At 68.9% G+C, this 53,483-nt stretch carries 58 protein-coding genes and 1 pseudogene (1 of these 59 running past the window's edge); 27 read left to right on the top strand and 32 right to left on the bottom strand.

Annotation, left to right across the window (positions count from 1 at the left end):
• Positions 1 to 417: the 3' portion of a M81 family metallopeptidase gene (locus EBE87_RS12535; protein ID WP_120638140.1), read on the top strand. The gene continues 1,098 nt to the left of window position 1, outside the view; the window shows 417 of its 1,515 coding nt (coding positions 1,099–1,515); the start codon falls outside the window, past its left edge; the stop codon is at positions 415 to 417.
• Entirely contained in the window at positions 414 to 1,526 is a 1,113-nt protein-coding gene (locus EBE87_RS12530) for an alanine racemase (protein WP_120638141.1), read from the top strand. Before EBE87_RS12535 ends, EBE87_RS12530 begins: the two co-directional genes overlap by 4 nt.
• Before the next feature lie 32 nt (positions 1,527 to 1,558).
• Here the strand turns inward: EBE87_RS12530 and EBE87_RS12525 are convergent, their stop codons facing one another.
• From EBE87_RS12525 to EBE87_RS12510, 4 genes are read right to left on the bottom strand one after another with little or no spacing between them, the layout of a single operon-like run.
• Positions 1,559 to 2,008, bottom strand: a complete 450-nt coding sequence (locus tag EBE87_RS12525) for a DUF5991 domain-containing protein (RefSeq protein ID WP_120638142.1) — start codon at positions 2,006 to 2,008, stop codon at positions 1,559 to 1,561.
• 15 nt (positions 2,009 to 2,023) lie between these two features.
• Positions 2,024 to 2,875 carry a LysR substrate-binding domain-containing protein gene (locus EBE87_RS12520; RefSeq protein ID WP_120638143.1) on the bottom strand — a complete coding sequence of 284 codons (852 nt, stop codon included), beginning with the start codon at positions 2,873 to 2,875 and terminating at the stop codon, positions 2,024 to 2,026.
• Between the two features lie 6 nt (positions 2,876 to 2,881).
• Complete coding sequence (gene cuyB / locus EBE87_RS12515) at positions 2,882 to 3,586, bottom strand: cysteate racemase (protein ID WP_199707327.1); 705 nt, start codon at positions 3,584 to 3,586, stop codon at positions 2,882 to 2,884.
• Entirely contained in the window at positions 3,583 to 4,341 is a 759-nt protein-coding gene (locus EBE87_RS12510) for a sulfite exporter TauE/SafE family protein (protein ID WP_120638144.1), read from the bottom strand. Before EBE87_RS12510 ends, cuyB begins: the two co-directional genes overlap by 4 nt.
• Before the next feature lie 78 nt (positions 4,342 to 4,419).
• Between EBE87_RS12510 and EBE87_RS12505 the strand changes: the two genes are divergently transcribed.
• Complete coding sequence (locus EBE87_RS12505; protein WP_120638145.1) at positions 4,420 to 5,250, top strand: sulfite exporter TauE/SafE family protein; 831 nt, start codon at positions 4,420 to 4,422, stop codon at positions 5,248 to 5,250.
• Positions 5,251 to 5,325: 75 nt separating this feature from the next.
• On the opposite strand, the gene EBE87_RS12500 is transcribed toward EBE87_RS12505, so the two are convergent.
• Both EBE87_RS12500 and EBE87_RS12495 read right to left on the bottom strand, forming a co-directional pair.
• Positions 5,326 to 7,854 carry a glycosyltransferase family 4 protein gene (locus tag EBE87_RS12500; protein ID WP_120638146.1) on the bottom strand — a complete coding sequence of 843 codons (2,529 nt, stop codon included), beginning with the start codon at positions 7,852 to 7,854 and terminating at the stop codon, positions 5,326 to 5,328.
• A 57-nt stretch (positions 7,855 to 7,911) separates the two neighbouring features.
• Positions 7,912 to 9,306, bottom strand: coding sequence for an FkbM family methyltransferase (locus EBE87_RS12495; protein WP_120638147.1), 1,395 nt, complete (start codon positions 9,304 to 9,306; stop codon positions 7,912 to 7,914).
• Between the two features lie 625 nt (positions 9,307 to 9,931).
• Between EBE87_RS12495 and EBE87_RS12490 the strand changes: the two genes are divergently transcribed.
• From EBE87_RS12490 to EBE87_RS12470, 5 genes are all read left to right on the top strand, one after another.
• Positions 9,932 to 10,870, top strand: coding sequence for a 2-hydroxyacid dehydrogenase (locus EBE87_RS12490; protein ID WP_233553181.1), 939 nt, complete (start codon positions 9,932 to 9,934; stop codon positions 10,868 to 10,870).
• Between the two features lie 2 nt (positions 10,871 to 10,872).
• Positions 10,873 to 11,649: a class II aldolase/adducin family protein gene (locus tag EBE87_RS12485; RefSeq protein ID WP_120638148.1), complete on the top strand. Its 777-nt coding sequence runs from the start codon at positions 10,873 to 10,875 to the stop codon at positions 11,647 to 11,649.
• The gene (locus tag EBE87_RS12480; RefSeq protein ID WP_120638149.1) at positions 11,646 to 12,785 is read left to right on the top strand and encodes an ABC transporter ATP-binding protein; all 1,140 of its coding nucleotides are present in this window, start codon (positions 11,646 to 11,648) and stop codon (positions 12,783 to 12,785) included. Before EBE87_RS12485 ends, EBE87_RS12480 begins: the two co-directional genes overlap by 4 nt.
• A 101-nt stretch (positions 12,786 to 12,886) precedes the next feature.
• Positions 12,887 to 13,804, top strand: coding sequence for a methyltransferase domain-containing protein (locus tag EBE87_RS12475; RefSeq protein WP_147426039.1), 918 nt, complete (start codon positions 12,887 to 12,889; stop codon positions 13,802 to 13,804).
• Positions 13,805 to 13,890: 86 nt separating this feature from the next.
• Positions 13,891 to 14,679, top strand: coding sequence for a class II aldolase/adducin family protein (locus EBE87_RS12470; RefSeq protein WP_120638151.1), 789 nt, complete (start codon positions 13,891 to 13,893; stop codon positions 14,677 to 14,679).
• A gap of 84 nt (positions 14,680 to 14,763) precedes the next feature.
• Here EBE87_RS12470 and EBE87_RS12465 read toward each other — a convergent pair whose 3' ends face one another.
• Positions 14,764 to 15,210 (bottom strand): PRC-barrel domain-containing protein, encoded by a 447-nt coding sequence (locus EBE87_RS12465; RefSeq protein WP_120638152.1) that lies wholly within the window; start codon positions 15,208 to 15,210, stop codon positions 14,764 to 14,766.
• Positions 15,211 to 15,339: 129 nt separating this feature from the next.
• Positions 15,340 to 16,347, bottom strand: coding sequence for a Bug family tripartite tricarboxylate transporter substrate binding protein (locus EBE87_RS12460; RefSeq protein ID WP_120638153.1), 1,008 nt, complete (start codon positions 16,345 to 16,347; stop codon positions 15,340 to 15,342).
• Positions 16,348 to 16,510: 163 nt separating this feature from the next.
• Between EBE87_RS12460 and EBE87_RS12455 the strand changes: the two genes are divergently transcribed.
• From EBE87_RS12455 to EBE87_RS12440, 4 genes are all read left to right on the top strand, one after another.
• Entirely contained in the window at positions 16,511 to 18,253 is a 1,743-nt protein-coding gene (locus EBE87_RS12455) for a glucan ABC transporter ATP-binding protein/ permease (RefSeq protein ID WP_120638154.1), read from the top strand.
• Positions 18,254 to 18,386: 133 nt separating this feature from the next.
• Positions 18,387 to 20,339 carry a threonine--tRNA ligase gene (gene thrS, locus EBE87_RS12450; RefSeq protein ID WP_120638155.1) on the top strand — a complete coding sequence of 651 codons (1,953 nt, stop codon included), beginning with the start codon at positions 18,387 to 18,389 and terminating at the stop codon, positions 20,337 to 20,339.
• A 55-nt stretch (positions 20,340 to 20,394) separates the two neighbouring features.
• The gene (gene infC / locus EBE87_RS12445) at positions 20,395 to 20,934 is read left to right on the top strand and encodes a translation initiation factor IF-3 (protein ID WP_120638156.1); all 540 of its coding nucleotides are present in this window, start codon (positions 20,395 to 20,397) and stop codon (positions 20,932 to 20,934) included.
• 139 nt (positions 20,935 to 21,073) lie between these two features.
• Positions 21,074 to 21,802, top strand: a complete 729-nt coding sequence (locus EBE87_RS12440; RefSeq protein ID WP_122140015.1) for an SH3 domain-containing protein — start codon at positions 21,074 to 21,076, stop codon at positions 21,800 to 21,802.
• 17 nt (positions 21,803 to 21,819) lie between these two features.
• Here the strand turns inward: EBE87_RS12440 and EBE87_RS12435 are convergent, their stop codons facing one another.
• Positions 21,820 to 22,959: a class I SAM-dependent methyltransferase gene (locus EBE87_RS12435; protein ID WP_120639613.1), complete on the bottom strand. Its 1,140-nt coding sequence runs from the start codon at positions 22,957 to 22,959 to the stop codon at positions 21,820 to 21,822.
• Positions 22,960 to 23,074: 115 nt separating this feature from the next.
• On the opposite strand from EBE87_RS12435, the gene guaA reads away from it, so the two are divergent.
• Together guaA and EBE87_RS12425 are read left to right on the top strand one after the other, a co-directional pair.
• The gene (guaA, locus tag EBE87_RS12430; RefSeq protein WP_120639612.1) at positions 23,075 to 24,649 is read left to right on the top strand and encodes a glutamine-hydrolyzing GMP synthase; all 1,575 of its coding nucleotides are present in this window, start codon (positions 23,075 to 23,077) and stop codon (positions 24,647 to 24,649) included.
• 4 nt (positions 24,650 to 24,653) lie between these two features.
• Positions 24,654 to 25,160: a DUF1993 domain-containing protein gene (locus tag EBE87_RS12425; protein ID WP_120639611.1), complete on the top strand. Its 507-nt coding sequence runs from the start codon at positions 24,654 to 24,656 to the stop codon at positions 25,158 to 25,160.
• Between the two features lie 41 nt (positions 25,161 to 25,201).
• Here the strand turns inward: EBE87_RS12425 and EBE87_RS29685 are convergent, their stop codons facing one another.
• Positions 25,202 to 25,438 (bottom strand): LysR substrate-binding domain-containing protein, encoded by a 237-nt coding sequence (locus EBE87_RS29685; RefSeq protein ID WP_233553327.1) that lies wholly within the window; start codon positions 25,436 to 25,438, stop codon positions 25,202 to 25,204.
• A gap of 340 nt (positions 25,439 to 25,778) precedes the next feature.
• Here EBE87_RS29685 and EBE87_RS12415 point away from each other — a divergent pair, with 340 nt between their 5' ends.
• The 3 genes from EBE87_RS12415 (at position 25,779) to EBE87_RS12405 (ending at position 28,690) form a co-directional block, all read left to right on the top strand.
• Positions 25,779 to 26,990 (top strand): putative DNA modification/repair radical SAM protein, encoded by a 1,212-nt coding sequence (locus EBE87_RS12415; protein ID WP_120639610.1) that lies wholly within the window; start codon positions 25,779 to 25,781, stop codon positions 26,988 to 26,990.
• The gene (locus tag EBE87_RS12410) at positions 26,990 to 28,417 is read left to right on the top strand and encodes a UdgX family uracil-DNA binding protein (RefSeq protein ID WP_120639609.1); all 1,428 of its coding nucleotides are present in this window, start codon (positions 26,990 to 26,992) and stop codon (positions 28,415 to 28,417) included. Before EBE87_RS12415 ends, EBE87_RS12410 begins: the two co-directional genes overlap by 1 nt.
• A gap of 63 nt (positions 28,418 to 28,480) precedes the next feature.
• A complete protein-coding gene (locus EBE87_RS12405; RefSeq protein ID WP_120639608.1) occupies positions 28,481 to 28,690 on the top strand; it encodes a hypervirulence associated TUDOR domain-containing protein in 210 nt (69 codons plus the stop codon).
• 10 nt (positions 28,691 to 28,700) lie between these two features.
• Here the strand turns inward: EBE87_RS12405 and EBE87_RS12400 are convergent, their stop codons facing one another.
• From EBE87_RS12400 to EBE87_RS12390, 3 genes are all read right to left on the bottom strand, one after another.
• Complete coding sequence (locus EBE87_RS12400) at positions 28,701 to 29,486, bottom strand: SDR family NAD(P)-dependent oxidoreductase (protein ID WP_120639607.1); 786 nt, start codon at positions 29,484 to 29,486, stop codon at positions 28,701 to 28,703.
• A gap of 17 nt (positions 29,487 to 29,503) precedes the next feature.
• Positions 29,504 to 30,511 (bottom strand): Bug family tripartite tricarboxylate transporter substrate binding protein, encoded by a 1,008-nt coding sequence (locus EBE87_RS12395; protein ID WP_120639606.1) that lies wholly within the window; start codon positions 30,509 to 30,511, stop codon positions 29,504 to 29,506.
• Between the two features lie 112 nt (positions 30,512 to 30,623).
• Positions 30,624 to 31,835, bottom strand: coding sequence for a multidrug effflux MFS transporter (locus EBE87_RS12390; protein ID WP_120639605.1), 1,212 nt, complete (start codon positions 31,833 to 31,835; stop codon positions 30,624 to 30,626).
• A 324-nt stretch (positions 31,836 to 32,159) separates the two neighbouring features.
• Between EBE87_RS12390 and EBE87_RS12385 the strand changes: the two genes are divergently transcribed.
• Positions 32,160 to 33,242: an amino acid ABC transporter substrate-binding protein gene (locus tag EBE87_RS12385; protein ID WP_120639604.1), complete on the top strand. Its 1,083-nt coding sequence runs from the start codon at positions 32,160 to 32,162 to the stop codon at positions 33,240 to 33,242.
• A 78-nt stretch (positions 33,243 to 33,320) separates the two neighbouring features.
• A complete protein-coding gene (locus EBE87_RS12380; protein ID WP_120639603.1) occupies positions 33,321 to 34,340 on the top strand; it encodes an amino acid ABC transporter substrate-binding protein in 1,020 nt (339 codons plus the stop codon).
• A gap of 4 nt (positions 34,341 to 34,344) precedes the next feature.
• Here the strand turns inward: EBE87_RS12380 and EBE87_RS12375 are convergent, their stop codons facing one another.
• Genes EBE87_RS12375 through EBE87_RS12365 form a run of 3 tightly spaced genes read right to left on the bottom strand, consistent with a single transcriptional unit; the run spans position 34,345 to position 36,297 of the window.
• Positions 34,345 to 35,283, bottom strand: a complete 939-nt coding sequence (locus EBE87_RS12375; protein ID WP_120639602.1) for a hypothetical protein — start codon at positions 35,281 to 35,283, stop codon at positions 34,345 to 34,347.
• On the bottom strand, positions 35,280 to 35,555 hold the full coding sequence (locus EBE87_RS12370) for an acylphosphatase (RefSeq protein WP_120639601.1): 276 nt from the start codon (positions 35,553 to 35,555) through the stop codon (positions 35,280 to 35,282). Before EBE87_RS12370 ends, EBE87_RS12375 begins: the two co-directional genes overlap by 4 nt.
• Before the next feature lie 34 nt (positions 35,556 to 35,589).
• Positions 35,590 to 36,297 carry an ATP12 family chaperone protein gene (locus EBE87_RS12365; RefSeq protein WP_120639614.1) on the bottom strand — a complete coding sequence of 236 codons (708 nt, stop codon included), beginning with the start codon at positions 36,295 to 36,297 and terminating at the stop codon, positions 35,590 to 35,592.
• A 174-nt stretch (positions 36,298 to 36,471) separates the two neighbouring features.
• Between EBE87_RS12365 and EBE87_RS28980 the strand changes: the two genes are divergently transcribed.
• The gene (locus EBE87_RS28980; protein WP_158611648.1) at positions 36,472 to 36,741 is read left to right on the top strand and encodes a hypothetical protein; all 270 of its coding nucleotides are present in this window, start codon (positions 36,472 to 36,474) and stop codon (positions 36,739 to 36,741) included.
• Positions 36,742 to 36,796: 55 nt separating this feature from the next.
• Here EBE87_RS28980 and EBE87_RS12360 read toward each other — a convergent pair whose 3' ends face one another.
• The 4 genes from EBE87_RS12360 to EBE87_RS12345 form a co-directional block, all read right to left on the bottom strand.
• Entirely contained in the window at positions 36,797 to 37,675 is an 879-nt protein-coding gene (locus tag EBE87_RS12360) for a 3-hydroxybutyryl-CoA dehydrogenase (protein ID WP_120640686.1), read from the bottom strand.
• A 4-nt stretch (positions 37,676 to 37,679) separates the two neighbouring features.
• The gene (locus EBE87_RS12355; protein WP_120640685.1) at positions 37,680 to 38,606 is read right to left on the bottom strand and encodes an electron transfer flavoprotein subunit alpha/FixB family protein; all 927 of its coding nucleotides are present in this window, start codon (positions 38,604 to 38,606) and stop codon (positions 37,680 to 37,682) included.
• Positions 38,607 to 38,609: 3 nt separating this feature from the next.
• Positions 38,610 to 39,356, bottom strand: coding sequence for an electron transfer flavoprotein subunit beta/FixA family protein (locus EBE87_RS12350; RefSeq protein ID WP_120640684.1), 747 nt, complete (start codon positions 39,354 to 39,356; stop codon positions 38,610 to 38,612).
• 433 nt (positions 39,357 to 39,789) lie between these two features.
• Complete coding sequence (locus tag EBE87_RS12345; RefSeq protein WP_367604701.1) at positions 39,790 to 39,972, bottom strand: twin transmembrane helix small protein; 183 nt, start codon at positions 39,970 to 39,972, stop codon at positions 39,790 to 39,792.
• 292 nt (positions 39,973 to 40,264) lie between these two features.
• Between EBE87_RS12345 and EBE87_RS12340 the strand changes: the two genes are divergently transcribed.
• Positions 40,265 to 40,543, top strand: a complete 279-nt coding sequence (locus EBE87_RS12340; RefSeq protein WP_120640682.1) for a hypothetical protein — start codon at positions 40,265 to 40,267, stop codon at positions 40,541 to 40,543.
• A 57-nt stretch (positions 40,544 to 40,600) separates the two neighbouring features.
• Here the strand turns inward: EBE87_RS12340 and EBE87_RS12335 are convergent, their stop codons facing one another.
• From EBE87_RS12335 to EBE87_RS12315, 5 genes are all read right to left on the bottom strand, one after another.
• Positions 40,601 to 41,110, bottom strand: coding sequence for a YciE/YciF ferroxidase family protein (locus EBE87_RS12335; RefSeq protein ID WP_120640681.1), 510 nt, complete (start codon positions 41,108 to 41,110; stop codon positions 40,601 to 40,603).
• A gap of 173 nt (positions 41,111 to 41,283) precedes the next feature.
• Entirely contained in the window at positions 41,284 to 41,733 is a 450-nt protein-coding gene (locus tag EBE87_RS12330; RefSeq protein ID WP_120640680.1) for a DUF892 family protein, read from the bottom strand.
• A gap of 88 nt (positions 41,734 to 41,821) precedes the next feature.
• A complete protein-coding gene (locus tag EBE87_RS12325; RefSeq protein WP_120640679.1) occupies positions 41,822 to 42,709 on the bottom strand; it encodes a prephenate/arogenate dehydrogenase family protein in 888 nt (295 codons plus the stop codon).
• Positions 42,702 to 43,787 (bottom strand): histidinol-phosphate transaminase, encoded by a 1,086-nt coding sequence (hisC, locus tag EBE87_RS12320; RefSeq protein WP_120640678.1) that lies wholly within the window; start codon positions 43,785 to 43,787, stop codon positions 42,702 to 42,704. Before hisC ends, EBE87_RS12325 begins: the two co-directional genes overlap by 8 nt.
• Positions 43,784 to 44,644 (bottom strand): chorismate mutase, encoded by an 861-nt coding sequence (locus tag EBE87_RS12315; protein ID WP_158611647.1) that lies wholly within the window; start codon positions 44,642 to 44,644, stop codon positions 43,784 to 43,786. Before EBE87_RS12315 ends, hisC begins: the two co-directional genes overlap by 4 nt.
• A 202-nt stretch (positions 44,645 to 44,846) precedes the next feature.
• Between EBE87_RS12315 and metX the strand changes: the two genes are divergently transcribed.
• The 3 genes from metX to metW all read left to right on the top strand — a co-directional run bounded on the left by metX (position 44,847) and on the right by metW (position 47,624).
• Positions 44,847 to 46,013: a homoserine O-acetyltransferase MetX gene (gene metX, locus EBE87_RS12310; protein WP_120640357.1), complete on the top strand. Its 1,167-nt coding sequence runs from the start codon at positions 44,847 to 44,849 to the stop codon at positions 46,011 to 46,013.
• 133 nt (positions 46,014 to 46,146) lie between these two features.
• The gene (locus tag EBE87_RS12305) at positions 46,147 to 46,809 is read left to right on the top strand and encodes a hypothetical protein (protein WP_120640356.1); all 663 of its coding nucleotides are present in this window, start codon (positions 46,147 to 46,149) and stop codon (positions 46,807 to 46,809) included.
• A 212-nt stretch (positions 46,810 to 47,021) separates the two neighbouring features.
• The gene (gene metW, locus EBE87_RS12300) at positions 47,022 to 47,624 is read left to right on the top strand and encodes a methionine biosynthesis protein MetW (protein ID WP_120640360.1); all 603 of its coding nucleotides are present in this window, start codon (positions 47,022 to 47,024) and stop codon (positions 47,622 to 47,624) included.
• 19 nt (positions 47,625 to 47,643) lie between these two features.
• Here the strand turns inward: metW and EBE87_RS12295 are convergent, their stop codons facing one another.
• Both EBE87_RS12295 and EBE87_RS12290 read right to left on the bottom strand, forming a co-directional pair.
• Complete coding sequence (locus EBE87_RS12295; protein ID WP_120640355.1) at positions 47,644 to 47,832, bottom strand: soj family protein; 189 nt, start codon at positions 47,830 to 47,832, stop codon at positions 47,644 to 47,646.
• A gap of 86 nt (positions 47,833 to 47,918) precedes the next feature.
• On the bottom strand, positions 47,919 to 48,128 hold the full coding sequence (locus EBE87_RS12290) for a hypothetical protein (RefSeq protein WP_120640354.1): 210 nt from the start codon (positions 48,126 to 48,128) through the stop codon (positions 47,919 to 47,921).
• Between the two features lie 167 nt (positions 48,129 to 48,295).
• Here EBE87_RS12290 and EBE87_RS12285 point away from each other — a divergent pair, with 167 nt between their 5' ends.
• Positions 48,296 to 49,309 carry an amino acid ABC transporter substrate-binding protein gene (locus tag EBE87_RS12285; RefSeq protein ID WP_199707799.1) on the top strand — a complete coding sequence of 338 codons (1,014 nt, stop codon included), beginning with the start codon at positions 48,296 to 48,298 and terminating at the stop codon, positions 49,307 to 49,309.
• 46 nt (positions 49,310 to 49,355) lie between these two features.
• The gene (phbB, locus tag EBE87_RS12280) at positions 49,356 to 50,078 is read left to right on the top strand and encodes an acetoacetyl-CoA reductase (protein ID WP_120640359.1); all 723 of its coding nucleotides are present in this window, start codon (positions 49,356 to 49,358) and stop codon (positions 50,076 to 50,078) included.
• A 60-nt stretch (positions 50,079 to 50,138) separates the two neighbouring features.
• Here the strand turns inward: phbB and EBE87_RS12275 are convergent, their stop codons facing one another.
• Positions 50,139 to 50,492, bottom strand: coding sequence for a phage holin family protein (locus EBE87_RS12275; RefSeq protein ID WP_120640352.1), 354 nt, complete (start codon positions 50,490 to 50,492; stop codon positions 50,139 to 50,141).
• Positions 50,493 to 50,570: 78 nt separating this feature from the next.
• On the opposite strand from EBE87_RS12275, the gene yddG reads away from it, so the two are divergent.
• On the top strand, positions 50,571 to 51,443 hold the full coding sequence (gene yddG, locus EBE87_RS12270) for an aromatic amino acid exporter YddG (protein ID WP_158601019.1): 873 nt from the start codon (positions 50,571 to 50,573) through the stop codon (positions 51,441 to 51,443).
• On the opposite strand, the gene EBE87_RS12265 is transcribed toward yddG, so the two are convergent.
• The 4 genes and pseudogenes from EBE87_RS12265 to EBE87_RS12250 all read right to left on the bottom strand — a co-directional run.
• Positions 51,440 to 52,213 (bottom strand): DUF2076 domain-containing protein, encoded by a 774-nt coding sequence (locus EBE87_RS12265; protein ID WP_120640350.1) that lies wholly within the window; start codon positions 52,211 to 52,213, stop codon positions 51,440 to 51,442. The genes yddG and EBE87_RS12265 overlap by 4 nt on opposite strands.
• 146 nt (positions 52,214 to 52,359) lie before the next feature.
• Entirely contained in the window at positions 52,360 to 52,791 is a 432-nt protein-coding gene (locus EBE87_RS12260) for a CoA-binding protein (RefSeq protein ID WP_120640349.1), read from the bottom strand.
• A 7-nt stretch (positions 52,792 to 52,798) separates the two neighbouring features.
• A complete protein-coding gene (locus tag EBE87_RS12255; protein WP_120640348.1) occupies positions 52,799 to 53,269 on the bottom strand; it encodes a PepSY domain-containing protein in 471 nt (156 codons plus the stop codon).
• A 97-nt stretch (positions 53,270 to 53,366) separates the two neighbouring features.
• Positions 53,367 to 53,483 (bottom strand): annotated as a pseudogene (locus tag EBE87_RS12250) (S-(hydroxymethyl)glutathione dehydrogenase); the annotation flags it as partial.

Here is a 53,483-nt window from a genome sequence, read left to right as displayed (position 1 = left end):
CGCGATGCCGCCAAGGGCTTCAGCAAGCCCTTCACCGCCGAGGCGCGGGTGGAGGCGCTGTCGGATGGCAAGGTGACAGGCCGGCGTGGCATCTTCGCCAATACCGCCATCGAGCTCGGCCCCACGGCGGCGCTGCGCATCGGCGGCATCGTGGTGGTGGTGGTCAGCCGCCGCACGCAATGCGCCGACCCCGCCTTCCTGGAGCATCTGGGGCTGGATATCGGTGCGGCAAAGGTGGTGGTGGTGAAGTCGCGCGGGCATTTCCGCGGCGGCTTCGACGAATTCTTCTCCGCCCAGCGCATCGTGGAAGTCGATGTGCCCGGCCTGACCTCCCCCGTGCTGGACCGCTTCGAATGGAAGAAGCTGCCGCGCCCCGTGCTGCCGCTGGACCCCGAGACCCGCTGGACTCCCCGATGACCACTTTGGACGACCTGCCGACCCCCTCGCTGGTGCTGGACCTCGGCATCCTGCGCGCCAATCTCGCCGGCATGGCGGCGGCGGTGGCGCGCCACCCCGGCGTGGCGCTGCGCCCGCATATGAAGACGGCCAAGAGCCTGGATGTCGCGGCGCTGGCCGCGCCGGACCATGGCCCCATCACCGTCTCGACGCTGGCCGAGGCCCGCTACTTCTTCGAGGGCGGCTACAAGGACCAGATCTATGCCGTGGGCATCGCGCCCGCCAAGCTGGATGCCGTGGCGTCGCTGAATGCCCAGGGCGCCAGCATCAAGGTAATCGTGGACGATGCCGAGGCCGCGGCCGCCATCGCCGCGCATCCGGGCCCGCTTTCCGCGCTGGTGGAAGTGGACGTGGGGGAGGGGCGCGGCGGCGTGGCGCCGGAATCCGAGGCCCTGCTGGCACTGGCCGCCACGCTAAGCGGCCGCCTCGCCGGCGTGCTGACCCATGCCGGCCATTCCTATGCCGGCCGCTCGGCCGAGGAGATGGCCCGCATCGCGGAAACCGAGCGTGCCGGTGTGGTGCGCGCGGCGGAGCGGCTGCGCGCGGCGGGGCACGAGGTCGGCATCGTGTCGCTGGGCTCTTCCCCCACCGCGCTCTATGGCGCCAGCATGGAAGGCATCACGGAAATCCGTGCCGGCGTCTACATGTTCGGCGACCTCTTCCAGATGCAGATCGGCACGCATGCGCCGGAGGCCATCGCGCTGACGGTGCTGGCCAGCGTCATCGGCCGCAAGCCGGAGCGCGAGGCGGTGCTGCTGGATTCCGGCTCGCTGGCATTGTCGAAGGACCGCAGCACCCAGGCGGCGCCGAAGGACTATGGCTTCGGCCTGGTGCTGGATCTCGATGGCCGGCCCTCATTCGGAGAGACGCTGGTGGTGCGCACGCATCAGGAGCATGGCGAGGTGAAGCGGCAGGACGGCGCGCTGGATTTCGCCCGCCTGCCGGCCGGCGGCCGCGTGCGCGTCGCGCCCAACCACGCCTGCCTGACCGCCGCGGCCTATGACCGCTACCACGTCGTCGATGGCGGCCGGGAGGTCGTGGCGGTCTGGGACCGTGTGAACGGCTGGTAGGCTGGGCGCGGCCCTCCGGCGCGCCGGGCGGATCAGGCCTTGCGGAAGCGCAGGGCCGGGGGCGTCCGGCGTTCCTCCGGGTTCAGGGCCTGCCATTCCGTCACGGGGGCAGCCGTGCCCTGGCGCCGCAGCCGGAACAGGTCCTGGCCCGGGCGGTAGACGGCGGTGCCGTATTTGTTGGCCAGCTTGCCATCGGCATAGGAGCGGAAGCGGACCCAGAGGTTCTCGCCGTTGGTGGCGACCTCGCACAGGATGTGCTCGTCGCTCTGGAAGCCGGTGATGTCCAGGGCGCAGTCGGCCGGGCCGTTGCCGATGCGAAGGTTGTAGGTGACGGCCATGCCGGAGCCGCCGGCGGTGCGGCCGCCTTCCCATTCATAGCGGTAATGCCCGACCCAGGGGCGCTGCGCCGGGTTCTGGGCCAAAGCGGGTGCCGCCAGGGCGAGCATCGCCGTGCCGGCGAGCCAAGCCATCCGCAGGACCATGCCTGAAGTTCCTCCTCAGTTCTGGTCCAGGCTATCGCGGATCAGCGCCACCAGCGGCGCAACAAGCTGTGTCCGCCCGGCGGCATCGCCGAAGACGGCCATCTCGGCCACCCCCAGCGGCGGCAGCCCGTCCGTCTCCCGCAGCCCGGGCGGCAGGCCGGAACGGCCCATGACGGTGGCCGCGAAGCCCGCCTGCGCCGCCGCCGCCACGCCCAGCAGGCTGGCGGAGGTATAGACCACCTCGAAGCCCATGCCCGCCCGCGCCAGGGCGGCCAGGGCGCGGTCGCGGAACATGCAGCCCTGGGGCAGCATGGCGAGCGGCAGGGGGCGGCCTTCCGGCGCCACCCAGCCGGGGGCGGCGACCCAGACGATGGGCTCGGTCCAGAGGATGCTGCCAGTGGTCTCGCCATCCCGGCGCTTGCCCAGCACCAAGTCCAGCGCGCCGCGCTCCTGCGCCGCGCGCAGCTCGTGGCTGCGGCCGACCTCCACTTCCAGCCGCACATCGGGGAAATCCCGCGCGAAGCGGGCCAGGATGGGTGCCAGGTTGCGGGGCACGAAGTGGTCGGCCACGCCCAGGCGCAGGCGGCCCGTCACGGGCGGCGCCACCAGCCGGCGCACCGCCTCGTCGTTCAGGGCGAGCATGCGGCGGGCATAGGCCAGCAGCGTCTCGCCATCCCGTGTCAGGGCGACGGAGCGGCTGGTGCGCTCGAAGACCCGGCGGCCGACGAGATCCTCCAGCCGCTTCACCTTCAGGCTGACGGCCGATTGCGTCAGCCCCAGCGCCAGCGCCCCCGGCGTGAACCCGCCCCGCTCCGCCACTTGAACAAAACAGCGCAACAGGTCGAGGTCGAGGTCCGGGATGCGCAAGGCGCGTTACCCCCGCGCCCAGCGGATGGAGGCCAACGCCAGGGCGTCGATGGTATCCACCAGCGGGACGCCGATCTCCGCGTATGGCCCGGCCAGGATGCCCAGCGGGATCTCCGTGCAGCCCAGCACCACGGCGGCGGCGCCGCGCGCGCGCAGGTTGCCGGCGGCCTCGGCCAGCGGCGCATAGGCATCGGCCACCTGGTTGGACTTCACCAGCGCGATGCCGGGGGTGACCAGGGCCTCCATTTCGGCCGATTCCGGCACGATGACCTCATAGCCCAGCGCCTCCAGCCGCGGCTGGTAGAGCCGCATGGCCAGCGTGCCCGCCGTGCCCATGACACCGATGCGGCCGGAGCGGATGCCCTGCCGCGCCAGGTCTTCCGCCGCCGCGTCCACGATATGAAGGATAGGCAGGTCGGTGCCGGCGCGCAGTTCGTCGTACCAGCCATGGGCGGTGTTGCAGGGAATGGCGATGGCGCCCGCGCCCGCCGCCTTCAGCCCGGCCACGCCGCGCGCCAGCCAGGGCAGCGGGTCCTCACCGCCCGAAAGGCGGGCGGCGCTGCGGTCCGGCACCCGGGGGTCGGACCAGAGCACGGCGGGGATATGGTCCTGGTCGCGCTTGGCGGGGGTCAGCAGCGTCAGGCGCAGCATGAACTGCGCGCTGGCCAGCGGCCCCATACCACCGAGGACGCCCAGCATCTTGTCACTCACCACCCCAGCCCTTCCATCACCAGCTTGGCGCCCGTGACGCCGAGAAGCACATAGATCACCCGATAGAATACCTTGTCGCTGACGCGCCCCTGCAACCAGACGCCCAGCCGCACGCCGACCGGTGCCAGCGGCAGCAGCAGCAGGCTGGTGAGCAGGTTGGTGGCGCTCAATTGCCCCAGGGCCGCATAGGGCACCAGCTTCACGTAGTTGACCACCCCGAAGAAGACCACGGTGGTGGCCGAAAGCTGCGCCCGCGGCAGCCGCAGCGGGTAGAGATACATGGCCATCGGCGGCCCGCCGGCATGGGCCAGGGTGGAAGTGAAGCCCGAGACCATGCCCCAGAAGCCCCCCTTGACGGCATTGGGCGCCGCCGGCTCCGGCGGCCCGTGCCGCGCCACCCAGAGCCCGCGCGCGATGAAGGCCAGGCTGATGGCGCCCACCATCAGCTTGATGTTGTTGTTGCTCATGAAGCCGAAGGCGAAGGCGCCGAGCAGGATGCCCAGCAGCCCGCCGGGCAGGATGGCGCGCATCTCCCGCCCGCTCCAGCGCCCCCACCAGGCGCGCAGCCCCGCGAGGTCCATGGCGCAGAGCACCGGCAGGGTGATGGCGGCCGCCTGCGGCGCCGGCACCAGCAGCGCCATGGCCGGCACCGCGAGGTTGCCGCCGCCCGAGGCGAAGCCACCCTTGCTGATGCCGGTGATCAGCAGCGCCGGCACCGCCAGCAGGTAGAACCACGGGTCTGTGATGATGGGCACGGGCTTGCGGAACCGGAGGTGTCGTGTGATGCCGAGGTTGCACTCCTGAAACCGTCTCGCCAAGGCCTACCCCACCGTATGCAACATCTCTCCGATCCTGTCTGGCTGGTGGCGCTCGCCGCCGCCATGGCCTTCACCGGGCTCGTCTCCGGCACGCTCGCGGGGCTGCTGGGCGTGGGCGGGGGCATCGTCATCGTGCCCGTGCTGTTCAACGTGCTGCCGCTCTTCGGCATTCCCGAGGCCGTGCAGATGAAGCTGGCGGTTGGCACCAGCCTGGCCACCATCATCCCGACTTCCATCGTCTCGGCCCGCAAGCATCAGGCCAAGGGCGCCATTGACGGTGCGCTGCTGCGGGCGATCTGGCCTTCCATGATCATCGGCGTGGCACTCGGCACCGTGGCCGCCATCTGGCTGCATGGCGCGGCGCTCTCGGCCGTCTTCGCCGTCATCGCGCTGCTGGTGGCGCTGAACATGGGCTTCACGGGCGTGGACTTCAAAATCCGCGATGTCACGCCGCGTGGGCCGGGGCTCTGGGGCATCGGCGGCTTCATTGGCGCGGTCTCCGCCATGATGGGCATCGGCGGCGGCACGGTGGGCGTGCCCATCCTGTCCATGTTCGGCACGCCGATCCGCTCGGCGGTGGCGACGGCCTCCGTCTTCGGGCTGATCATCTCCATCCCGGCGACGGCGGGCTTCATCTATGGCGGCTGGGGCGTGCCGGACCTGCCACCCTTCTCGATCGGCTATGTGAACCTGATCGGCTTCGCGCTGATTGTGCCCAGCTCGATCCTGGCGACGCCCTGGGGCGTGCATCTGGCGCACACCATCCCGCCGCTGATGCTGAAGCGCGCCTTCGCGGTCTTCCTGGCCATCACGGCGGTGCGGATGATCTATTCGCTGGTGACCTGAGCCACCGCCCAGGACAGCATCGAGGCCGGTGAACCGTCCTGCCGGAAGGCCGACGGAATCACCGGCACCTGCCCGTCAGTCCAGAATCTGGTACCAGTCCCCGTGATAGAGCACCTGGCCGATGCGTTTCGCCGCATCGGCCCAGGAGTTGCGGGACACCAGGGCGGGGTCGGCCTTGAGCTTGCCAGCCATCCAGTCTTCCACCGTGCTGGCCAGGGCGGCCGCATCGCCCACGGGAAAATACACCGCACCCTTACCGCCCACTTCCCGGAAGACTGGGATATCGCTGCAGATGACCGGCTTGCCCATCCGCGCGGCTTCGGCGATCGGCAGGCCGAAGCCTTCGGCCATGGAGGTGCAGAGCACCGCCTCGGCGTGGTTGTAGGCATGCACCACATCGACATCCTTGGCGTCGAAGAACCAGTGCAGGCGCTTGCCGAATTCCTTGTGGCTGCGGAGCCGATCGGCGAATTCCTCAACCTTCCAGCCATGTTTGCCGATTAGGCAGAGCGACACATCAACGCCGCGGGACCAGAGAAGCTCAAACGCCTTCAAGGCAAGCGCCTGATCCTTGCGCGGTTCGATCGTGCCAACCGAGACAAAGACCGGATGCGGGCTGTTGAAGGCGCGCAGCACCGGCTCCTGCGGCGCTCGGTTGGCGCTGCCGCGTAGAATATCGGAGCCGCAGTGGAACCAGCCGATGTGAAGCCCGGGGCGGTGGGGCAGTCGGCGCGACTGGATATAGGTGATCAGCTCATCCGCCACCGCGCGGGATATGCAGATCAGCCCGTGACTCCGCCACACGGCTGCTTCCAGCCAACGCGTGTGCGCGGCAGGCATCCCGTCGCTGCAGACCTGAGGATAAAGCTCCGGGATCAGGTCATAGATACAGGTGATGATCCGCCCGCCCTTGCGCTCCACGCCCTGGAACAAGGGCTCGAAATGGACATAGGCTTCCCAATTGGAGTCGAGCATGAACAAGTCATCCCTCGCCCGCAGCTCGATGGGGTAGGGCCGGCCGACGGGAGGGCGCCCAAGCGTCGTGCCTGTGAAGTCAGGCACCGAATGGATGGCGGTCGGCTCCAGCCGCACCGCGACCGGAACGATATCCGGGCTGGGCGGCTTCTCGTAGAACGCCGCTGTCACCTGGCGGACCACGCGCTGGATGCCGGTCCAGGCGTCGATCTGCTGCGTGATGGTGGTGTCAATCAGCAGGCGTCGGCTGGCTGCTTCCTGGAATTGTGGCACGCTGAACAGCAGGTTATCCACGACATCGCCGATCTGGTCATCCATTTCCGGTTCGGTCGCCAATATCTCGGCAAGTTCCACGCGGGCGGCATCCAGGTCCAGCATCTGGCACGGCAGGATATGCGGCGCGTTATGCCGCGCCAGGTGCTCGTCGATGGCGTCCAGTGCCCGCCGGGCGGAATTCTGCCAGGTGAACTGTTTCGCCCGCTCGATGCCCCAGGCCGATACGTCACGGCGTAGTGCCTCGTCCCGCAGCAGGCGTTCGAGCTTCACTGCTGCCGCTTCGATGTTGTTGGGATCGAACCTCAGATCCTCGCGGTCAACAATTTCCGGGACGCTGGAGTTATCCGCCGCCAGAACGGGGGTGCCGCATTGCATGGCTTCCAGGATTGGAAGCCCGAACCCTTCGTAGAGGGACGGGAAGATGAACAGGGTGCAGGTATTGAGCAGCTCGACCAGCAGATCATCATTGATGCCGCCGACGATGACAATTCCATCCGGCTCAACGCCTAAAGACGCCGCATAGGCCTTGAACTCGGCGATGTCTTCCGCCGACAGCATCGTCACGAGCAGGAGCTGATATGACCGCCGCAACTCGGTCGGCAAGGATGCGAAGAGAGTTACCGCGCCCTTGAGGTTCTTCCGCTGATCCGCGCCGCTTACGTACATGATGAAGGGTCGTGTTACGCCGGCCTGCTGCTGCAGCGCGTTCCGCCTCGCATCCGTGATCTGCAAAGGGCGGAAGCGGTCATCCGCGGCGCCCGAGATATTTACGATCCTGTCCGGATCGACACCGAGCAGCCGGATCGCATCCTGCCGGGCGGATTCTGAGATCGCTAACAGCAGGTCCACCTTGCTCAGGGAGGCGGCCGTGGCGCGATAGGTGCCTGAGGTGAGGGGCGAGCTCAGATAAAGGTCTGGGAAGACCAGCGGGATCAGGTCGTACACGACGGCGCAGGTCAGCCGTGCCGGGTAGGAAGACAGATCCGCAGGGCTGAAGTCACCCGGCCCCAGCTCGAACAGGCTGGTGGCCAGCAGGACGTCCGGCGTCAGGCCAGCCACATGGCAGCGCACGATGGCGTCGCCGAGTTTGCGCTTCGGGGCGCTCGGCGGCTGGTCGTAGCTTTCCGTGCGCGGCACTTGGTAGTGGGATACGGCGCCTTTTGGCAGGCTCTTGCCGTATTCCTCGGCCACTTCCTGGGCCGCAGCGGCGTGGTTGGAATTCAGGAGGAGGCGCAGGTCACGGTCACCGCGCAGGTCCACCATCGCATTGACAAGCTGAGTGGTGTAGCGACCGATCCCCCGAGGCCGGGAGCCGACTGTCAGCGCCCCCTGCATATCAATCGCAATCCGCATAGCGTCGTTGTTCCTCGGGATCGATGTCTGTGAAGGCAGGATCGGTGTTCTTGAAATTCAGGTGCCGCTGATCAATTTCCGCTGGCGCATGGTATCCGTGCGCAGCAGCACCACCAGCTTGTCGCGGTGTGACAACTCGCCGTAATTGGCAGGCAGCGACATGGAATTCGCCTCCTGAGGTCCTGACGGATTGAGCATTAGGCCCGGCAGAAGCGTCCTAATTTGCTCTCGGCGCAAATTCTTGACCAGGAGCGGCAGGAAGTGCCGGGGCTCGCTCCTCAGCACATGCATGGCGGTGCGAGTTTTGCGAAGCGGGCTGGTCACCCGCCAGGACGTGCTGGCAAGCAGGCTGTCCCGATGCTGCACCACGTCGCTGTGCTGGCTGCGCAGCAGCGACAGCTGATAGTTCTTCTCGGCCAGGTGGGAGCGCAGTGCCCCGGGAAGATCGCTAGAGGGCAGGTGGCCCGACCCTATCTCCTGCGCCACGACGTGTTGGATCTGTTCCAGCATCTTGGTCTGCCGCTGGATCTGCGCCCGGCGGTCACGAAGCAGGCCCTCCTGCTGGACGATCTGCCTTTCGGCATTGGCTAGGGCGCGCTGCGCCACGTCCAACTGCGCCTTCGCGGCCGCCGCAGCCTGCCGGGCAGAGTTGTTCGCCTCGTCCAACTCGCTCCGCAGCGCCGCAGTCATCTGCTCCTCCGCAGCCAGGCGCGCCGTCAATTGTTCCAGCGCGGCGGCCCGTTCGGTAGCCTCCGTTTCGGCCCGGTGCTGGGCAATGGGCTTGAAGTCGTCCAGGGCATTCGGCGGAATGGCCAGCTTCTCGATCAACTCGCGCCGCTCCGCCGCGACGAAGTACAGGTTCACGCCATCAAAGAAGGCCTGCTCATAGCCGGCATTCAGCACCAGGTCGCGCCAGAGATGGTCGTTCCGCTCGGTACTCAAGGGCTGCGTGGCCTCGATCACCATGACCCAGGGGCGGAAGCGCTGGAAATCCGCGCCTTCCAGTACGGCTCGCTCACCCCCCTCGACATCAATCTTGAGGAAATGGATCTCCTCGACCTTGGTGCTCTCGCAGATGTCAGCCAGCGTCAGGGCCGGTACGGTCCGGGTCTCCACGCCCCAGCCGCGCTCGGACGCCTTGGCCGCCACATCCTCTAGTGTGGTGGAAAGGCCGGTGCTGGGGATATTCATGAACCGCATGATGCCGGCATGCGCCGCAACAGCCACGTTCAGGTTCAGGTCACGCGGCCGTTCCGCCACGCAACGGTCGTAGAATTCCTTGGCAGGCTCGACATTGATGCCGCTCCAGCCGCGGTCATAGAAGAGGCGGGTGACGGAAAGGTCGCTGGGGTCGCAGGCGCCGACGTCGATGTAGAACCCGTTCTCCACATGACCCAGCGCCCGCCAGAGAACGATATCCTCACCATTCTGCGCGAAGGAGATCAGGGTCATTGGATGTCTTGTCCGAGGATGGTCAGGAAACAGGAGGGGCTGCTCAAGAGGAGGAAGCCCCCAGCAGCTCTGGCCCGGTCGGCAATGCCAGTGCCTCTCTCCCGGTCGTGGAACTTCCCATGATTCGCTCTTAACCCACTGTCCCCTGGCCTGCCTAGGGCGGCAACCACGAGCCGCCCCGTGGCCGGTGGCCCGAGCCGGAGCGTGACATCATAAGGAGCCTCCTTGGGAAGTTCAGGCCATCCGGGAGGAGATCAAGATTTTCGGCGCCTGCGGCCTTCAGCGCCGCATTGTGCCTGAGCGGGCTGTCCCTGGCGGCGCGGCGCTTGGTCGCGCCCACAACCAAGCGCCGCCATGTAACCGCACGCATGCGGGGGGAGGGAATACTCATGCGGACCTGCTTCCGGAAGGGGGGCGGCCTCGCGCCCTCCTGTGGCGCTGAAGGCGGTCGGTTGCCGCCGGCTTGCGCAGAATGAACGCGCAGCCGCCATCCAGCCCCGCGAATGCGTCTGGAACGGGCCTCTTGTCATCTTCCCGGACCTTTACCCGCCGGGCTCTCCTGGGCAGTCTGCGCGCCCGGCCCCGCCTGTCGCGGGGGCCGCGATGTTAAGGAAGCCGCGCCCAAGTGTTGCTCCTGGTGAAGTCTGGCGGCGAGAAGGCGGTCGCCGAGTGGCAGACCTGCTTCCGCAAGGCCGACCCTCGTCTTGAGGTCCGCTCCTGGACCGACCCCTCCGTCGATCCCGCCGATGTGCGTTACGTCATGGTCTGGGAGCCCGAGCCAGGCCGCTTCCCCGCCATGACCGGGCTGCGGGCGGTGTTTTCCTCCGCCGCCGGGGTGGACCACATCACCTGCCTGCCGGACTGGCCGCGCCACCTGCCGCTGATCCGCATGGGCGGCGAGGAAACGGCGCAGCGCATGGGCGAATACATCGCCTGGGCCTGCCTGACGCTGCTGCGCGAGACCCGCGTCTTCGCCCTGGCGCAGGCGGAGCGGTGCTGGGCCAACAGGGAATCGCCCTTCTCGGCCCGCCAGCGCACCATCGGCATCATGGGGCTGGGCAATCTGGGGCAGGCCGCCGCGCGGATGCTGCAGGGGCTGAATTTCACCGTGCGGGGCTGGTCCCGCGGCCGCAAGGACATCCCTGGCGTGCGGAGCTTCGCCGGGGCCGAGGAATTGCCGGAATTTCTCGCCGGCACGGATATCCTGGTCTCCCTGCTGCCCTCGACCCCCGAGACGACCGGGCTGGTCGACGCCGCCCTGCTGGCACGGCTGCCCATGGGCGCCGGGCTGGTTTCCGCCGGGCGCGGCCAGCATGTGGTGGAGCCGGATCTGGTCGCGGCGCTGGATTCCGGCCATCTCTCCGGCGCCGTGATGGATGTCTTCGCCACCGAGCCGCTGCCGCCGGACAACCCGCTCTGGGTGCATCCCAAGGTAACGGTGACGCCGCATGTCGCCTCCCAGGCGACGCGGCAGGACCGGGCGGCCTATGTCGCGCAGGCCATCGCGGCCCAGGAAGCCGGGCTGCCGCTGCCCAATGTTTACGACCCGGAAAGGGGCTACTGATCATGCTGAACCCGCCACCCGCCCCGCCTGTGCGCCCCGACCCCACCCGCGTCCCCACCGAACGGGAGCTGCGCGAGGACCTGGCCTGCGCCTACCGCCTCTTCGCCCATTTCGGCATGACGGACCTGGTCTATACCCACCTCTCCGTGCGCGTGCCGGGGGAAGGGCACCGCTTCCTGGTCAATCCCTACGGGCTGATGTTCGAGGAGATCACCGCCTCCTCCCTGGTGCTGGTGGATGCCGAGGGGCAGCCGGCGCAGGAAACCTCCTGGCCGGTGAACCCGGCGGGCTTCGTGATCCATTCCGCCCTGCACCTGGGCAGCGAGCGGGCGCAATGCGTGATGCATACCCATACCCTGGCCGGCATGACCGTGGCGGCGACGCAATGCGGGCTGCTGCCGCTGAACCAGATGAACATGGAGCTGACCGACCGCGTCGCCATCCATGAATACGAAGGCATCGCGGCCGACGACAACCTGGATGAGCGCGAGCGGCTGGTGCGCGACATGGGCGACAAGCCCTGCCTGATCCTGCGCAACCACGGGCTGCTGACCACCGGGCGCACCGTGGCCGAGGCCTTCTACTGGATGTATTACCTGGAGATGTCCTGCCGCATCCAGGTCGCGGCGCAGTCCACCGGCGCGCCGCTGGCCCTGCCGCCGGCCGAGATGGTGGCGCGGGTGCGGCAGCAGGCCAAGGACAGCCCCACCAAGGGCTGGCTGCCCTGGCAGGCCCTGAAGCGCAAGATGGACCGCGAGCAGCCGGACTACCGCGCATGAGCGCCGCGGCGCCCGCGCGTGCTGGCGCCGCGGTGGCGGTGCCCACCGCGGCTTCCGGCCACGCGCTGGGGCTGCGCGGCATCATCAAGCACTACGGCAGCTTCACGGCGGTCGAGGACGTGACGATCGAGGTGGGGAAGGGCGAGTTCCTGACCCTGCTCGGCCCTTCCGGCTCCGGCAAGACGACGCTGCTGATGACGGTCGCCGGCTTTGTGCAGCCCAGCGCCGGGCAGGTGCTGCTGGATGGCCGCGACATCACCGCCCTGCCGCCGGAGAAGCGCGACTTCGGCATGGTCTTCCAGGGCTATGCGCTGTTTCCGCACCTGACGGTGGCGGAGAATGTCGCCTTTCCGCTACGCGTCCGGCAGGTTTCGAAGCCGGAGCAGGCCAGCCGCGTGGCGGCGGCGCTGGACCTGGTGCAACTGACCCGCTTCGCCGAGCGCAAGCCCAGCCAGCTTTCCGGCGGGCAGCAGCAGCGCGTGGCGCTGGCCCGCGCCCTGGTCTTCGACCCGGCCCTGCTGCTGCTGGACGAGCCGCTTTCCGCGCTCGACAAGAAGCTGCGGGCGGAATTGCAGGAGGAGCTGAAGGCGCTGCACCGCCGCGTCGGCCGCACCTTCGTCAATGTGACGCATGACCAAGAGGAGGCCCTGAGCCTCTCCGACCGCATCGCCATCCTGAACCATGGCAGGCTGGTGCAACAGGGCAGCCCGGCGCAGCTCTACGAGGCGCCGCGCACCCGCTTCGTGGCGGATTTCCTCGGCAAATCCAACTTCCTGGCCGGCACGGCGGAAGGCGGCGCGCCGGAGGGCTTCACCATCCGCGCCGGCACCACGCCGCTGAAGGTGGCCGCCGCCGCGCGGCCCGCCGCCGGCACCCGCGTGCTGCTGTCCCTGCGGCCGGAGAAGGTGGCGCTGCTGGCGGAAGGGGAGGCGGCGGACAACATAGTCCCCGGCACGGTGGAAAGCTGGTCCTATCTCGGCTCCGGCTTCGCGCTGGTGGTGGCGACGGCCGATCTCGGCCCGCTGCGCGTCAACCTGTCGGCCTGGAACGCGCCCTTCGCCCCGGCCGAGGGCCTGCCGGTGCGCCTGGGCTGGTCCGCCCACGCCGCCGTGCCGGTGGAGGAGGACGCCGCCTGAAACCGCGCGGCGCCATCCCCATTCCGTGATGGCGTCGCAACGATATTGACGCGGGCCGGGTGGGGCGCGATGAGCAGGAGCCTCTCTTGGAGGTTTCCGGCATGCCGCATCTCGCCTGCCCGGTATGTCACGCCCCGCTGGCCGATGCCGGCCTGGAGCGTGGATGCCCCGGCTGCAGCCGGCGTTATCCAGCGGTCGGTGGCGTGCCCGTGCTGCTGAACGAGGCCAACAGCGTCTTCCGCACGGCCGATTACCTGGAAGGCCAGGGCTATGAAGGCGCCAGCGGCTATGACGGCTCGGCGGACCGCACCGGCGGCCTTCGCCGCCTCTACCGCCATTTCGCGCAGGGCCTGTCCGAAGCCCCGGTGCCGGGCGGCAGCGCCTTCGACCCCATGGACATCATCCTGGCGGAGCGGCCGGAGGCCGAGGTGCTGGTGATCGGCTCCGGCGAGCGGGAGCTGCCCGGGCGCGTCACCTATACCGACGTGGCCATGGCGCGGAACATCGCCTGCATCTGCGACGCCCATGACCTGCCTTTCGAGGATGCCTCCTACGACGCCGTCTTCGCCGAGGCGGTGCTGGAGCATGTCTGCGACCCGCAGCGGGTGGTGGCCGAGATCATCCGCGTGCTGAAGCCGGGTGGCTTCGTCTATGCCGTGACCCCCTTCCTGCAGCCGGTGCACATGGGCGCCCATGACTTCACCCGCTTCACCTATCTCGGGCACCGCCGGCTGTTCCGGCAGTTCGACGACCTGGGCAGCGGCATGATGGGCGGCCCTGGCTATTCCGCCATTCATCTGCTGCGCAACCTCTTCACCGGCATCACGGACCGGCACCGCCCGCGCTCTGTGCTGCGGCTGATGGCGCTGCTGCTGACCTGGCCGATGCGCTACCTTGACCCGCTGCTCTCGCGCACCGAAGCCTCCTATAACGCTGCCTGCGCCTGCTACTTCCTGGGCCGCAAGCGGGAAGCGCCGATCCCGGACCGCGAGATCCTGGCCTTCTTCCGCGGGCATTGATCCCGCCCGCGCCTCGCGCTTTTCCGATTGACGCCGGGCGGTGGGGGGTCTGTCATTCCGCGGCCGCGAAGATGAGGATCAGCCCGATGAATATCGCCACCCCGCCCGCCCGGATCAACTGCTCCGAGGAGGAGTGGCGCATCCGCTGCGACCTCGCCGCGCTCTACCGGCTCGTTGCGCACCACAAGATGACGGACTTCATCTACACGCATATCAGCGCCCGCGTGCCAGGGCCCGAGCACCACTTCCTGATCAACAAGTATGGCGTGCTCTTCCACGAGATGCGGGCCTCCGATCTCGTGAAGATCGACCTCAACGGCAATGTGGTGGAGGACGAGCCGGAATCGAAGCCGGTCAATGCCGCCGGCTTCACGATCCATTCCGCCCTGCACATGGCGCGGGAGGATGCCTTCTGCGTGGTGCATACCCATACCGCCGCCGGCATCGCCGTCTCCGCCCAGAAGCACGGGCTGCTGCCGATCAGCCAGCACGCGCTGAAGTTCTACGGCCACCTCGCTTACCACGGCTACGAGGGCATCGCGCTCGACCTCGATGAGCGGGAGCGGCTGGTGGCGGATATCGGCAGCCACAAGGCGATGATCCTGCGCAACCACGGCCTGTTGGTCACGGGGCGCACCATCCCCGAGGCCTTCAACATGATCTATTATCTGGAGCGCGCCTGCCAGGCGCAGGTGGCCGCCCTGGCCGGCGGCGCCGAGCTGGTGCTGCCGCCCGAGGACGTGCGGCTGAAGACCGCCGCCCAGTTCAACGGCAACACGCCGGAAGAGAACGAGGCCAAGCTGGCCCATTTCGAATGGTCCTGGCCCACCGCGCTCCGCCTGATCGAGGGTGACAAGATCGACTGGCGCAGCTGAGGCGATGACGCCGGCCGCGCCCAGAGGCCCGGCCGGCAAAGCAGGCCCTTGGCCCTGCATGCCGGCCGGCGTCGTCTTCCAGCTTTATTTGCTGCTGCTCTTGTAGCTGTAGGCCGGCGCATTCTTCAGCTCGTCCTGGGTCATATCGACCGTGCCCTTCAGGTTGCTGCCATCCCGCTGGATGGTCACCGCTGAGGGGTTCAGGACAACGTGGCGCTCTCCCATGCCGAGAAAGCCGCCGACGCTGACGACGATGCCGGTCACCGTCTTGCCGTTGTCGATCACCAGGTCCTCGATCTCACCGATCGTCTGTCCCTGCTTGTTGATCAGCTGGATGTCATCATATTCCTCGGCCATCACGTCCGTTGGCTTCACCGTGGCGAACTTGCCGCCCGGTGTGGTCGTGGTGATCGTGGTCGTGGTGCTGCCGGGCGCGGTGCCCGGTGTGCCGGCACCGGGCGTAGTGCCCTGGGCCATGGCTCCGCCGGCGATACCAATGCTCAGTAGAGCTACACAAATGGCCTGACGCATGGCGGGCTCCTCGGTGTTATGTCGCGAGGAACTCAACGCGGACCCACCAGCCCGGTTTAAGGGCCGCTCATCAAACCCTTGTTGAAGAGGGCCGGAGAGGAGGCGTCTCCTCCCCGGCGGTGACGGGTGTCAGCCGTCGACCTTGGCGCCGGAGCGGCGCACCACCTCGGCCCACTTCTTGACCTCGGCATCCACGAAGGCCTCAAAGGCCTCGGGGCTGGTGCCGCCATCGGGCGTCAGGTCCGGCTTCATGCCGCCGAGATCGGCCAGCCTCGCCCAGACCTCCTTGTCCTGCACCACCGCGTTGATGGTGGCGCCCAGCTTGTCCACGATGGGCTTGGGCGTCTTCTTCGGCGCCTGCACGCCGAACCAGCCGGTGGCCTCGACGCCCGGCAGCCCTTCCTCGGCCGTGGTGGGCACGTCCGGCAGGGCGGCGCTGCGCACCGCGGTGGTCACCGCCAGCGCCTTCAGCCGGCCGTCGCGGATATGGCCGATGGCGGAAGGCAGGTTGTCCACGGCCACCTCGATGCGCCCGGCCATCACCTCCGCCAGCATCGGCCCGGCGCCCTTGTAGGGCACGTGGGTCATGTCGATGCCCGCTTCCAGCTTCAGCAGCTCCCCCGCCATGTGCAGCGAGGTGCCGGCGCCGGAGGAGCCGTGGTTGAGCTGGCCGGGCTTGGACTTGGCCAGGGCCACCAGCTCCCGCAGGTTCTTCACCGGCAGGTTCGGGTTCACGAAGATGACGTTGGGAACCTTGATGAGCAGCCCGACATTGGCGAGGTCGGAGGGCTTGTAGCCGATCTGCCCGGCATAGAGCGCGTAGTTGATGGCGCCGGAGGAGACCGTCTGCATCAGGATGCTGTAGCCATCCGCCTCGGCCTTTGCGACCACGTCGCTGCCGATATTGCCGCCGGCACCGGCGCGGTTCTCGATGGGGAAGGGCTGGCCCAGCCGGTGCTGCAGCTGCTCCGCCAGGATGCGCGCGGCGATGTCGGTGGTGCCGGCCGGGGCGAAGGGCACGACGAACCGGACAGGGCGGGTCGGCCACTGGCCCTGGGCCTGCGCCAGGCCCGGAAGGGTGGCAAGGGGGAGGAGGCCGGCGGCGCCGAGGAAGGCGCGGCGGTGCAGCTTCAGCATGAATATCTCCTTGGACGTCGGAAACCCCGAAGGTCTGTTTTGCCTTCGTCTTGCGATCCGGTTGCCCTGTTCCTGCCGCATCGTTGTGGTCTCTTGCAAGGGTCGCGACGCATGGCGGGTTTTTTTGGGCCGCTGCCGGTCGCCGGGGATCACGGAAGCAATCATGGGTTTCTTCAAGGTCTATGCGCGCGTGCTCGGGATGCTCAAGCCCGACCGCGCCGTGGCATCGAGCCTGGCATTGGTCGCCCTGGTCGGTGCGGCCCTTCAGTTCCTGGAGCCAGTGCTCTTCGGCCGGGTGATCGACCTGCTCTCCCACTCGGACAGGTCGACAATGGGCGTGCTGCTCTTCTGGGGCGGCGTGGGCCTGGCCGGCATCGGCTGCAGCGCCGCCATCGCGCTGCAGGCCGACCGCATGGCCAACCGCAACCGGATGGCGGTGATGCACCGCTACTACCAGCATGTGCTGGCCATGCCGCCGGCCTTCCATGGCGATACCCAGTCCGGCCGCCTGATGAAGGTGATGCTGGTGGGGGCCGACAATCTCTTCGGCCTCTGGCTCTCCTTTTTCCGGGACCACCTGATCACGGCGCTGGCCGCCGGCATCCTGCTGCCGCTGAGCCTGGTGCTGAACTGGCGCCTGGGCCTGCTGCTGGTGGCGCTGGTGGTGCTGTTCTGCGCCGTCGCCGCCTTTGTCATCTCCCGCACGCATGAGCGGCAGGCGGAGGTGGAGGCGCTGCATTCCAAACTGGCCGGCAATGCGCAGGACGCGCTCTCCAATATCCTGGTGGTGCAGTCCTTCGCCCGCCTGCAGGCGGAAGCGAAGCTCTTCGGCAGCATCGCGCAGGAGGTGCTGGAGCGTCAGATGCCGGTGCTGAACTGGTGGGCGGTGATGTCCGTCATGACGCGCTCGGCCAGCACGCTCTGCGTCATGGCCATCTTCGCGATGGGCGCCTGGCTGAACGGCCAGGGGCTGGCCAGCGTGGGTGAGATCGTCTCCTTCATGGGCTTCGCCCTGCTGCTGATCGGCCGGCTGGAAGGGCTGGTCGGCTTCGTGGCGCGGCTGGTGCTGCAGAAGCCGGCGCTGGAGGAGATGTTCGCGGTGATCGACACCGAAAGCAGCGTGCCGGACCGCCCCCATGCCATCGCCATGGGCCGGGTGCGGGGCGAGGTGGAGTTCCAGGATGTGGGCTTCGCCTATCCCAATACCCGCGCCACCATCTCCGCCGTCAGCTTCAAGGCCGAGGCGGGGCGCAGCATCGCCCTGGTGGGCCATACCGGCGCGGGCAAGAGCACGGCCATGGCGCTGCTGCAGCGGCTGTGGGACCCGACCACGGGGCGCATCAGCATCGATGGCGTGGACCTGCGGGACATGACGCTGGACAGCCTGCGGCAGAACATCGGCGTGGTGTTCCAGGACAACCTGCTGTTCAACCGCACCATCCGGGAGAACCTGCTGGTCGGCCGCCCCGACGCGACGCAGGAGGAAATCGAGCAGGCCTGCCGCATGGCCGAGGCGCATGACTTCATCCTGCGCCAGCCCAAGGGCTACGACACCCCGGTGGGCGAGCGCGGCGTGGCGCTCTCGGGCGGGCAGAAGCAGCGGCTGGCGATCGCCCGCGCGCTGCTGAAGAACCCGCCCATCCTGATCCTGGACGAGGCCACCAGCGCGCTGGACGCCGCCACCGAGGCGCGGGTGCAGAAGGCGCTGAAGGCCCTGATGGCGGGGCGGACCACCTTCATCATCGCCCACCGGCTTTCCACCATCCGCGAGGCCGACGAGATCCTGGTCTTCGAAGCCGGCAAGGTGGTCGAGCGTGGCGATTTCGACAGCCTGGTCCGCCGCGGCGGCGTCTTCGCCGAGCTGGTGCGCAGCCAGATGCCGGCCCCGCTGGCCCTGGTGGCCTGAGGCCCGAAGCGGCCGGGGGGCACTGCCACCCGGCTGCGTCAAGGCTTCCATCACCCTTTATGCGTTGACGGCGCGGGCCGTGGCCCGCATGGTCCGCGCCCCCATCCCTCCGTTGAAACGGAAGTGCATACCGATGCCTGCGATCACGCTGCCTGACCAGTCCGTCCGCCAGTTCGACGGGGCTGTGACGGGCACGACCGTGGCCGCCAGCATCGGCCCCGGCCTCGCCAAGGCCGCGCTGGCCATGCAGGTGGACGGCAAGCTGCGCGACCTCTCGGCCAATATCGAGGGCGACGCCCAGGTCCGCTTCATCACCCGCAAGGATGCCGAGGCGCTGGAGATGATCCGGCACGACGCCGCCCATGTGCTGGCGGAGGCGGTGCAGGAGCTGTTCCCCGGCACCCAGGTGACGATCGGCCCGTCCATCGAGAACGGCTTCTATTACGACTTCGCGCGCAACGAGCCCTTCACCCCGGACGACCTGCCGAAGATCGAGGCGAAGATGCGCGAGATCGTCTCGCGGAACGCGAGCTTCCTGCGGGAGGAATGGCCGCGCGAGCAGGCCATCGCCTTCTTCGAGAACAAGGGCGAGCGCTACAAGGCCGAGCTGATCCGCGACCTGCCGGAAAGTGAGACCATCTCGATCTACCGCCAGGGCGAGTGGCTGGACCTTTGCCGTGGCCCGCATATGCGCTCCACCGGTGATATCGGCGGCGCCTTCAAGCTGATGAAGGTGGCGGGCGCCTATTGGCGCGGCGACCACCGCAACGCCATGCTGAGCCGCATCTACGGCACCGCCTGGCGGGACCAGAAGGAGCTGGACGCCTATCTCCACCAGCTGGAGGAGGCCGAGCGCCGCGACCACCGCCGCATCGGCAAGGAGATGGGCCTCTTCCACCTGCAGGAGGAAGCGGCGGGCTCCATCTTCTGGCACCCCAAGGGCTGGCGCCTCTACACCACGGTGCAGGACTATATGCGCCGCCGCCTGGATGCCGGTGGCTACCAGGAGGTGAAGACCCCGCAGCTGCTGGACCGCAAGCTGTGGGAAGCCTCCGGCCATTGGGAGAAGTACCGGGAGAACATGTTCCTCGCGACCGTCGATGACGAGTCGGAGAAGGACCGCATCCTGGCGCTGAAGCCCATGAACTGCCCCTGCCATGTGCAGATTTTTAATCATGGCCTGCGCTCCTACCGGGAGCTGCCGATGCGGATGGCGGAGTTCGGCGCTTGCCACCGCTACGAGCCCTCCGGCGCCCTGCACGGCATCATGCGCGTCCGCGCTTTCACGCAGGACGACGCGCATATCTTCTGCACCGAGGAGCAGATCGCGGCCGAGACGGTCGAGTTCGTGGCGCTGCTGTCGCGGATCTACAAGGATTTCGGCTTCAGCGACTTCCGCGTGAAGTTCTCCGACCGTCCCGAGAAGCGGGCGGGCGACGACGCAACCTGGGACCGCTCCGAGGGCGCGCTGAAGGAAGCCTGCCGCATCGCCGGCGTGGAATACGAGCTGAACCCGGGCGAGGGCGCCTTCTACGGCCCCAAGCTGGAATTCGTGCTGCGGGACGCCATCGGCCGCGACTGGCAGTGCGGCACCCTGCAGGTGGACTTCGTGCTGCCGGAGCGCCTGGACGCCGTCTATGTGGGCGAGGACGGCAACCGCCACCGCCCCGTGATGCTCCACCGCGCCATCCTGGGCAGCTTCGAGCGCTTCCTGGGCATCCTGATCGAGGAACATGCCGGGCGCTTCCCGCTCTGGCTGGCCCCGGTGCAGGTGGCGGTGGCGACCATCGTCGACGAGGCCGCGCCCTTCGCCAGGGACGTGGCCGCTGCCTTCCGCAAGGCCGGGCTCTCGGTCGAGCTGGATCTGCGCAACGAGAAGATCAACCGCAAGGTGGTCGACCATATCGAGCAGCGGGTGCCCGTGCTGGCCGTGATCGGCCGGCGGGAGGCCGAGGAAGGCAAGGTGGTGCTGCGCCGCCTGCCGGGCCGCGAGCAGGTCACGATGACGCTGGCCGAAGCGGTCGAAGCCCTTGCGGCGGAAGCCGCCGCACCCGATCTAAGGCCGGTTGAGGTTGCAGTTCCCTGAGGACTGCACCATAACTATGCCCCAAAATTCGTTCCCACAGTGACAGGAGCCGACTCTGGCCCGAGGCCCTCTACCGAACCAGCTTCCCCCCCGCGACGGACCGCGGGTGAATGAAGACATCCGCGTCCCTCAGGTGCGCCTGATCGACGAGGAAGGCGAAATGATCGGCGTGATGAGCGCCCGTGAGGCCCTGCTGCGCGCCTATGACGCCGGCATGGACCTGCTCGAGATCAGCCCGAACGCCGTCCCGCCGGTCTGCAAGATCACCGACTACGGCAAGTACAAGTACGAGCAGCAGAAGAAGGCCAACGAGGCCCGCAAGAAGCAGAAGATCGTCGAGATCAAGGAAATCAAGGTTCGCCCGAACATTGATGACCACGACTACGACGTGAAGATGCGCGCGGCCAAGGGCTTCCTGGAGGAAGGCGACAAGGTGAAGGTCACCCTGCGCTTCCGTGGCCGCGAGATGGCCCACCAGGATCTCGGCGCCAAGGTGCTGGAGCGCGTCCGGACCGAGCTGGCCGAGCTGGCCAAGGTCGAGCAGATGCCGCGCCTGGAAAACCGCCAGATGATCATGGTGCTGGCGCCCAAGTAAGGCGCCAGCCGACCGGTCCCGGTTCTCATCGCCCGGCCAGCCGCGAGGTTGGCCGGGCGATGGCGTTTTTCGGCCCGTTCCTCGCCGCAAAGACGCTCCATTCCTGGCGTTAACAGGGCCTGGAATAAGGAGGATCGCCATGCCGAACCGTTCTGGAGCATCGCGCGGCCTGTTGGCCGGGCTGGCCCTTTCGGCTGTCTTGCTGGCGCCGGCCATGGCGTGGGCGGCGCCCGCCTTTGTGACCTCCGGCCTGAACATGCGGGCGGGCCCCGGCACCGAGTATCCCGTGGTCGCCCAGCTGGAGCCGGGCGTGCAGGTGGAGGTGCTGGGCTGCCTGGATGGCTATGTCTGGTGCGATGTCGCCATCGGCAACGACCGTGGCTGGGTGGCCGGCAGCTATCTGCAGGCGCCCTATTACGAGAGGCGGGAGCCTCTCGTGAGCGTCGGCCCGGCCATCGGCCTGCCGATCATCGGCTTCACCTTCGGCAACTACTGGGATTCCTACTACCGCAACCGGCCCTGGTATCGTGAGCGCGGCCGGTGGGAGCGTTTGCCGCCCCCGCCTCCGCCGCGCCGCGCCTACGGCCCGCCGCCGGGCGGGCCCGGTCCTGGCTGGCGGCATGAGGGGCGGGGGCCTGACTGGCGCGGCCCCGACCATCGTCCTGGCTGGGATGGGCCGCGGCCGAATGGCGGGCCGGGCGGTCCTGGCCCCGGCTTCCGGCCGGATCGTGGTCCGGGCGGCGGCCCTGGCGGTCCGCCGCACGGCGGGCCCGGTGGCCCGGGTGGTCCCGGCGGCCCGCCGCATGGTGGGCCGGGTGGGCATGGCGGGCCGGGTGGCCCGCCGGGCGACCGGCGCGGCCCCGGCTAGGGGCCACGCCAGGCGCCTCAGTCCCGCCGTGCCAGCAGCACCATGGCTTCGGCATGGGCGGGGCCGACGAGGCGCCCCAACTCCCGCAGGCTGTCCAGGATGCCCTCGTCCTGGACATCGCCCGCCACCGGCAGCAGCACGCCATCAGCCCGCAGCGGCTGGAAGCCGGCGGCGCGCAGCATTCCCATCGCCTCGGCCAAAGTGAAGCCGGCCTCCGCCGCCGTGCCGGAGAGCCGGGCGATGCGCCGGTGCAGCGCCTCGCGGTTGTCCAGGCTCAGGAACAGCAGGCCACCGGGGCGCAGATGCGCGGCGGCGCGTGCCAGCAGGCCGGCGGCGGCATCCGCGCCCTGCGGTAGGGCATCCACCAGCAGCACGGCATCGAAGGCGGGCTCGGAGAGCGCCAGGCTGGCCGGGTCCGCCACCGTGAAGCGGAAATTCGGCAGGCCGGCATGGGCCGCCTGGGCCTGTTCCACCTTGTCCGCGGCCGCATCGACGCCGAGCACCTTGGATTCACTGAAGGCCCCGATGAAGCGGCCGGTGCCGCAGCCGAGGTCCAGCACCCGCTGGCCGGGCACATCCGCCACCATGTCCCGCAGCAGCCGCAGCACTTCCTGCTGGCGCAGCCGCTCCAGCACGCTGCCGGCGACGGCGGGTTTCGGGGCCGGCTGCGCGGGCGCGGAGACCGGCGGCAGTTCAGGCTCGGCCCGGGGCGGCTCGGGCTGCACAGGCTCCACCACGGGCGCGGGCGCGGGGGCCTCTGGCTCCGGCTCCGGCTCCGGCTCGGCCGGTGCCGCGGCGGCCTCGCGCTTCGGCAGCACGTTCAGCAGCGCCTTGGCGTGGTTCGAATCGCTCACGTCGCTCATCGCGAAGCCGGGCTCGCGCGCGAAGACCACGAAAACATCGTTGGCGAAGACCGGTACCGACCAGGAGGTCAGGTCCCGCATGAATTCGGTGTCCAGCTTCCCGACCATGCCCTTGTGGATCACCACCCAGGCATAGGCCGGCTCCTCGCCGCTGTTCTGCTGGCTGTAGGGGCGGACGAAAGGCAGTTCGTCGGCGAATTCATCGGGTGCCAGCGTGCGTTCACCCGGCCGCCGGCGCTCCAGGAGATACAGCAGGGTATCGTTCCAGGCACGGTCATCGGTCGGAAAGGGCATACGTGAAGGCTCCAGCCACTTATGAGTGGGGCGCAGGGTGCCGGGGCGTCCAGCGCGGATCAAGAGGGCGCCTTGCGTCTTGCACCGGAGGCAGGGTTGTGGTGCAAGCTGGCCCATGGTCGACCTGTCCTCCCAAGCCCTTCACCGCGATCGCATCCTCATCCTCGATTTCGGCAGCCAGGTGACGCAGCTCATCGCGCGCCGGGTGCGGGAATCCGGCGTCTATTGCGAAGTCTGGCCCTTCACCGCCGATGCCGAGCGCATCCGTGGCTTCGAGCCCCGCGGCATCATCCTCTCCGGCGGCCCCGCCAGCACCGTGGACGCGGGCAGCCCCCGCGCGCCGCAGATCGTCTTCGAGCTGGGCCTGCCGGTGCTGGGCATCTGCTATGGCCAGCAGACCATGTGCATGCAGCTCGGCGGCCTGGTGGAGAAGAGCGACCACCAGGAATACGGCCGCGCCTATGTGGATGTGCGCGAAGCCTGCGCCCTGACGCAGGATGTCTGGGCCCCCGGCGCCAAGGAACAGGTCTGGATGAGCCATGGCGACCGCGTCGCCCGGCTGCCCGAGGGCTTCCGCATCGTCGCAACCTCCGAGGGTGCGCCCTTCGCCATGGTGGCCGACGACAGCCGCCACTTCTACGGCATCCAGTTCCACCCCGAGGTGGTGCACACGCCGCATGGCGCGCAGCTTCTCAAGAACTTCACCCATGCCGTCTGCGGCTGCGAGGGCGACTGGACCATGGCGGCCTTCCGGGCCGAGGCCATCCAGCGCATCCGTGCCCAGGTCGGCTCCGGCAAGGTGATCTGCGGCCTGTCCGGCGGCGTCGATTCCTCCGTCGCCGCCGTGCTGATCCATGAGGCGATCGGCGATCAGCTCACCTGCATCTACGTGGACCACGGCCTGATGCGCGGCGGCGAGACGGAGCAGGTGGTGTCCACCTTCCGCGACCGCTTCAACATCAAGCTGGTGCATCGCGACGCCTCCGACCTCTTCCTCGGCCAGCTCGCCGGGGTCACGGATCCGGAAAAGAAGCGCAAGACCATCGGCCGGCTGTTCATCGAGGTCTTCGAGGAAGAGCAGGCCAAGATCGGCGGCGCCGACTTCCTGGCGCAGGGCACGCTCTACCCGGACGTGATCGAGAGCGTCTCGGCCACCGGTGGCCCCTCGGTCACCATCAAGTCGCACCACAATGTCGGCGGGCTGCCCGAGGGCATGCGGATGCAACTGGTCGAGCCGCTGCGCGACCTCTTCAAGGACGAGGTGCGCGAGCTGGGCCGCGAGTTGGGCATGCCGGAGGAGATCGTCGGCCGCCATCCTTTCCCTGGCCCCGGCCTGGCCATCCGCATCCCCGGCGAGGTGACGCGGGAGAAGGTGCAGATCCTACAGAAGGCCGACGCCATCTATCTGGAGGAGATCCGCGCCGCCGGGCTCTACGACGCCATCTGGCAGGCCTTCACGGTGCTGCTGCCGGTGAAGACCGTGGGCGTGATGGGCGATGGCCGCACCTATGACAGCGCCTGCGCCCTGCGCGCCGTGACCAGCACGGATGGCATGACGGCCGATGTCTATCCCTTCACCATGGAATTCCTGACGCGGGTGGCGGGGCGCATCGTCAACGAGGTGCGCGGCATCAACCGCGTCACCTACGACATCACGTCGAAGCCCCCCGGCACCATTGAGTGGGAATAAGCATTTGCCCGTCTCCCTCTACGACCTGACCGTCCCAGCCTTTCTGCGCGCCTTTGCCAATCTCTCCGCCATCCTGGAGAAGGGGCAGGCCTTCGCGGCGGCCGAGGGACGGGCGCCGGAGAGCCTGACGGAGGCGCGGCTGATCGCCGACATGGCGCCGCTGACCGCGCAGATCCAGCGCGCCAGCGACACTGCCAAGGGCGCGGTGGTGCGGCTGGGCGGGCTGGAGAACCCCAGCTTCCCCGACACGGAAAAGACCTTCGCCGAGATGCAGGAACGCATCGGCAAGACGGTGGCCTTCCTGAAATCGGTGGACCCCGCCGCGCTGGATGGCAAGGAGGAGGCCGAGGTGGTGCTGAAGGCGGGCGGCACCAGCCTGACCTTCACCGGCCGCGACTATGTGCTGAACTTCGTGCTGCCCAACTTCTACTTCCACGTCACCACCGCCTATGCCCTGCTGCGGCAGCAGGGCGTGCCGATCGGCAAGCGGGACTATCTCGGCCCGCTCTGAGGTTCAGGGCGGCGGGGCCAGCGCTGCGCGCAGCCGCGGCGTCATGAAGTCCAGGAAGGCCGCATCCGGCGGGGCATCCGCTCCCGCCCCAGGTAGAGGGCATGCACGGCCTCGGTATCCGTGATGGCATTGTCCAGCACGGATACCAGCCGGCGGGCTTCCAGGTCGGCACGGACATGGAATTCCCCTAGGCGCGTTAGCCCCAGGCCCAGCAGCGCCATGTGCCGCACCGTCTCGCCGTTGTTGGCGCGCAGCGTGCCATGCACCTCCCGGTCCACCAGCTTGCCGCTGCTGTGCAGCGGCCAGACGGCGGCGCGGCGTGCCGTGCTCCGCCAGATAGGCCGGGGGCGGCGACAATGCGCCGCCGCGGTTCCCCAGCGCCAGCAGGCTCGTTCTTTCGGCCGGGGAGATGACCGCGATCGCCGCCTGGTCAGCCCTCCGGGCCTGGCGCCGGCCTGGGACTGACAGACGGCAGGCCGGCCCTCCGCCGAAGCACGGATGGCGCGGGAAGTGGACCCGCGCATCGGCGCCAATATCCCGTCCCTGGGCCCGGCCTAGCGGTGCCTTGAAAACCCTGGATTCACGAACATATAGCGAACTCAGGGAAGAGGTGCCGGTTTGGACCAGACGCTCGTCAAGAAGCTGCGCATCCTGGCGGATGCCGCCAAGTATGATGCTTCCTGCTCTTCCTCCAATGCACCGAAACGGGCGGCGGGCGTCGATGGGCTGGGTTCCACCACCGGCAGCGGCATCTGCCATGCCTATACGCCGGATGGCCGCTGCGTCTCGCTGCTGAAGATCCTGCTGACCAACTATTGCCTGTTCGACTGCGCCTATTGCATCAACCGGCGGTCCTCGAATGTGGAGCGCGCGCGCTTCACGGTGGAGGAAGTGGTCGCGCTGACGGTCAACTTCTACAAGCGCAACTATATCGAGGGGCTCTTCCTCTCCTCCGGCGTCATCAAGTCTCCCGACTACACCATGGAGCAGATGATGCTGGTGGCGAAGACGCTGCGGCAGAAGCACGGTTTTGCCGGCTACATTCACCTCAAGGCCATCCCGGAGGCCAGCCCCTGGCTGGTGGAGCAGGCCGGGCTCTGGGCGGACCGGCTTTCCGTGAACCTGGAGCTGCCCTCGCAGCAGAGCCTGCAGCGCCTCGCGCCGGAAAAGGACGTGGACGGCATCCAGTCCACCATGGGTCAGGTCAAGGAGCGCATCGTCGAGGCCAAGGCCGAGCGCCGCCGCTTCTCGCCCGCCGGGCAGAGCACGCAGGTGATCGTCGGCGCCGACGACACGACCGACGAGGGCGTGCTGCGCGCCAGCGACACCATGTACCGGCGCTACGACCTCAGCCGCGTCTATTACTCCGCCTTCAGCCCTATCCCGGAGCCTTCGGTCATCCTGCCGCTGAAGCCGCCGCCCTTGCAGCGGGAGAACCGGCTGTATCAGGCGGACTGGCTGCTGCGGCACTACGGCTTCAGCGTGGACGAGATCGCCGAGGGCGGTGAGGGCGGCATGCTGGACCTGGAGATCGACCCCAAGCTGGCCTGGGCGCTGAAGAACCGCCACCGCTTCCCGGTGGACGTGAACACGGCGGACCGCGAGATGCTGCTGCGCGTGCCCGGCTTCGGCAAGCGCGCGGTGGACAAGATGGTCGCCGCCCGCCGCCACACCCGGCTGGGGCTGGAGGATCTGGCGCGGCTGACGCCGACGCTGAAGCGCGCGCGGCCCTTCATCATCGCCGAGGACCACAGCCCGCATGGGCTGACCGACCGCGCCGACCTGCGCGCCCGGCTGGCGCCGCCGGCGAAGCAGCTTTCGCTGTTCTGATGGCGCGCCACATCGCGCTGCGCGAGGGCGCGGATCTCGACAGCTTCCGCCAGGCCGCGCGCGGGCTGGTGGCCGAAGGCGTGCCACCGGAGGCGGTGACCTGGGGCTCCGATGCCGCGCCCGGCCTCTTTGCCGCCGAGGCGCCAGCCGATGCGCCGCCGCTCGCCCTGCCGCGTGCCGTGGCCGAGTTCATCCAGCCCGTGGTCTGCCACCGGGACCCGGAGCGCTACGGCCTGCTCTACGGCCTGATCTGGCGCAGCCTGCATGGGGAGCGCGCCCTGGCCGAGGTGTCCAGCGACCCGCTGGTGCACCGGCTGGAGCGGATGCGGAAGGCCATCCGCCGCGACCTGCACAAGATGCACGCCTTTGTTCGCTTCCGGCAGGTGGGCGACCCCGCCGAGGAACGCTTCACCGCCTGGTTCGAGCCCGAGCACTTTATTCTTGAAGCCACGGCGGACTTCTTCGTGGAACGCTTCCGCGCTCTGCGCTGGAGCATCGTCACGCCCATCGGCAGCCTGCACTGGGACCGGGAGGCCCTGCGCTTCGGCCCGCCCGGCACCCGCGCCGATGTGCCGGAAAGCGATGCCTTCGAGGAAGGCTGGCGCGGCTATTACGCCAGCATCTTCAACCCAGCGCGGGTGAACCCCACCGCCATGCGGGCGGAGATGCCGAAGAAATACTGGCACAACATGCCCGAGGCCGCGCTGATCCCGGACCTGATCCGCGAGGCGCCAGCCCGCACGCGGGAGATGATCGCCAAACAGGCCGCATTGCCGAAGCGGCGGGACCCGGCGCGCGCCGTGGAGAAGATGGCGCGGCAGGCGCCGCCGACCCTGGCCGCGTTGAACGCGTTGATCGCCGCCACCGACCCGCTGGTGCCCGGCGCCACCCGCGCCGTGCTGGGGGAGGGGCCGGAAGGCGCCACCATCGCCTTCGTGGGCGAGCAGCCGGGGGACCAGGAGGACCTTGCCGGCCGCTGCTTCATCGGCCCTGCCGGGCAGGTGCTGGACCGCGCCATGCAGGAAGCCGGCATCGACCGCGCGCGCTCCTACCTGACCAATGCGGTGAAGCACTTCAAGTTCGTGCAGCAGGGCAAGCGCCGCATCCACCAGTCCCCCACCACGGGCGAGGTGAAGCATTACCGCTGGTGGCTGAAGCAGGAGCTGGACTTCGTGAAGCCGAAGCTGGTGGTGGCGCTCGGTGGCAGCGCGGCCCTGGCCCTGACGGGGGAGGTGGTGCCGGTGATGCGGTATCGTGGCCGCGCGCGGTTCGAGGGTGGGCAGCCCGGCTACATCATGCCCCACCCTTCCTATCTGCTGCGCCTGCCGGACGAGGCCGCCAAGGCCCGGGCCTATGAGGATTTCGTGGCCGACCTGCGCGCCATCCGCGCCATGGCCGAGGAACTGGAGGCGGGCGCGGCGGCTTAGCCGTGTCATTGCCACCATGCCGCGCCCGCCGCGTTATCCGCCGGCAGGCAAAGGAGCGGCGCAATGGCCTCGAAGCTGAAGGCGGGCGACCATGTCGCCTGGAATACCTCGCAGGGCGAGACCCAGGGCAAGGTCGAGAAGAAGCTGACCGGCACGACCCATATCAAGGGCCATGTCGCCAAGGCATCGCCGGAAAACCCGGAATACCTGGTGAAGAGCGACAAGACCGGCGCCAAGGCTGCCCATAAGCCAAGCGAGTTGAAGAAGACCTGACGCCGCTTCGCTATGCCATGGCGAAGGGGTGGGTGGAGGTCAGCCCGCCATCCACCGCGTAAGCCTGGCCATTGACGAAGGAGGAACGGTCGGAGGCCAGGAACAGCGCCATCTCGGCGATTTCCTCCGGCATGCCGACGCGGCGCAGCGGCGTCAGGTGACCGAGCTTGTCCTCGGTGCCATTCGCCCGCGCCTTGTCGAAGATGAACTTGGTCATGGCGGTCTGGGTTCGGCCCGGGCAGATGGCATTCACGCGGATGCCGGTGCCGGCGAAGTCATTGGCCGCCGTCTGCGCCAGGCTGATGACGCCGGCCTTGGAAGCGGCATAGGCGCTGTGCCCCGCTCCGGCGCGCAGACCCGCCACCGAGGCGGTCAGCACGATGGAGCCGCCGCCCTGGCGGATCATGTGCGGCGCCGCTTCCCGGATGGCCAGGAAAGGCCCGACAAGGTTCACCCGCAGGATCTCGTTCCAGTATTCCACCGTCTGCTCGACAATGGGCGGGCGGCCGCCGGAAATGCCGGCATTGGCAAAGACGATGTCGACCCCGCCCCATTCGGCCACGCAGCGCTGTGTGAAGCCCTGTACCGCCGCCTCATCCCCCGCATCGGCGGCCATGGCCAGGGCGGTGCCGCCCTCCGCCACGATCAGTTGCGCCACGTCCTCCGCGGCCTCGGCGGTGCGGTCCAGGCACAGGACCTTCGCCCCCTCCCGCGCGAAGAGCAGCGCCGAGGCACGGCCGATGCCATTGCCCGCGCCTGTTACAATGGCGCGGCGGCCTTCCAGAGATCGTGTCATCGTCCGGTGCTCCCTGCTCAATCCAGCGTCAGGCCGATGCTGCGGATCAACTGGCCCCAGCTTTCGCGTTCCTGCCCGATCATCGCCGCGAAGGCCTCCGGGCCATTGGTTTCCAGCTGCGCGCCGACGGCCTGCATCTGGTCGCCCAGCGCGGCTTCCTGGAGGGCGATGCGCGAGGCTTCCAGGATGCGCGCCGTCACGGCATCCGGAATGCCGGCCGGCGCGAACAGTCCGAACCAATAAGGCTGCGCGATGCCGGGGAAGCCCGCCTCGTCGAAGGTCGGCACATCCGGCAGGGCACTGATCCGCTTCGGGCCGGTCACGGCCAGGGCGCGGATATTGCCGGCCTTCACCAGTTCCACATAGGCGGGCAGGCCGTCGAAGCCGATATCCACGTCGCCGCGCATCAGCCCCTGCTGCGCCTGGGTGCTGCCACGATAGGGCACGTCCTGCAGCCTGATCCCGAGCGCCTGCTGCATCCGCTCGCCGGAGAGATGGGCCACGGCGCCGCGGTTGGTGATGGTATAGGTCAGCGGCTCCTGCTTCCGCCGCTTGGCTTCCTCCACCACATCGGCCACCGAACGGAATGGCAGCTTCGGGTTGCAGTAGAGCGCGAGCTGCCCCCGCATCAGCAGCGTGATGGGCTGGAACTGCTCGGTGGTGAAGGGAAGCTTCTTGAAGAGATGCGGCACCACCGCATGGGTGGTGGAAGAGGTCAGCAGCAGCGTGTAGCCGTCCGGCCTGCTGCGGGAGACATATTCGGTGCCGATGATGGTGGTGGCACCAGGGCGGTTCTCGATCACCACCGGCTGGCCCAGCAGGCGCTGCATCGTGGGCGCCATGGCGCGGGCCAGGATATCGGGCTCGCCGCCCGCCGAGAAGGCGACGACGATGGTGACCGGCTTGTCGGGGTAGGACTGCGCCCAGGCCCTCGGCTGCGCCGCCAGGCCCATGGCCGTGCCCAGCAGCAGCGCGCGGCGCTTCACCCGCGGCCCGGCGGTGCCGGGCCAGGACCCTTCCTGCATTCTTTCTCTCCCCCGCCGGGCCTTCCGGCCCTGGCCTGCGCGCCGTGTTCGTCCGGCCGACCGATCCTAGGTACTGACCGACCGGTCCGTCAACAACCGAACGACCGGACGGTCAGGCGTGGGGGCGGAAGCGCTCGGCGATCACGGTGGCCAGGGCGGCGCCCAGCATGAGGGCGGCCAGGGGCATGGCCGTGCCGTCGGAAAGCCAGCCCAGCAGCAGCCCGCTGGTGCCGGCAACGCCGAATTGCAGCGTGCCCTGCAGGGCCGAGGCCGAGCCCGCATGGGCCGAATGCCGCGCCAGCGCGCCCACCGTGGCATTGGGCAGGATGATGGCGGTGCAGGCATTGGCCACCGTGATCGGCAGCAGCACCGCCAGCATCGAGGGCGTGCCGCTCAGCACCACCGCCACCAGCACCAGCGTCGCCACCAGCATCAGCAGGGACACGCCGCGCACCACCTTGATGGCGCCGAAGCGCAGCAGCAGCGGCGGGTTGAGCTGGGAGGAGAGGATGAAGGCCATGGCATTGACGCCGAAGAGGATGGCGAACTGCCCCGGCGTCAGCCCGAAGACGCCGACGAAAACCGCCGGCGAGCCACCGATATAGGCGAAGAGCAGGAACATGGTGGAGCAGCCCAGCGCCGCATGGGCCTGGAAGGAGCGCTCGCGCAGGATCTGCGCGTAGCGCATCAGCTGCGCCGAGAAGCCCAGGCGCAGGCGGCGTTCCTCCGGCAGGGTTTCCGGCAGCAGCCGCCAGACCAGCGCGGCCGAGAGCAGGGCATAGCCGACGCCGAACCAGAAGATGTCGCGCCAGCTGCCCACCTGCAGCATCAGCCCGCCCAGGCTGGGCGCCAGGATGGGGGCGGCGCCCATCACCAGGGTCAGGCGCGACATCAGCTTGGCGGCGGTGAAGCCTTCGGCGATGTCGCGCACCACGGCGCGCGGCAGCACGGTGCTGGCCGAGCCGCCGAAGGCCGCGATGAAGCGGCAGACCGCCAGCGTGCCGATATCCGGCGCCAGCGCGCAGCCGATCGAGCCCAGGGTGAAGACCGCCAGCCCCGCCAGCAGCGGCCGGCGCCGGCCGTAGCGGTCGGCCAGCGTGCCCTGCGCCATCTGCCCCACCGCCAGCCCGAGGAACCAGGCGGCCAGGGTGATCTCGGCCGAGCCCGGCGGGGCCCGGAACTCCGCCTCGATGGCGGTGAAGGAGGGCAGGTACATGTCGGTCGAGAGCGGCCCGACGGCGGTGAGGAAGCCCAGCAGCAGCGGCAGCCAGCTCGGCAGGCCGCCGGGCAGGGGCGAGGTGGACGAGGCGGATGAAGGCGGCATGACAGGAATCCGGAAGGCAGCAAGGCGCGGCATGAGCGGCGGAAGCGCGGAGGCGGGGAGGGTGTGACCGGCACCGGAACAAGGCGTCGGCGAAAGCCCACCCTACCGTAAAGCGCCGGCTGGTGCTGCCGCCAGTTCATGCGGCCATGAGGGCGCGGCCCTGCGAGGTTTAACGAAAGCCTTCTGTTTGTGCGGTGCGGCGCAGAAAGAGCCTAAGAAATAGGCCCGAAGCGCTCAGTTGCCTGCATTGGAGTCGGATCAGCGCTTGCATGTGGACATCACGCCATCGAGACTAATCCAGGCCGCAAAAAACGCTGGTCTGATATGCAACGCATGGAGAGCCGAGTGACTCGTCCTGTCCTGTCTGCACCCCGCCTCTCCGCCTCCGGCCTCGCGCTGCTGGGCGGCATCACCCTTGCTGCCGCCCTGGGCGCCGCCGCCCCGGCGCGGGCTCAGAACTCCACCGACACGGTCGGTGCCATCCGCAGCCGTGGCGAGCTGGTCTGCGGTGTCGCGGGGCAGGTGCCCGGCTTCGCGGCGCCCGACAGCCGGGGCGAGATGCGCGGCATCGACGCCGATACCTGCCGCGCCGTCGCGGCGGCGGTGTTTGGCGATGCCCGGAAGGTGCGCTTCGTCGCCACCACGCCGCAGAACCGCTTCACCGCGCTGCAGTCGGGCGAGATCGACATGCTGGTGCGCAACACCACCTGGACACTCTCGCGCGAGGCCTCGCTGGGCCTCGAATTCGCCAGCATCAACATGTACGACGGCCAGGGCTTCCTGGTGAAGACGGCCTCCGGCGTGAAATCCGCCAAGGATCTGGGCGGCGCCAGCATCTGCGTGCAGCCCGGCACCACCACCGAGCTGAACATGGCGGACTATTTCCGCACCCAGAACATCCAGTTCACCCCGGTGGTGATCGAGACGGTGGAGGAAGTGCAGAAGGCCTTCATGGCCGGCCGCTGCGATGCCTATACGACGGACGCTTCCTCGCTCGCCTCCTTCCGCGCGACGCAGGGGCCGAATGCCGGAAACTACCTGCTGCTGCCTGAGATCATCTCGAAGGAGCCGCTCGGCGCCGTGGTGCGCAAGGGCGACTTCAAGTTCTTCGACATTGTCCGCTGGGTGCATTTCGCGCAGTTGACGGCGGAGGAGATGGGCATCGCCAGCAAGAACGTGGACAGCTTCACCGACAGCAACAACCCGGACGTGCAGCGTTTCGTCGGCAAGTCCGGCGACCTGGGCAAGATGATGGGGCTGCAGCCGGACTGGGCGGTGCAGGTGGTGAAGCAGGTGGGCAACTACGGCGAGGTGTGGGAGCGCAACATCACGCCGCTGGGCATTCAGCGCGGCATCAACAATCTCTGGACCAAGGGCGGGCTGCAATACGCGCCGCCGATGCGCTGAACCCCCGCATCGTCCTATGCTGGCCGGCGGCGGCCCGAACAGGGGCCGCCGCTTTCCGTTCCGGGAGAAACACACCGCATGCGCGGACCTTTCAAGACCCTCGCCGCCCTGGCCCTGGCGGCGCTGCCGGCGCTGGCCCAGGCGCAGCCCGCCGCCGACACGGTGGCCACCATCCGCGCCCGCGGCAGCCTGGCCTGCGGTGTCACGCCCAATACCATCGGCTTCGCCACGCCCGACAGCCAGGGTGTCTTCCAGGGGATGGATGCCGATTACTGCCGCGCCATCGCGGCGGCGCTGTTCGGCGATGCCTCCAAGGTGCAGTTCGTGCCGACCACGGCGGCGCAGCGCTTCGCCGCGCTGCAATCGGGCGAGGTGGATGTTTCCATCCGCACCACCACCTGGACCCTGTCGCGGGAAGCGGCGCTGGGCTTCCTTTTCGCCGGCGTGAACTTCTACGACGGCAACGGCTTCATGGTGCGCAAGTCGCTGGGTGTTTCCTCCGGCAAGCAGCTCGACGGCGCCAGCGTCTGCCTGCAGCAGGGTTCCACCACCGAGCTGAACGTCTCCGACTACTTCCGCGCCAATGGCATGAAGCTGAACCCGGTGACCTTCGAGAATGTGGAGGAGATCCGCGCCGCCTTCATCGCCGGGCGCTGCGATGTCTATTCCTCCGATACCTCGACCCTCGCGGCCTTCCGGGCGGGGCAGGGGGATAAGTCGCAGGACTTCGTGCTGCTGCCGGAGATCTTCTCGAAGGAGCCGCTCGGCCCCTCGGTGCGCAAGGGCGACGACAAGTGGTTCGACATCGTCCGCTGGGTGCATTACGCGCTGCTGACGGCGGAGGAGATGGGCATCACCAAGGCCAATGCCGGCAGCTTCGCCGACAGCGCCAACCCCGATATCCAGCGCTTCACCGGCAAGACCGGCGATCTGGGCAAGATGCTGGGGCTGCGGCCGGACTGGGCGGTGCAGGTGGTGCAGGCCGTGGGCAACTACAGCGAGCTGTGGGAGCGCCACATCACGCCGATGGGCCTGCCGCGCGGCATCAACAACCTCTGGACCAAGGGCGGGCTGCAATACGCGCCGCCGATGCGCTGAGGCGCTAGTCCCGCAGCGGGTGCGCGTCCAGCACGGGCTGGAAGCGTTCCCGCTTCAGCCGCTCGTAATGCCGGCGGTGGAAGCCATCCACCCAGAGCAGGCTGGAGAGCGTCATGGGCGCGAATTCGAAATGCTCGCCCGCCGCGATGGTGTGGCGGTCGAAGCCCATGGCGCGGAAGCTGTCGGGGGAGAAGGAATGCCCTTCCTCCCCGATGTAGCGGCCGAAGGAGACGTTGGTCATCACCCGCGTCAGGTTCAGCTCCATGCAGGCCAGGCTCTTGGCGGCGTCCTGGGAGGATGCCTCGCTGCCCACCACCAGGGGCTCGTAGAGGCGGTAGATGCGGGCATGGTCGCGGTCGCGGTAATCGCGGCCTTCCAGCAGGGCATAGAAGGGCTTCAGCCACTCCATCATCCGCATCCAGGCATGGCGGCGGAGAGCGAAACCCCAGTGGTGCTCCAGCGGAATGTATTTCACCAGCGGGCCGGGATAGTTGCGGCGGTGGTCGCCATAGGCACTGAAATAGGCCACGCGGGGAAAGGGTTCCGTCAGTTCCCGCAGCCGTTCCAGCGCCCAGACATACCAGGGGCCGGGTTCGAGATCGTCCTCGAAGAAATAACCGAGATCCTGTTCCAGCCCCTCGAAGACCAGCCGCTCCCCACGCAGGATGTTGCGGGCCACGCCCAGGTTGTCCGGGCTGGCCATCACGCGCCCCTGCGGGAAATGGCGGCGGAAGACGGCGATGCTGGCTTCGATATCCTCGTCCCGCGCGAAGCGATGGCCGGTGATGGGGGAGACGGCACCATCCTGCAGCAGCCAGACGCGCCGCGGGTCGATCTCCACGCCCCGCTGCGCCGCCAGCCCGGCGCAGACCTTCTCCAGGTATCGCGGCCGGTTGAAGGAGAACAGAACAATGGGCGCACGCACCCGGTAGGCTGGGTTCAAAGCGTCGGCATCCGGCGGAAGCCGGGTTGTTCCGGCGGCTCGGCGAAGTCCTCGAGAATGGCTTCCACCCGCGCCAGCAACGGGCCGGCGCGGCAGGCGGTCAGCAGGGCGCCGACGGCGGCGGGGTCGCCGGAGACCAGGGCCTCGACGCTGCCGTCGCTGCGGTTGCGCACCCAGCCTTCCACGCCGAGCCGCGTTGCCTCCTGCACCATCCAGTCGCGGTAGCCGACCCCGTGCACCCTTCCGCGGATGCGCACCAGCTTGGCGTCCATGGCTCCTCCTCGGGCTTCGCCCCGGCTGGCGCCCTCAGGCGCGCGCCAGCCGCATCAAGCTTTCCGCAAGCAGCACGTCCCTGGCAATGGCCCGGCGGCGCGCCACCGCCTCGGCATCCTCGCCCCAGAAATCCTGCTGCCAGCTTTCCTCGACAAGGGCGAGGCGGGTGGCCTCGGCCGCGTCCAGGCGGCCATGGGCCATGGCCAGCCCCAGCACCAGGCTGCCCAGCAGCGGCACCGCCAGCCCCAGGGCCGTCAGCTCCAACGGCGGCAGGGCGGCGACGGCACGCTTCAGGGCAGCCAGCGACTCCGGCGGCTGCTTCACATGGAGGATGCCGGTGGTGACCAGCAGCGGCGCGTCCATCGCCTGCGCCGACCAGTCCAGCAGCGGCTGCCATTCGGCGGCCTGGATGGCGGCCAGGCGCGGGTCGTCGCCGCGATAGCAGAGCAGGTCGGTCTCGCCATACTGGGCGATGGCCTCGACGCTGGGGGCGGGGTCCGGCGTCACGCGGTCGATGGCGGTGGCGGCCAGGCGGGTCAGCGGCACCATCTCCATGGTCATCTCGCCATCCCTGGCGCCGCCGGCTTCCTGCCATTCCCGCGCCAGGGCCTCGGCCAGCGAGAGGTTGGGCAGATGGAGCGGCCCACCGCCGGGCAGGCGCATCGGCCGGCCATCCAACAAGACGGTGAAGCCACCCTTTTCATGTGGGGCGGCGGTGGCGGTGTCCCAGAAGCGCTTCATGGCGGGCATATGGCGCGGCCGACAGGTTGCCGCCAAGCCCTGGTGAGCCGGAAAGGTCGCAAGAACAGGCAACCGCTGGCGGGGCAGCACGTTACGCAGCCAGATGAAGGCGGCCCTGGCCAAGCTTCCGACGAACGGCAGCTGCCACGCTGGCCTGACATGGGAGAACCGAAGATGAAGCTTCAGCTCATTGGCGCGGCGGCTCTGGCCCTGACCCTGGCCGCCTGCGGCACGAATGAACGCGACCGCGTGCAGGGCGGCGCCGCCGCCGGTGCCGCGACCGGCGCGGGCGTTGGCGCCCTGGCCGGCCCGGTGGGCGTCGCCGCGGGCGCGGTGATCGGCGGTGGCGCCGGCGCCATCACCGGTGCCACCACCGCGCCCAGCGACGTGAACCTGGGCAAGCCGGTCTGGCACAACCCCGAGGTCCGCACGCCGGTGCGGTAACCGGCGGGCGGCTGGCACCGGCATCCGGCACCCCCAACCGGATGCCGGTGCAAAGTCAGCGCGTCGGGCGCGGCGGGTTCTGGCTGTAGTCGTAGAAGCCGCGCCCGGATTTCCGGCCCAGCCAGCCGGCCTCCACATGCTTCACCAGCAGCGGGGAGGGGCGGTACTTGCTGTCTCCCATGCCCTCATGCAGCACGCGCATGATGGCGAGGCAGGTATCCAGCCCGATGAAGTCGCCCAGCTCCAGCGGCCCCATCGGATGCGCGGCGCCCAGCTTCATGGCGGCGTCGATGGAGCGCACATCCCCCACGCCTTCCTGCAGCGCATAGACCGCCTCGTTGATCATCGGCACCAGCACGCGGTTGACGATGAAGGCGGGGAAGTCCTGCGCCACTGCCGTGGTCTTGCCCATCCGCTCCGCCAGCTGCTGCACGGCGGCGAAGGTCTCGTCATCGGTCGCGATGCCGCGGATGATCTCCACCAGCTTCATCACCGGCACCGGGTTCATGAAGTGCATGCCGATGAAGCGGTGCGGCCGGTCCGTCACGGCGGCGAGCCGCGTGATGGAGATGGACGAGGTATTGGAAGCCAGGATGGCATCCGGCTTCAGCAGCGGCACAACCTGCCTGAAGATGGAGAGCTTGAGGTCCTCGCGCTCCGTCGCCGCCTCGATCACGATATCGGCGTCGGACAGGGCGGCCATCTCGGTGCCGCCCTGGATGCGCGCCAGGGCGGCATCCTTGGCGGCGGCCTCGATGCTGCCCTTCGAGACCTGACGGTCGAGATTCCTCGCGATGGTGGCGCGCGCCTTCTCGACCGCTTCGGCCTTCACGTCGACCAGCACGACATCAAGCCCCGCCAGCGCCGCGACATGGGCGATGCCGTTGCCCATCTGCCCAGCGCCGATGACGCCGAGCGTGCTGATCTCCGCCATCTGCTCAGCCCAGTTCCGCTTCGAGTTCCGGGATCAGCTTGAAGAGGTCGCCCACCAGGCCGTAGTCGGCCACCTGGAAGATCGGCGCTTCCTCGTCCTTGTTGATGGCGACGATGACCTTGCTGTCCTTCATGCCGGCCAGATGCTGGATGGCGCCCGAGATGCCGACGGCGATGTAGAGCTCCGGCGCCACGATCTTGCCGGTCTGGCCGACCTGGTGGTCGTTCGGCGCGTAGCCGGCATCCACCGCGGCGCGGGAGGCACCGACGGCGGCGCCCAGCTTGTCCGCCACCTTGTCCAGGATGGCGAAGTTCTCGGCCGAGCCCAGGGCGCGGCCGCCGGAGATCACGACGCGGGCGGCGGTCAGTTCCGGCCGCTCGCTCTTGGCGATCTCGGCGCCGACGAAGGAGGAGACGGCGGGCACATCGGCACCCGCCGCCGCTTCCACCGGGGCGGAGCCGCCCTCGGCCGGCACGGGGTCGAAGGAGGCGGCGCGCACCGTCATCACCTTCTTGGCGTCCGCGGTCTTCACGGTGGCCAGCGCATTGCCGGCATAGATGAAGCGGCGGAAGGTCTCGCCATCCACCACGCCGGCGATGTCGGTGATGATCTGCACGTCCAGCAGCGCGGCGACGCGGGGCATGATGTTCTTGCCCATGGCGCTGCCCGGGGAGAGCAGGTGCGTATAGCCGGGGGCGAGGGCCAGCAGCAGCGCGGCCGCCGGTTCGGCCAGTCCGTGTTCATAGGCCGGGCCATCGGCCTGGATCACCTTGGTGACGCCGGGCAGCTTGGCCGCCGCCTGCGCGGCCGCGGCATTGCCCAGCACCAGGACATGCACGTCCTGGTCGATCTGCGTCGCGGCCGCCACGGTGGAGCGGGTCGGGACGGACACATGGTCTTCGCTGCGGTCGGCGAGAATCAGGACGGCCATGGCTCAGATCACCTTCGCTTCGTTGCGGAGCTTGTCCACCAGCTCGGCCACCGAGGCGACCTTGCGGCCGGCCTGGCGCTTCGGCGGCTCCTCCACCTTCAGCACCGTCAGGCGCGGCGTGACATCGACGCCGAGATCGGCCGGCTTCATCGTCTCGATCAGCTTCTTGCGCGCCTTCATGATGTTGGGAAGGCTGGCATAGCGCGGCTCGTTCAGCCGCAGGTCGGTGGTGACGATGGCCGGCAAGGTCAGCTTCACCGTCTCCAACCCGCCATCGACCTCGCGCGTCACGGTGGCGGCGCCATCGGCGATCTCGACCTTGGAGGCAAAGGTGCCCTGGCTCCAGCCCAGCAGCGCCGCCAGCATCTGGCCGGTGGCGTTCATGTCGTCGTCGATGGCCTGCTTGCCCAGGATAACGATCTGCGGCTGCTCGCGCTCAGCGATCGCCTTCAGGATCTTGGCCACCGCCAGCGGCTCGGTGCCCTCGGCTTCCACCAGGATGCCGCGGTCGGCACCCATGGCCAGCGCGGTGCGGATCTGCTCCTGCGCCTGCGCCGGGCCGATCGAGACGGCGATGATCTCGGTGGCGATGCCCTTTTCCTTCAGACGGACGGCTTCTTCCACTGCGATCTCGTCGAAGGGGTTCATCGACATCTTGACGTTGGCGGTCTCGACGCCCGTGCCATCCGCCTTCACGCGGACCTTCACGTTGTAGTCGACCACCCGCTTGACCGGGACCAGAAGCTTCATCGGTGGGGCCTGTCCTTCTTGCACCGTTATATGCTGCCGAGGTCGGAGCGACCGATGCGCTTCAGCCGCCGCCGCGACCCCGGGCACCCTGTCCGGGCACCCGCCTCCCGGCCGCGCGCCGGAAACCTAGGGCGGCGTCATGGGAGATGGCAAGTCGGAGCCGACCGCTTGGACAGTCGCTCCCGGCTTCCTTCACGCTGCCACGGGCGTCAGGCGCGGCACGGAACGGGCGTCAGGCGCGGCACGGAATATGTCACGCTGCCGCCTCCGACCGAGAGAAACCATGGTGCGCCCGCAAACTCCGCAACCTGCGCAGGCACCCCGCGGCTCCGGTCCGCCCCGTGGCCGCCGGGCACGGAAAAGGCCATGGGCCGCATGGCGGGGAGAATCACAGGCGCGGCATGGATGGCCTGCTGACCTGAAGCGAAGCCGTTCAGCCCCGGTTCATCAACAGCAGGATGACAAAAAGGGCGAGGGCGATGCCCTGCAGCCAGACGCGCCATCGCATCAGCTTGTTGGAGCGCGCGCCATCATGCCCCCGTGCCAGCCCGAGCATGCCGGCGAAGAGGACCCCGAGGGTGCCCAGCATCGCCAGAGCGAGCAGGACGGTGACCATTGTATGCATGGGCTAGAGATAAACGCTGCCCGGTGGGGCACAAGCGGCCTCCGCCACACGAAACGAATCAGGCGATGCGGTAAATGCATGGCCGCCCCGCGTCGGCTGCCTTGTCTCCGGAGCGGAACGGTGCCTATGCTCCGGACATGCGCCGCACGACGTCCCTCCGGATGATTATTAGCGGCCCGGCCGCCTGAGCGCCCTGCGGGGGGCAGCGGCCGGGATGACCCCGCACGCCTCCCCAAGCAGCCGCGCCAGCGCATGGCGCCGATCATCCGGACCCGTTTTCCCCATGTCTGACCAGTCTTCCGCCGTTTCCGTCGCCCGCTTCACCGTGCTGGCCGAGGCCTATCCCGGCCTGCTGTCCCGCGTGCTGGAGCCGCTGGCCAAGCGTGACCTGGTGCCCGACCGGCTGCGCGCGCAGCGCGAGGGCGAGTATCTGCGCGTCGAGATCGGCCTCGACGCCATGCCGCTGGAGATGCTGCATCTGGTGGCCGGCAACCTGGGCCAGATTGTCGGCGTGCTGCGGGTGGAGGCCATGGAAGGCCGCCATATCCGCTTGGTCGCCTGACACAAAAAAGGCCTCCCGTGGCGGGAGGCCCTTTCCGTCCGACACCTTGCCCCGGGATCAGGCGACCTTTTCGGCAGCCTGGCGGTTCTTGCCCTGCTCGGTCGCCATCTTGGTCAGCAGCGCGTCGGTCTGCTTTTCCTCGTCCAGGGTTGCCTGGAGCAGGGCCACGATATCCTTCTTGCCGGACTGCTGCGCCCAGGCGATCAGCGTGCCGTAGCGCGCCATCTCGTAATGCTCCACAGCCTGGGCGGAGGCGATGAGGCCGGCGTCACGCACCGGGCTCGGCTCGGGCGCTTCCTCGATCAGCTCCTCGGCTTCCTCGATCAGGCCGTTGATGGCCTCGCAGGTCACGCCCTGGGCGCGCTTGCCCAGCGCCTCAAAGACCTGCTGCAGGCGCTCGATCTGGCCCTGGGTCTGCTCGCGGTGCAGCTTGAAGGAATCGCGCAGCGCCTCGTCCTCGGCCGCCTTGGCCATCTTCGGCAGCGCCTTCATGATCTGCCGCTCGGCGTAATAGATGTCCTTCAGCGTGTGAAGGAACAGGTCGTCGAAGGTCTTGATGCCAGCCATGGTGTCGCTCTCCTGCTTTCGATCTTGCGCCCTGGGGGAAGGCGGACGTCTGGCGCGGCACGGGGGGATGCCTGCCGGGTATTCAACATGGCCGCGGGGGCCATGCAGCAGTAACGCGGCAGCGGCCCTTCGGGTGTCCTCACAAGGAGTCCATCTCGGCGGGCCGCCTGTCTTCAGCCGGCGCGGGAGGTTTCTTCCATCCAGGCGCGGTGGCGCAGCTCGTCCTGCAGGGCGGACTGGAAGATCTGGCGCGCCTCGGCGGGGGCTTCCACGTGGTTGGAAGCGCGCTCATAAGCGGTGACGGTGTCTTCCTCGTTGGTGCGCATGGCGCCGATCGTGGCGGCATCGCCCATGATGCTGGCCAGGGCCACCTTGCCGGTGGTCAGAAGCTGCTTCATGTCGCCTTCCTGCGGCGCCTCGGCGCCCACCGTGCTGGCCAGCTGGTTCAGCTGCTGCACATGCCGGTCGTGGTCGGCCTTGAAGGCGGCGATCTTCTCGCGATAGGCGGGGTTGTCCAAGCGGCTGATCGTCTGCTCATAGGCGGCGATCGCGTCGTGCTCGAGCAGCAGCAGGTTGCGGAGGAGCTTCGGATAGGTGGACTCGGTGCCGACAGTGGTGGCCATGCTGTGCTTCCCTATGTGGTGTCCGGGCGTCTCCGGCCCGTGTGGGAAGCACAACGGCGACTTGGCGGGTCTGTTCCCGCCGGAATCCTCAAGCCTGCTTGAGCGCGATCAGGCTTTTCCGCACCTTCTGGCCGCGATGGATGCGGTCCTCGATGAAATCGGCCTGGCCCCAGCGCACGGCGCGGCCCAGCGCCTGGGCGTCCTCGCTGAAGCGGGCCAGCATCTCCAGCAGCGCTGGCTTGTTGTTCAGGAAGATGTCGCGCCACATGTTCACGTCGCTGGCGGCGATACGCGTGAAGTCGCGGAAGCCGGAAGCGGCGAATTTCAGCACCTGCTCCTGCGTCTCCTGCGCCAGATCATCGGCGGTGGAGCAGATGGTGAAGGCGATCAGGTGCGGCAGGTGGGAGACGATGGCGACCACCTTGTCATGCGTCGCCGCATCCATGGTCTCCAGCATGGCGCCGCAGCGGCGCCAGAGCTCCGCTACCTTCTCCACCGCCGCCGGATCGGTGCCGGGGGGCGGCGTCAGGATGGTGTAGCGGCCTTCGAAGAGCGTGGCGAAGCCGGCATCGGGGCCGGAATGCTCGGTGCCCGCCATGGGGTGGCCGGGCACCAGATGCACGCCCGCCGGCAGCAGCGGCTGCAGGTCTCGCAGCACGGAGCCCTTGGTGGAGCCGGTATCGGTCAGCACCGCGCCGGGTGCCAGATGCGGCGCGATGGTGGCCATGACGCCCGCGAAGCCGCCCACCGGCACGCAGAGGATGACGCCGTCGCAGCCTTCCACCGCCCGCGCGGCATCGGTTTCCACGACATCGGCGATGCCCAGTTCCGCCACCCGCGCCGCCACACCGGGGCCGGTGTCGCAGGCCACCACCGTGGCGGCGAGGCCGCCCCGCTCCTTCGCCACCCGGGCGAGGGAGGAGCCGATCAGCCCCAGCCCGATGATGCAGAGCCGCTGGAAGAGAGGCTCAGCCATTCGCGAAGGCGGTCAGCGCATCGATCACCATCTGGCATTCCTCGGCGGTGCCGATGGTGATGCGGAGGCACTGAGGCAGGGCATAGCCGCCCATGGCGCGCACGATCAGCCCGCGCTGCTTCAGCGCCGCATCGGCGGCCTTGGCCCGCTCCGGCGCGCCGAAATCCACCAGGATGAAGTTGGTCTGGCTCGGCCAGACCTTGATGCCGGCACCTTCCAGCGCCGCCACCACCTTGCCGCGCCACTCGTTGTTATGGGCAACGGACTTGGCTTCCCAGCCTTCCTCGGCCAGCGCCGCCACGGCGGCGGCCTGGGAGGCGGCGGCGACATTGAAGGGGCCGCGCACGCGGTTCAGCGTCTCGATGATCTCGGGCGAGGCATAGCCCCAGCCCACGCGCATGCCGCCAAGACCAAAAATCTTGGAGAAGGTGCGGAGCATGATGGTATTGCCCGCGGCATTCACCAGCTTCTCGCCGGCGTCATAGCCGGGCTCGGTGACGTATTCGGCATAGGCGCTGTCCAGCACCAGCAGCACGTCGTCCCGCAGCCCGGCGCGCAGGCGGGCGATCTCGGAGGAAGGCAGCAGCGTGCCGGTCGGATTGTTCGGGTTGGTGATGAAGACGATGCGCACGCGCGGGCCGGCTGCGGCGGCGATCATGCCGTCGATATCCGCCTTCATGTCGTGCTCGGCCACCTTCAGCACGCGCGAGCCGGCATAGCGGGCGGCGATGTCGTACATCATGAAGCCATAGGCCGACATCACGACCTCGGTGCCCTCGCCGCCATAGGCGAGGCAGAGGTGCGAGATCAGCTCGTCCGAGCCGTTGCCGCAGACGATGCGGGCGGGGTCCAGGCCGTACTTGGCGCCGATGGCGTTGCGCAGCGCCGTGGCGCCGCCATCCGGGTAGCGGTGCGCTTCCCGCGCTGCCTGGGTGATGGCCTCGATCGCCTTGGGCGGCGGGCCGAAGGCGCCCTCGTTGGAGGAGAGCTTGATGATCCGGTTGACGCCCGGGATCTTCGACTCGCCCCCGACATAAGGCTCGATGGTCAGGATGGAGGGGCGCGGCTGCACGGTCATGGGGCGGGGTCTTCTGTCACGGGTTCGGCATAGGCGCCGAGGATCTGGATGCGCGGGAAGGGCAGGGACGCGAGGCGCGGGTCATCCGGCGTCAGGAAGCCTTCCACCTCGGCCAGGGCCATGGGGGCCGGCAGGTCCCGCCGCTGCAGCCAGCGCGGCGGCAGGCCGGCGGCGGCGAAGGCGGCGGCGATGCGGGCGCGGCTCTGGTCCGGCGCCGGCTCCAGCCGCAGCAGGGTGCGGTCCTGGCCGCTGGGCTCCGGCGCGGTGGGGGCGATGGCGAAGGCCTGCGGCTCGGCGCCGTCGCGCCCGGCCAGGAAGGGCAGGGCGGCCACCACCTGCAGGCGAGGGGCCTCCATCTGCATCCACCAGGCGGCCTCGCCGGGCTCGCCATCCTGGGGCGCGGGCAGGATGGCCACGCTGGCCTCGCCGCCGGCCACGGCGGCCAGCACGCGGGAGGTGGTGGGGAGCAGCTTCATCGGCGTCAGCAGGCCGAAATGGCCGCGCGCCAGATGCGCGGGTTTGCTGTCGGCGGCGCCCTGCACCGCCATGGCGAAGGCGCCCTGCTGCGCCAGGGAGGATGCGATGATGTCACGCCAAAGACGCACCAGCACTTCGCGGGGCAGGGGGCCGGCATGGCGGCCCAGCAGGCGGCGCAGGATGGTGGCTTCCCGCGCCGGGCGGAAGGTGGCGGCGGTGCCCTTCACGCGGCTGGCGGCCATGGTGGCGGAAATGCCCGCCCGCCGCATCAGCAGGTCGTGCAGCGCATCGTCGATCCGGTCGATCTCCGCGCGCATGGCGGCGAGGTCGAGGGGGGCAGCCACAGGGGCGGCCGCCAGGGCATCCAGGGGAAGGTCCATGGGGGCATCCATCGGGGCAGGTGGCGAGGCCGGTTCGGGGGAAGCGGGCGGGGTCTTGTCGGGCATGGTGGCGGCTCAGCAATAATCCCCTCCTGGCTCCACGCCAAGCGCGGCTTGTCCCCGGCGAGGACGGTGTGCTTGCCTCCACCGGGCCGCGCCATGATGGACCTGGGGCGCGCGCGATCCTATTGAGTCAGGTGGCATGACACAGTCCCCCGCTCCGCAGACCGTCGAATCCGCCGCCGCGCCGGTGCAGCACCAGGCCGTCACCTTCCCGGAAGGGCTGGCGCTGGATTGCGGCGCGGTGATCGCGCCCGTCACGGTAGCCTACCGCACCTACGGCCAACTGGACGCGGCGCGGGGCAATGCCGTGCTGATCTGCCACGCCCTGACCGGCGACCAGTATGTGGCGGAGCCGCATCCCATCACCGGCAAGCCCGGCTGGTGGGAAGCGGTGGTGGGCCCCGGCAAGCCGGTGGATACCGACCGCTTCTTCGTGATCTGCGCCAATGTGCTGGGCGGCTGCATGGGCAGCACCGGCCCGAGGGAGATGATGACGGATGCCGGGGGGCAGACGCGGCCCTGGGGCACCGACTTCCCCTCCATCACCATCCGCGACATGGTGCGGGCGCAGAAGCTGCTGGTGAGCCACCTCGGCATCCCCCGCCTGCTGGCCGTGATCGGCGGCTCGATGGGCGGCATGCAGGTGCTGGAATGGGCGGCCACCTTCCCGGAGATGGTCTTCGCCGCGGCCCCCATCGCCACCGCCACACACCACAGCGCGCAGAACATCGCCTTCCACGAGGTCGGCCGTGCCGCCATCCATTCCGACCCGGACTGGAAGGGTGGCCGCTACTGGGAGGACGGGCGCATCCCGGCGCGCGGCCTCTCGGTAGCGCGGATGGTGGCGCATATCACCTATCTCTCCGAACAGGCGCTGAGCCGGAAGTTCGGCCGCCGGCTGCGCGGCGCCTCCGCCCTGACCTTCCTGGAAGACGTCTTCGAGGTGGAAAGCTACCTGCGCCACCAGGGCAGCACCTTTGTCCGCCGCTTCGATGCCAACAGCTACCTGACCATCACCCGCGCCATGGATTACTTCGACATGGCGGCGGAGCATGGCGGCAACCTGGCCGCCGCCTTCCGGGGCACCGGTACGCGCTTCTTTGTGGCCTCCTTCGACAGCGACTGGCTCTTCCCTACAGCGGAAAGCCGCATCTTGGTGCGGGCCCTGAACGCCGCCGCCGCCAATGTCTCCTTTGTCGAGATCGCCTCCGACAAGGGGCACGACGCCTTTCTGCTGGACGAGCCGGACTTCCATGCCGCGCTGGGCGGCTTCCTGCGCGGCGCGGCGGAGCGCGCCGGCCTGTAACGCTTATGACAACACCGCAATCGTTTGTTGAAAACCGAGCCATCTCCTCGGCGTTCAAGGACCGGAACGAACATGGTGCGCCGCATCTTCCCCGGATGCGTCGCGCAGGTCGAGAACAGACGGAGAAGTATTCATGTCCATCAGGAATGCCCTGACCGCGGCGGTAGCGGTGCTCGCCATCGGTGCCGCCGCGCCGGCCCTGGCGCAGGGAACCGGCAGCGGCAGCGGCAGCGGCGGCAACGGCAGCGCCGGCGCCGGTGACACCAATATCGAGAACTTCGTGCGGCAGTCCCCGGACGGCATGGCGCCGACCAGCAACGGCACGCCGCGCATCATCGACAACCGCGATGGCCAGCCGGTGATCCAGTATTCCGGCCCGCGCGGCGCCGGCGTGCAGGATGGCGGCACGCCGCGCATCATCGACAACCGCGATGGCCAGCCCGTGATCAGCTATGGCGGCCAGGTGCCGGGCGATACCAGCAGCACCGACAGCAGCGCCATGCAGGAAGCGGCCAGCCAGAACCGCGCCCGCCCCGGCATGCGCGGCACCCCGGCGGCCAATGCCTCCAATGCCGCGGTGGCCAGCCAGGTGCGCCCGCTGCTGAACAGCGCCCGCACCTCGCTACAGCGCGGCCGATATGCCGCCGCTGCTTCCTCGCTGGAGCAGGCCGAGACTCACATGCTGAACAGCGGCGTCGATCGCGCCGACATGCGCCCCATCAGCGAGGCCCGCGTCGCCGCCCAGCGCGGCGACCGCAACAGCGCCCTGCAGCTCCTGGACAGCGTGATGCGCTGAGCGGACCTGCGGGCCTGACACGACTCCGGGGCCGCCACACAGGCTCCGGAACGGCAGATGCGGGGGGCGGGGCCGGGGAGGCTCCGCCCCCTGTTTCTTGCCGGGGCCTCGCCCCCGGCGCGCATGGCCGGTATAGAAAGGGCACCGCTTTCCGCTGGATCCCCTTGCCCGTGCCCGATCCTTCGACCCCCATCCGCTACGTCGCCAAGAATATGCGGCTCGACCTGCGGCTGATCGCGGAGATGATCCCGCCCGGCGCGCGCGTGCTGGATATCGGCTGCGGCGACGGCGCGCTGCTGGAGCACCTGACGCGCGAGAAGGGCGCCGATGCCCGCGGCATCGAGATTGACATGGCCCAGGCCACCGCCGCCGTGGCGCAGGGGCTGGCGGTGATCCATGGCGATGCCGACAACGACCTCGCCTTCTATCCCGACGGCGCCTTCGATTACGTCGTGCTCTCCCGCACCATCCATGCGGTGGAGAAGCCGCGCGAGGTGCTGCGGCAGATGCTGCGAATCGGCCGGCACGCCATCGTCTCCTTCCCGAATTTCGGCCATTGGGAAGTGCGGATGAAGCTGCTGCTGACCGGCCGCATGCCGATGACGGAAACCTGGGGCCGCCCCTGGCACGAGACGCCCAATATCCATCCCTGCACGCTGCTGGACTTCTTCGACCTCTGCGCCATGGATGGCTACACGGTCGAGCGCTGGCTGGCGGTGGATGAGCGCGGGCTGAAGGCGCCCTGGGAGCGTTCCATCCGCCTGGCCAACCTGTTTGGCGAGCAGGCGCTGTTCCAGCTGCGCCGCGCCGGCTGAGGCGCCGGCGCCCGGGGCCTCAGGCCGCCATCTTGCGCGCGGCGCCGTCGCGCGCCAGCAGCGCCATGGCCTGCGCCACCAGCGCCGCCGCTTCCTCCGAGCCCAGGTCCTGGCAGCAGCGTTCCGCGTGGCCCAGAAGGCGCATCACGGAGGAAAGGTCGCGAAGGGCCTGCTCGGTCCAGAGAACCGCGGCGATCGGGGTGTCCATGGCAGGGTTCACCGGTGGCTGATGTTGGGGTGGGCGCGGCTTAAACCATTGGATGAAGCCGGCCAAGGAAAATCGGCGGGAATGTCTCAGGCCCGGCCGCAGACGGTGGCCTTCATCAGGGCATTCCGCTCCGGCTCCGCCAGCGCATCCAGCAGGCTCTGCGCCTGGGCGATGTGGCGGGCGGCTTCCTCGGCCCCCAGCGCGCGGCATTCCGCCTCCACATAGCCCAGCATCAACAGCAGGGCGTTCTGATCGGCGCGCTTCTGGATGCCGCGCGGGGGATAGGATGTCGCCATGGAAGCCTCTCGGCACGGGCGTTAACACGGAATGAAATAGTAACGTAAACGTGACCTAGCTTGCGGAAGATCATTATCGCAAGCGCAATCTTTCTTCCGGACCCATAGCCAGAATGCAATGCAGACCATACGCTGTGGCATGGATGGCGGGAGCCGGAGGGATGCGCATGTTCAGGACCCTGTTGGCGGCACTGCCGCTGCTGGCGGCGGCGCTGCCCGCCCTGGCGGGGCCGACGCTGGAAGCGGTGAAGGCGCGCGGGCAATTGGTCTGCGGCGTCAATTCCGGTGTCGCCGGTTTCTCGGCGCCGGATAGCAGGGGCGAGTTCCAGGGGCTGGATGCCGACTTCTGCCGCGCCATCGCCGCCGCCACGCTGGGCGATGCCGGCAAGGTGCGCTTCGTGCCCACCACCTACCAGACGCGCTTCGTCGCCCTGCAATCGGGCGAGGTGGATGTGCTGGCGCGCAATGTGACGCAGACGCTGCTGCGCGATACCTCGCTCGGTTTCAACATGGCGGGCGTGAACTTCTACGACGGCCAGGGCTTCATGGTGTCCAGGGCCTCCGGCATCGCCGCCGCGAAGCAGCTGGACGGCGCCACCGTCTGCGTGCTGCCCGGCTCCACCAGCGAGTTGAACCTGGGAGACTGGGCGCGGCGCGAGAAGATCCGCGTGCAGCCGGTGGTGCTGGGCTCGATGGACGAGATGACCACCGCCTACCAGTCCGGCCGCTGCGATGCCATGACCACCGATGCCTCGCAGCTGGCGGCGCTGCGCGTTTCCGCCATCCGTGCGCCGGAAGAGCATCTCATCCTGCCTGAGCGCATCAGCAAGGAACCGCTCGGCCCCATGGTGCGGCATGGCGACGAGGAATGGCGCGACATCGTCTTCTGGACCTTCTCCGCCATGGTCGAGGCGGAGGAGTTGGGCATCACCCGCACCAATGTGGCGGAGATGAAGAGCAGCCAGGACCCGAACATCCAGCGGCTGCTGGGCGTCACGCCCGGATTCGGCAAGGCGCTGGGGCTGCCGGAGGACTGGGCCTTCCAGGTGATCCGGCAGGTGGGCAACTACGGGGAAAGCTTCTCCCGCAACCTGGGTGCGGAGTCGCCGATTCGTTTGGATCGCGGCATGAACAACCTCTGGACTCGCGGCGGGTTGATGTACGCTCTCCCTCTGCGCTGAGCGGCCGGCGCGGCTACAACAAGTGCTGCAACAGGAGGATATCGCCATGGCTCGACTGGCTCTGGTCACCGGCGGACAGCGTGGTATCGGCGCCGCCATCAGTGAGGAGCTGCTGAAGGCGGGCCGCAAGGTCGTCGCCTCTTATGCCGGCAATGATGCCGCGGCGGCGGCCTTCACGGAACGGACAGGCATCCCGACCATCAAGTTCGATGTCTCGGATTTCGAGGCCTGCCGTGCAGCGGTGGCCAAGGTCGAAGCCGAGCACGGGCCCATCGAGATCCTGGTGAACAACGCGGGCATCACGCGCGACGGGACCATGAAGCGCATGGACCGCGAGATGTGGGACGCGGTGATCGATACCAATCTCGGCTCCTGCTTCAACCTCGCCAAGCTGGTCTGGGACGGGATGAGCAGCCGGAAGTTCGGCCGCATCGTCAATATCGGCTCGATCAACGGGCAGGCCGGGCAGTATGGCCAGGTGAACTATGCCGCCGCCAAGTCCGGCATCCACGGCTTCACCAAGGCCCTGGCGCAGGAAGGCGCACGGTCAGGCATCACCGTCAACGCCATCGCCCCCGGCTATGTGGATACCGAGATGGTGCGCGCGGTGCCGGAGGATGTGCTGCAGAAGATCATCGCCCGCATTCCGGTCGGGCGGCTGGGCCATGCGGAGGATATCGCCCGCGGCGTCTGCTTCCTGACCGCCGACGATGCCGATTTCATCACCGGCTCCACGCTCTCGATCAACGGCGGCCAGCACATGTACTGAGGCGGCCGCCCAGCAGGATATTCAGGCCCGGGTGGATCGCTCCGCCCGGGCCGTGTTGTTTCAGCGCACCGCGGCGCGGTCCACGACCAGGCGGTTGACGGCCCAGGACACAAGCCAGACGATGATGGCCCCGAAGAAGGCCGCCCCGAAGCCGGAGACGCGCATGCCCGGCATCAGCCCCGCCGTGATGGCGAACATCAGCGCATTCACCACCAGGGTGAAGAGGCCCAGCGTCAGCACCGTCAGCGGCAGCGACAGCAGCGCGACCACCGGGCGGACCAGCGCATTCACCAGGCCGAAGATGATGGCGGCGATGAACATATTGAACGGGCCGGTGAAGCTGATGCCCTCGATCAGCAGCTCGGCGACCCAGAAGGCGAAGGCGGTGATCAGGGTGCGGACCAGAAAACCCATGGCGGAAGTTCCTTCGTCACTGCCGCATCAATGCTCCAGCCCGCGCTGGGTTGCCGTGGCCGGGCTGGGCCTGCCGGCATGAGCCGTCACGACTTCGCCGGCTGCGGCGCCCTGGCTCTCTGGGCTTTCCTCGGGGTGCTGGCGCGGCTGGCCGCCGGCATCCCGCCCTTGCAGATGACGGCGATGGGCATGGCGGTGGGCGGCCTCGCGGCGCTGCTGGTGGTGGCGGCGCGCGGGCGCCTCGGCCTGCTGCGGCAAGGCGGCCTGGCCTGGGCTCATGGCGTGGGCGGGCTGTTCGGCTACCACGCGCTGTATTTCGCCGCCCTGGCGCTGGCGCCGGCGGTGGAGGCCAATCTGCTGAACTACCTCTGGCCGCTGCTGATCGTGCTGCTCTCGGCCCCGCTGTTGGGGATGGCACTGGGGGCGGCGCGGCTGGTGGGGGTGATGCTGGGCTTCGCCGGCTGCGCGCTGCTGGTGGGCGGCGGGGCGGGCTTCCCGGCCGGGGCCATGCCGGGCTTTCTCTGCGCGGCGGCGGGGGCGCTGGTCTGGGCACTCTATTCCGTCACCGCGCGGCGCATGGCGGCGGTGCCGACCGAGGCGGTGGCGGGCTTCTGCCTGGGCGCGGCGCTGCTGGCGGGCGCGGCGCATCTGCTCTTCGAGCCCACGGTCTGGCCGGACCTGCGCCAGGCCGGCGCGGTGCTGCTGATGGGGCTGGGGCCGCTGGGCGCGGCCTTTTTGCTGTGGGATATCGGCATGAAGCGCGGCGACCCGCGCCTGCTCGGCACCCTGGCCTATGCCGTGCCGATCGCCTCCACCCTGCTGCTGCTGGCGGCGGGGGAAGGGCAGGCGGGCTGGCGCGTGCTGGCCGCCGCGTTGCTGGTGGCGGGCGGCGGCCTGCTGGCTGCGACGGGGGGCAGGGGCCGCCGCGCGGCCCCTGCCGTGTCCTCTTAGATGTCCTCGTCGTAGCCGGCGTCGTCGAAGCCGCCATCGGCACCGGCGTCGTTGTTCCAGCCGCCATTGTCGTCGAAGGGCGCGGCATCCTGGTAGCCGGCATCGGTGGCGGCATCCTGGCCCGGATCGGTCCAGGGGCTGGCGGCCGGCACCGCTTCCTGCGCGAAGTCACCGGCGGCGCCGGCTGCATCGGTCGCCGCTGTGGTCGCGGCTTCCGCCGCGCCGCCGGAGAACATGCCCATCAGCGCATTGCCCAGCACCATGCCGCCGGCGACGCCCGCCGCCGTGGTCAGGGCGGAGCCGAGGAAGCCGGAGCCGCCACGGCCCTGCATCATGCCGGGCTGGGAGCCCATGGGCGGCTGGATCGGCTGCGGCGGCGGCGTCATCGGCACCGGGCGCTGCTGCTGGCCGCCACCGCCGAACATGCCGCCGAAGAGGCCGCCGCGGCTGGTGTTCTGCTGCGCGGCCTGGGCCTGGCGCTTGGTGTTCTCCAGTTGCCATTCCAGCTCCTGGATGCGGTTCTGCGCCTGCACCAGCGCATGTTCCTGCACAAAGGCGGTCTGGGTCAGGCGGTAGCGCGCCTCCGGATAACGCGCGAAGAGGTCGCCGATCAGGCGGTCGGCCTCGGGGTCCACCGGCGGCAGCGGCGGACGGGACTGGACGGAGGGCACGCTGCTGCCGCCCCAGGGGGAGGCGGGCTGCTGCGGGGCGGCCACACCCGCCATACGCTCAATAAAGGCGGAGATGATGCGGCGTTCTTCTTCGGTCATGTCCCTTCCCCTCGCGGGGCCTTTCCAGACGATGGTCGGCAAGCGGCGGGCATAGCCCACCACATGCCAAGGGACTTGGCGCAGCACCGGGCTGAGTTCAAGCGTAGATTAACTTCCAGCAATCTTTTGTCATGAAGCGCCCAGCTTCAGGCGCTCATGGCCATTCCCAGCCGGCGCCACTCGATCAAGGGGCAGCGGTCCATCACCACCGTCAGCCCGGCTTCCCGTGCCCGCGCGGCGGCGGCGGCATCGACGATGCCGAGCTGCATCCAGACCGTGCGGGCGCCGAGCCGGATGGCTTCGTCCACCACCGGCCCGACTTCCTCGCTGCGGCGGAAGATATCCACCATGTCGAGCTTGCCGGCCTCGGCCAGGGAAGCCGCGACGGTGCTGCCATGCAACTGCTGCCCCGCCAGCCCCGGATTGACCGGCGTCACGTCGAAGCCCCGGTCCACCAGGAAGCCGGTGACGCCGAAGGATGGGCGCGATGGATTGGCCGAGGCCCCCACCACGGCGATCCGCTGCGTGTTCATCAGCAGGACGCGGATCGCTTCGTCGGTCATTCCGTCAGCGGACATGCGTGGCTCAGCCTTCCCGGTCGCGGTGCAGGATGCGCAGGGTCTCCGGCACCAGCGTCAGGTCGTAGCGGCTGCCGTCCGCGCGCACGGCATTGTCGATCTTCCACAGGCCGTCGTCCAGCTTGGCGGTCTCGTAGCGCTCGAAGCCTTCGCGCTTCAGTGCGTCGCCGATGCGGGCGGCTTCCTCAATATTGGCCAGGCGGTTCTCGGTGCCGCGCGCGATGATCGTGTAGTCATCCGGCGTCACGCGCACGTCGCGGCGGCTGCCATCGGAGGCCACGGCATCGTCCACTTCCCAGATGCCGTCATCCAGCTCGATGCCGCGCCAGTCGCGGTAGCCTTGGGCGCGCAGCACCTCGGTGATGCGGCTGGCCTCGGCCTCGGTGGGGCGGCGGTCGGCGGCATGCGCGGCGGGAGCCAGGGCAGGGGCAGCCAGCAGGGCCAGGGCGAGGCCGGCGGCGGCGATACGGTTCTTCATCGACATGATTCCTTACTGCCGTGTCATCCAGCAGCAGGAACGTGGCGCGGCGGGGAAGGTTCCCCGCCGCGCCTCTGGCCCCAGGTCGGGGCATGGCTCAGTAGATCACGACGCCGCGGATGCTCTCGCCACGGGTCATGAGGTCGAAGCCCTCGTTGATCTGCTCGAGCGGCATGGTGTGGGTGATCAGGTCATCGATGTTGATCTTGCCCTC

Origin of the sequence: Teichococcus wenyumeiae (assembly GCF_003696345.1) — a bacterium.
Lineage (GTDB): Bacteria > Pseudomonadota > Alphaproteobacteria > Acetobacterales > Acetobacteraceae > Pseudoroseomonas > Pseudoroseomonas wenyumeiae.
Note: the sequence above shows the minus strand (reverse complement) of the source record. Positions and strands in the feature narration are given on the sequence as shown.

What these genes read in the sequence shown, in the direction of transcription:
- EBE87_RS12530 (WP_120638141.1), top strand. Translation starts at nt 414, where the DNA reads ATGACCACTTTGGACGACCTGCCGACCCCCTCGCTGGTGCTGGACCTC.
- EBE87_RS12525 (WP_120638142.1), bottom strand. Translation starts at nt 2,008, where the DNA reads ATGGTCCTGCGGATGGCTTGGCTCGCCGGCACGGCGATGCTCGCCCTG.
- EBE87_RS12505 (WP_120638145.1), top strand. Translation starts at nt 4,420, where the DNA reads ATGCAACATCTCTCCGATCCTGTCTGGCTGGTGGCGCTCGCCGCCGCC.
- EBE87_RS12500 (WP_120638146.1), bottom strand. Translation starts at nt 7,854, where the DNA reads ATGCGGATTGCGATTGATATGCAGGGGGCGCTGACAGTCGGCTCCCGG.
- EBE87_RS12495 (WP_120638147.1), bottom strand. Translation starts at nt 9,306, where the DNA reads ATGACCCTGATCTCCTTCGCGCAGAATGGTGAGGATATCGTTCTCTGG.
- EBE87_RS12485 (WP_120638148.1), top strand. Translation starts at nt 10,873, where the DNA reads ATGCTGAACCCGCCACCCGCCCCGCCTGTGCGCCCCGACCCCACCCGC.
- EBE87_RS12480 (WP_120638149.1), top strand. Translation starts at nt 11,646, where the DNA reads ATGAGCGCCGCGGCGCCCGCGCGTGCTGGCGCCGCGGTGGCGGTGCCC.
- EBE87_RS12475 (WP_147426039.1), top strand. Translation starts at nt 12,887, where the DNA reads ATGCCGCATCTCGCCTGCCCGGTATGTCACGCCCCGCTGGCCGATGCC.
- EBE87_RS12470 (WP_120638151.1), top strand. Translation starts at nt 13,891, where the DNA reads ATGAATATCGCCACCCCGCCCGCCCGGATCAACTGCTCCGAGGAGGAG.
- EBE87_RS12465 (WP_120638152.1), bottom strand. Translation starts at nt 15,210, where the DNA reads ATGCGTCAGGCCATTTGTGTAGCTCTACTGAGCATTGGTATCGCCGGC.
- EBE87_RS12460 (WP_120638153.1), bottom strand. Translation starts at nt 16,347, where the DNA reads ATGCTGAAGCTGCACCGCCGCGCCTTCCTCGGCGCCGCCGGCCTCCTC.
- EBE87_RS12455 (WP_120638154.1), top strand. Translation starts at nt 16,511, where the DNA reads ATGGGTTTCTTCAAGGTCTATGCGCGCGTGCTCGGGATGCTCAAGCCC.
- thrS (WP_120638155.1), top strand. Translation starts at nt 18,387, where the DNA reads ATGCCTGCGATCACGCTGCCTGACCAGTCCGTCCGCCAGTTCGACGGG.
- EBE87_RS12440 (WP_122140015.1), top strand. Translation starts at nt 21,074, where the DNA reads ATGCCGAACCGTTCTGGAGCATCGCGCGGCCTGTTGGCCGGGCTGGCC.
- EBE87_RS12435 (WP_120639613.1), bottom strand. Translation starts at nt 22,959, where the DNA reads ATGCCCTTTCCGACCGATGACCGTGCCTGGAACGATACCCTGCTGTAT.
- guaA (WP_120639612.1), top strand. Translation starts at nt 23,075, where the DNA reads ATGGTCGACCTGTCCTCCCAAGCCCTTCACCGCGATCGCATCCTCATC.
- EBE87_RS12410 (WP_120639609.1), top strand. Translation starts at nt 26,990, where the DNA reads ATGGCGCGCCACATCGCGCTGCGCGAGGGCGCGGATCTCGACAGCTTC.
- EBE87_RS12405 (WP_120639608.1), top strand. Translation starts at nt 28,481, where the DNA reads ATGGCCTCGAAGCTGAAGGCGGGCGACCATGTCGCCTGGAATACCTCG.
- EBE87_RS12400 (WP_120639607.1), bottom strand. Translation starts at nt 29,486, where the DNA reads ATGACACGATCTCTGGAAGGCCGCCGCGCCATTGTAACAGGCGCGGGC.
- EBE87_RS12395 (WP_120639606.1), bottom strand. Translation starts at nt 30,511, where the DNA reads ATGCAGGAAGGGTCCTGGCCCGGCACCGCCGGGCCGCGGGTGAAGCGC.
- EBE87_RS12390 (WP_120639605.1), bottom strand. Translation starts at nt 31,835, where the DNA reads ATGCCGCCTTCATCCGCCTCGTCCACCTCGCCCCTGCCCGGCGGCCTG.
- EBE87_RS12385 (WP_120639604.1), top strand. Translation starts at nt 32,160, where the DNA reads ATGCAACGCATGGAGAGCCGAGTGACTCGTCCTGTCCTGTCTGCACCC.
- EBE87_RS12380 (WP_120639603.1), top strand. Translation starts at nt 33,321, where the DNA reads ATGCGCGGACCTTTCAAGACCCTCGCCGCCCTGGCCCTGGCGGCGCTG.
- EBE87_RS12370 (WP_120639601.1), bottom strand. Translation starts at nt 35,555, where the DNA reads ATGGACGCCAAGCTGGTGCGCATCCGCGGAAGGGTGCACGGGGTCGGC.
- EBE87_RS12365 (WP_120639614.1), bottom strand. Translation starts at nt 36,297, where the DNA reads ATGAAGCGCTTCTGGGACACCGCCACCGCCGCCCCACATGAAAAGGGT.
- EBE87_RS28980 (WP_158611648.1), top strand. Translation starts at nt 36,472, where the DNA reads ATGAAGCTTCAGCTCATTGGCGCGGCGGCTCTGGCCCTGACCCTGGCC.
- EBE87_RS12360 (WP_120640686.1), bottom strand. Translation starts at nt 37,675, where the DNA reads ATGGCGGAGATCAGCACGCTCGGCGTCATCGGCGCTGGGCAGATGGGC.
- EBE87_RS12355 (WP_120640685.1), bottom strand. Translation starts at nt 38,606, where the DNA reads ATGGCCGTCCTGATTCTCGCCGACCGCAGCGAAGACCATGTGTCCGTC.
- EBE87_RS12350 (WP_120640684.1), bottom strand. Translation starts at nt 39,356, where the DNA reads ATGAAGCTTCTGGTCCCGGTCAAGCGGGTGGTCGACTACAACGTGAAG.
- EBE87_RS12345 (WP_367604701.1), bottom strand. Translation starts at nt 39,972, where the DNA reads ATGGTCACCGTCCTGCTCGCTCTGGCGATGCTGGGCACCCTCGGGGTC.
- EBE87_RS12340 (WP_120640682.1), top strand. Translation starts at nt 40,265, where the DNA reads ATGTCTGACCAGTCTTCCGCCGTTTCCGTCGCCCGCTTCACCGTGCTG.
- EBE87_RS12335 (WP_120640681.1), bottom strand. Translation starts at nt 41,110, where the DNA reads ATGGCTGGCATCAAGACCTTCGACGACCTGTTCCTTCACACGCTGAAG.
- EBE87_RS12330 (WP_120640680.1), bottom strand. Translation starts at nt 41,733, where the DNA reads ATGGCCACCACTGTCGGCACCGAGTCCACCTATCCGAAGCTCCTCCGC.
- EBE87_RS12325 (WP_120640679.1), bottom strand. Translation starts at nt 42,709, where the DNA reads ATGGCTGAGCCTCTCTTCCAGCGGCTCTGCATCATCGGGCTGGGGCTG.
- hisC (WP_120640678.1), bottom strand. Translation starts at nt 43,787, where the DNA reads ATGACCGTGCAGCCGCGCCCCTCCATCCTGACCATCGAGCCTTATGTC.
- EBE87_RS12315 (WP_158611647.1), bottom strand. Translation starts at nt 44,644, where the DNA reads ATGGACCTTCCCCTGGATGCCCTGGCGGCCGCCCCTGTGGCTGCCCCC.
- metX (WP_120640357.1), top strand. Translation starts at nt 44,847, where the DNA reads ATGACACAGTCCCCCGCTCCGCAGACCGTCGAATCCGCCGCCGCGCCG.
- EBE87_RS12305 (WP_120640356.1), top strand. Translation starts at nt 46,147, where the DNA reads ATGTCCATCAGGAATGCCCTGACCGCGGCGGTAGCGGTGCTCGCCATC.
- metW (WP_120640360.1), top strand. Translation starts at nt 47,022, where the DNA reads ATGCGGCTCGACCTGCGGCTGATCGCGGAGATGATCCCGCCCGGCGCG.
- EBE87_RS12295 (WP_120640355.1), bottom strand. Translation starts at nt 47,832, where the DNA reads ATGGACACCCCGATCGCCGCGGTTCTCTGGACCGAGCAGGCCCTTCGC.
- EBE87_RS12290 (WP_120640354.1), bottom strand. Translation starts at nt 48,128, where the DNA reads ATGGCGACATCCTATCCCCCGCGCGGCATCCAGAAGCGCGCCGATCAG.
- EBE87_RS12285 (WP_199707799.1), top strand. Translation starts at nt 48,296, where the DNA reads ATGTTCAGGACCCTGTTGGCGGCACTGCCGCTGCTGGCGGCGGCGCTG.
- phbB (WP_120640359.1), top strand. Translation starts at nt 49,356, where the DNA reads ATGGCTCGACTGGCTCTGGTCACCGGCGGACAGCGTGGTATCGGCGCC.
- EBE87_RS12275 (WP_120640352.1), bottom strand. Translation starts at nt 50,492, where the DNA reads ATGGGTTTTCTGGTCCGCACCCTGATCACCGCCTTCGCCTTCTGGGTC.
- yddG (WP_158601019.1), top strand. Translation starts at nt 50,571, where the DNA reads ATGAGCCGTCACGACTTCGCCGGCTGCGGCGCCCTGGCTCTCTGGGCT.
- EBE87_RS12265 (WP_120640350.1), bottom strand. Translation starts at nt 52,213, where the DNA reads ATGACCGAAGAAGAACGCCGCATCATCTCCGCCTTTATTGAGCGTATG.
- EBE87_RS12260 (WP_120640349.1), bottom strand. Translation starts at nt 52,791, where the DNA reads ATGTCCGCTGACGGAATGACCGACGAAGCGATCCGCGTCCTGCTGATG.
- EBE87_RS12255 (WP_120640348.1), bottom strand. Translation starts at nt 53,269, where the DNA reads ATGAAGAACCGTATCGCCGCCGCCGGCCTCGCCCTGGCCCTGCTGGCT.